Source organism: Neochlamydia sp. AcF65 (genome assembly GCF_018342435.1).
In the GTDB taxonomy this organism is placed as follows: domain Bacteria; phylum Chlamydiota; class Chlamydiia; order Chlamydiales; family Parachlamydiaceae; genus Neochlamydia.
The window spans coordinates 1-57671 of the sequence record NZ_JAEMUE010000069.1 but is presented as its reverse complement, the minus strand read 5'-3'; the positions used below and the strand labels follow the sequence as shown (position 1 = coordinate 57671).

Sequence of the window (57671 nt, the reverse complement as noted above, 5' to 3'; positions counted from 1 at the left end):
CAGCTTAAGTAATGTAGCCAATTTTTTACGAGAAAAGAACCCAGAAATAAAAGACACCACCGCTAGAAAAGCTCTGCAGCATCTTGATGAAAAAATTGTTAACCTGAATGCGCGTCGCTGGATTTGCCACATTGATCCCCTTTTTATTACAAAAACTATGAGCATCCAAAGTTGGGGATGTGAGGCTTCGGCGACTTATCATTCAGAAGATACTGAGCAGGGAGTCTTGGATTTCGTTCATGTTTTTCCTGAATGTGCAACGGCTTATATTGCGGATGGAACAGGGCATGGTAACCCAGGAGTTAGAGCTAATAAATTAGAGCCTATTTGGAATAAGTTTAATGGAGATTTTGTAAGCAAATTCAAAAGTGAAATGTTGGGCACCCATGATAAAGATCAAGTTCTACTTTTTATGAAGAGCGTCTTATTAGATATCAATACTTCTTTTGAAATAGCTGGCACAGCATCTACTTTTAGTATGGCAATTATTTTGGAAATAGATCAAAAAAAATATGTTTGTTCAGCACATGTGGGAGATAGTTCCCTATGGCATGAAACGAGAGGGGAAATTCACCGCCTTACGCCCGAAAGCTCGTTAGAATTGTCTTCGCTAAGTAAAAATTCATCCATTCATTTAGAGATAAAAGAGGTCCAGACGGGAGACAAAATTTATGGATTTACAGATGGAGTTACAGATTTTCTGCCCGCTGAAATTCTTCATTCTATTCTATGCCATCAGCAGATCGATCCCATCCATCTTTTGGAGGAAATTAAGGCGGCTATTGTTCACCCCACCTTCGAGAGAGACAATTATGTTAATATTAAAAAATTAAATCCTACAGATAAAAACTCTAGCGATGATATCGCTGCTTTTATCATGGTAGTCCCTTAAGGTCAACTTTGTATATAAGCCTTAAAGTCCTCATCTTTGGAAATCATAGAAATTGGGAAGTTAAATTTAAATTTTTTACTTCTTGGGCTTTTATAGAAGCAAAGCTGACTAAAAGTGTTAAGAAAAATAAAAAGCGGCCCTAGCCTTTTCAATGGATTCACTATCATGCCCCTTAGAGGGCTAAATCTGCCTACCTTCATCCTCTAAAAGCTGCCTCTTCTATTTAAAGGAGAGGGGCTTATAAAGGAGGGGCTGCATAAAGAGTATCTTAAGAGCCTATGATTAATATTTTTTTATGCTCTTTATCTTAGAGCATTAAAGATCTTAATGTTTCCTAACAGGTTTTATATTATTTAAATAAATTTTATACAGGTTAATAAGTTGCATGCAGTGATAAAAATGGATAGGGCCATTCTAGCTATTTTAAGAAAAGCCATTATCTTATTTATCCTTTATCTATATTTTGTTATACCCATCTGTAGTAAAGTAAATGTATGCAAAATATTTCTTTTGAAATCGACCCTTGGGGATCCATAGTAGCATTAGTTTTATTTAGCTTATGTTATGGCCTAGCAAGGAAAAAAAATCACCTGAGAAAACCGTCCCTGCTATTTTCTCATCTAGACTCTTCTTTTCTTAATTCTGGATGGAAGACCACCTTCTCTCAGCTTCCCCTTTGGCTTCATGGGGGTGGATTAATTTTGTTTTTAGTTGCTTTAGCAGACCCGCATCTTTTGGTGCGCAGGCCCTCTTTAGCTGTTGCTGAGAAAGACGATAAAAATTTTCTCCCCACCGAGGGAATTGCTATTTACTTATTACTTGATCAATCTGGTTCTATGGCAGAAGAGGTGACAGCTACCCTTGGCGGTAAAAGACAGAATATTTCCAAAGAAGCTCTCCTTAAACAAGTCACAAAAGAATTTATCGAAGGAAACCCTTCCGCAGGCTTAAAAGGAAGAGCTAACGATCTTATAGGACTCATCACCTTTGCTAGAGTGCCTCATATTCTTTCTCCTTTGACCCTAGACCATCAACAGATTTTAAAAGCTTTAGCTCATATTCAGGTGGTTAAAAAACAAGAAGACAATGGTACGGCCATGGGTTATGCTATTTACAAAACTGTTAGCATGATTGCTGCTACCCAGTATTATGCTAATCATTTAGCTCAAAAAAGTCTGCCTGCTTATAACATAAAAAATTCTATCATTATCTTAGTGACAGATGGCCTGCAAGATCCTAATATTTTAGACAAAAATAGCCTTTGGCGTAATCTAGGACTAAAAGAGGCGGCAGCTTTTGCAAAAGAAAAGGGGGTTCGTCTTTATTTTATCAATATTGATCCTAGGATGTATGCTGATCAGCTATCTTCTCAGCGGCGACAAATGGAAGAAATTACCCAATTGACGGGAGGAGGCTTATTTATATTAAATGATCCTGGTGAGATGAAAACGGTATATGCCACGATTGATCGCCTAGAAAAAAGTATTCTTCTTTCGCAAGGGCTGGTGGGAGGAAAACCGTCTATTTATCAGCAGATTTCATTTTCTCCTTATTTAATAGCAGGCGGAATGTTTATGGTATGGCTAGCCATTGTCCTGCAAACGACCTTCTTAAGGAAGGTTCCATGAACTTTAATGGGCTTTACTATACTTTTCCCCAAGCAAGCTATTTACTATTTTTTATTCTCCTATTTCTACTATTATTTTGGAGGCTTTATTGCCACCGTCTAAAAATCTTTGCTCATTATACGAGTAAAGACAAATTGCCCTATGTATTAATGGCCCAGCCTAAGCTATGCTTGGGCTTAAAGGTAGCAGCAATATGTGGAGCTTGGATGTTCCTTTGCTTAGCTTTAATGCAGCCTAAAGGCCATCCCCATTATTCTCAAGAAATGATAGAACATCTTCAACAGACGCATGATATTAAGCGTATGCAACCGCATGAGGTGGTTTTTTTGATTGATGCTTCTGCCTCTATGAGCCTATTAGATGGACGACTAGGCGAAAGCCGTTTAGAGAATGCTAAGAATATTGCCGATCAGGTAATAAGCCGCCTGCAAGGGCAGTCAGCATCGCTGTATGGGTTTACCTCAGAGGTGACCAAGCTATCTCCGCCTTCTATGGATTACCTTTTTATGCGGCTCATGTTACATCATTTGGCGATTAATGAAGGTGATGTAAGTGGAACTGATCTAAAAGATATGCTGCGCTATCTGCATGAACATTACCTGGCATCTTTAACCTCTTCTATTAAAACTATCATTATCATTTCTGATGGTGGCGATAATCGCTTGGAAGAGTTAGCGGGAAGTGCTCGTCTAAATTATATCAAAGAGCTAGAAGCTTCATTAGGTGCGCTGCAAGAAACGCGCATTTATACGATTGGTGTAGGTACATTGAAAGGCCTAGAAATTTCTCATTTAAGGGATAAAAGCCAAAGAATCATTTCTCATTTAAACGAAGATGTTTTGAAGGCTTTAAGTGAAAAAGGGGAGGGGCGCTATTACGCCGGCTATGCTTTTCCTGCTAGTGCCATTGCTGAGGATCTTGCTGCTCAAATTTCTAAAGCCGATATTTTTTCTTTAAAGGATGCAAGGCAAGCCTTAAATGTAGAAGAGGATTTAAAGTATGATTCCTATTACCAGTTTCCTTTAAGTTTGGCTATCCTTTTGTTGGCTTTTTACCTGTTATGGCCAGATAGGGCCTTTTCTTCATCTACTTCTTTGCGTTTAAATAAATTTTCAGCCTTCTTATTCATCAGCTTTTTTTTCTTAGGTAAAATTACCGCTAGTGAAAATCTGCAAGAGTCGCTGCAGCTGGGAGCCGATTATTTTTCAGCTAAAAATTATGTTGAAGCAACCAACATCTATCAAAAAATGCTAGCAGAAGATCTATCTGCATGGGAAAAAAGTGTAGTGACATATAATTTAGGGACTGCTTTGGCTGCACAAGGAAAGCAAGAGGAAGCTATCGAGATATTGCAGGCTTTATCGAGGAACAAAACTAGTGCGCCTTTATTAAGGTATCGCGTTCTTAGAAATCTTGCGCTTGCTAACTTTTATCAGGGAGAGAGGTTACGCCAAGTTCCGCAGGCTTCTTCGTCACCTCTTCCAGATTCTTATTTTAAAGCGCTTTACTTTTTTGAATGCTTTTTAGAAAACATTCCTTTAGTTCAAGAAGCTGAATGTCAACTCTTAAAACTTAGCGGGCAAGATGAGTGTCAAAAGGGCTATCCTTTAGGCCAAGCAGCTACTCTTTCTAAAATGGCTAGGGTGGATATGCGCGAAAAAGCTAGAGATAATCTTATGGTGCAGGCAGCCCCCTCGCAAAGTCTTCCATGGTTAGCAACCGGCTTGCAGCTGCTCAAGCAAGATCTTGATTTTTTGTTGGAAAGCCATCTGACAGCTTCTTTAGAAGATAAATATCGAGATCTTTTTAAGAGACATGTAATGAGTTGGCTTCCTCTATGGGATGCACTTAATCTTCAACTCCAGAGGGATAAAAATTTTTTCTTATTGGAAAGAGCGGCAAAATATTTTAATCAGGTAGCTCCCTTAATCTCAAAGAGCCATTTTACTGCCGCTGAAGCTAACCTAGGAATGGCAATGGAGGGGTTAAATCACTTTATGCATCTTCTTTTTGCGCAACATCCCTTTCAAGAGAATATAGCCAGTCTTTTAAGCGATTTTTCACTAGCCGCTTTGCAAGATCTTCTAGAATTTAATACGCTGCTTTTCTTAAAGCAAAAACTGCATAGGATTTCCTTGCCTTCAGAACATGAAAGACTTAAAGCTGGTATGGAGGCTATCGAAAATAATTTGCAGGCGAGTTCGGACCAGCTTCAACTTTTGCAGGATTTAAAAGCTCAATTGTACTTTAATGAATCTTTTCAACAGTTAAGGCGTGTTCTTTTAATTCTTCACGCCGATATTCATGCTCGTCCAGATCTAGTCCTTGAAGCTGCGATAGATGAACAGAGGCATGCATTAGCTCAGGCAAGACTTCTCGCTCGTTTGCAAGAAAGCCAAGGCGAGACTGTGCATGAGGCAGCTTTGTTTATCCTACCCTCCCAGGAATATTTGCTAACATTTTCCTCATATTTTCATCAAGCTGCCTACTCTCAGCAGCTTGCAAAATTTAATGCCAAAGCTTCGCTTGCGGGGAGGGAGGAACGTTGCCAATTTTCTCCCTGGAACGAAGTGTTTCCTTTATTTCAGCAAGGAAATAGGCTGGCTAAAAAAATTGTAGACCTTGTTCAAACTTCGTTATTAGACCTACCTAAACTTATGAAGGCTCAGGAAAAAGTATTGGATATCTGGCAAGAGGCCCTTACAAAGATGAAAGAACCTCATAAAACAGGTAAGTGCTCTATGGAACCTAATTTACAAACCTCATCTCCTCAGCCTTTTCAATCATCTTTTGAGGAGATGGCACGTTTGATTCAACAGATGAATAGGCAAGATCAACCGCTGCCTTCTCAACCTGCTTTTATCAAAGAAGGTTTAAAGCCATGGTAGCTTTTCTTTTTTATCATTGGAAACTGAAGGGGATGTTAGTCTTTTTAGGATCTATCTTGATTCAAGCTTCTGTCTTAGCAAATATTTCTGTAAGTGCTTTTCTTGATCCAGTGACTTTGCATCAAGGATGGCCCTTAAAAGGTACACTAGAAGTTACGCATAATAGCGATCAAAAAGTAGAGGAATCAAGTGCCCTTTTAAATGATCGTTTTTTAAAGATTAATTTGCTGAGGAGCGTAAAAATCTCTCCCGACAGCCTATTAACTGTCAGTATCTATCAATTTACTTTACCTCCTCAAAATCAAGGAACCTACACACTTTCTTCTTTATCTTTAAAAGTGGATGGGAAAATCTTTAAAACTTTCCCTATTACCTATGAAATTCAAGCTCCTCTTGCCTCTCCTTTAGCATCATCGGATGAGAACTTTAAGGCTGCTCTTCAGTTGGAGGCTTACAACGAAGGTCTTAAACAGTTATATCCAGGCCAAGAAACAAAATTAGTTTATCGCTATAGCTATAAAGGCAATATTGCTCTTTTAAAAGAAGTATTGCCTATGTTGGAAGCAGAGGGGTTGCAGAAAGTAGGGCGTCCTGATATCCGCACTTGGACAGAAAAAGATTTAAGCTTTTTTGAAGTTTCTCAGCAAGTTCAAGCGCTTAAACCTGGAGAATATGCTTGGGGGCCTTCCAGAATCGAAGGAGTAGTATACGTGGAAGATGCTAGAGGTAATAAGCAGTTTACAACCACTCATCTTAGCTCTCAAGCACCCCTTGTTAAACTAAGCGTAAAGCCTTTTCCCTTAGAAGATCAGCCAGCTTCTTTTAATGGAGCTTTTGGAGAATTTACGATGGATATAAACTTACTGAGTGCTGCAACCCTTAGCGTGGGAGATCCAGTTTTTGTGAGGGTAACCATTAAAGGCAATACCTCGAATTGGGATAGCGTTTCTCTTCCTGAAATTTGTTGTCAACCAGGCTTTAGCGGCCTTTTTAAAGAAAATGACCTTCCTGCGATAGGTAAAAAAGAAGATGATAGCAAATACTTTGAGATCCAGCTTTACCCTCTTTCTGCAGAGATTAAAAGTCTGCCTTCTATTCAATTTTCTTATTTTGATCCTAAGAGCGAGCTGTATAAAATTTTGCATAGCGCTCCTATTGCTCTTACTATTTCTCCTAGCGAAAATATCTTATCTACTGATCTGGCCTCTTCTCTTCCTATAACCTTTCAAAGCCAAGAAACTTTAGCAGAATGGATAAAGAGCTATCAGCATCTGCCTCCTTTAGCTTTCTATCAAATGCAATCTTTAGACCCTGCCGATTTAAGAGATAAAATTTTGGGTTCTTGGTGGGTAATAGGGTTAATTCCTTTAAGCTTAGGAGTAGTGGGACTGCAATATAAATTACAAGCTTCATTAAAAATTCGAGGAGGGAAAGCAAAAAAGAAGACGAGCTTAGGCATGTATCAAGAGATGTTAAAAGCCCCCCAAAATTCTCCTCTCTTTTATGAATTGCTTCATCGATTGTTAATCCAGCAATTATTTGAATGTGGCCTAATTAATCACCAAGAAGTTGTAGGAGCAGATCTACCTTTGGAGGGGGTCGCAGGCGAAGTACGTGCTTTGCTGCTGTCTATCGATTTTCAGCGTTATAGTGGCACAGCGCCAGATGAAAAGCTCTATTCTCAAGCTTTAGAAGAAGGGCAGCGGTTGCACCAAAAACTTCAAGAGATTAAACATGGTTAATAAAACGATCTATTTTTGTGCTTTGCTTAGCATAGCAGTAGGGTATGCTCTCTTAAATTTTTTTATCCTTCCTTTTTCTAATCCTTCCGGACCTCTTTTAGAGCAAGCACGTGCAGCTTATCAAGAGGCTGCGCAATCTAACAATTTTTTTCATCGTCGCCAATCCCTCAACAGATTATTGATAATTTATCATTCTTTAGATAAACTTTATTGCCCTCTGCAGGGCAATGGTGCCCTGTATAGTAACTTGGCTGAAACCTATTTTAATCTTGAGCAGTATCCCTGGGCGGCTTTTTATTTTTATCAGTCTAAGCGCTTAAGGCCACGCGATCTGGAAGTTGAGTTTAAATTAAAAGAAACGCTTGCTAAGTTAAATATCCCTTCTACGCAGTCACCTTCCTTGTTAAAAAAAGTTTTTTCCTTTCACTTTTATTTGTCTTTGCCCGAGCGTTTAGAAATTCTATGTGTCTTTACTTTTCTTTTTTGCAGTCTTGCCTCTTTATGGATATGGAAAAATTGGGCAAGGTTAAAAATTCTGGTGGGTAGCGTAGCCCTTGTAAATCTCTTATTTTTTTGTAGCATTATTTATAGCCAATATTTTGAGCCTATAGAAGGTGTTTTGATTCACGCGACTCACTTATATGGAGAAAAAAATCTTAACTTGGCTTTAGTGACTTTGCAACCTTTAAGGGGAGGAAGTAAAGTAGAGGTGCTGGAATCTGAAGAACAGGGAAGGGTGTTAAAGATACGAACGACCGATCATTTAATAGGTTTCATTTCTCAAGAATCTATTCGCTTTTTGAGGCCTTAAAAGTTGGATTGAAAATATTTGTAAGAGGCTAAGCTACCTTAAACTCACGAACATTTTGTATAGCTTCTATATCTGCCTGGCTCCTAATTTTCGCTTGTAATTAATATGAATTTTTTGATATTCTGGTCAGCACATTACTTTTGGAGAAAAAGAATGATAGCACAAGACAGTGATAGACCCACGCTGCATGAAAGTAATTCAGAGGCATGGAGCTTACCAAGCTCAACCTTTTGCCCTGTTTTAAGCAACTCCTATCTTACTCTAAAAAACACTTTAGACGGTACTTTGAAAAATACTTTAGAATTTGACAGAAAATGCCGAGCCTTAGAAGTGTTGTTTGTCGAACTGCAAGAGCGTGTTCATCAAATGGAAAAGCAGCTTTCCCGAGTTAGAGATTATTAAATGTTGATAGCTCCTTTATTCTTTTAAACTTTCACCTACTTTTTAATTTAACTTTAATAGCGTTTTCGTCTACAAACTTCTTTATCTTTCTTGCTTACTTACCTAGATTATTTATTATAAATATGCTATGATTTTTTATATAAAAAAGGGTGACATACTCCTATGAATATTGAGCGGCGTGCTTTGTTTAATTCTTTGCGTATAAATTGGTTGTTAGATCCTAACACCCAGGTGCAACCTTGGCAGGTTGAGGATTATCGTCGTCTTTCTCATGAAGATTTATTTGAAAGATTGCGTCAAAAAGATATGGCTTTAGATAAAGTTTCCCTGCTGGCGTTGGCGCAAGATGTGGATTCACCGGAGGAGCTGTGCGAGGGTTTAGTCGCAGATTTAAATTTAGAGGCAAGTGAGCAAGATCAAATATATTTAGTGGTTTTCGAATTATGGCGCCGTTTTGTAAATGAAAAGCCCTGTTTATCCATTTTTTGTGATGAATTAGATCATCAAATTTTTGCTTATGATCAAGGAAAATGTGCTTATCCAGCAGACATTCAAGATGCAATGTCTAATCTAGAGATGATTCTTGGTAAGCATGCTGATGAAGGAGCAGACCCTTTGGAGATATTCGAAATGGTATCTCAAGGATGCGCCCATGATTTGGAAACATTTCTATATGATTATATTGCTGAGCAGATTGACGATCATCATTATCCTTATGCAGCTGATTTGCTAGAGAGCTTTGGACCTTATTGTAAGGATGTAGCTTGGTTTGATTTTTTGCGGGCACGCCTTCTTTATCGTTCTGAGCCCGAAAACTCGGATGAAATAATTTTGCACCTCATTCAACGCATTAAAAAAGCGCAGGATTTAGATTTGAGTTTAGAAGTTCTTACTTTTTTATCCAATGGAGGCACTCCTGAACTATTTCGTCTACTTGTCCGTCAAACATTTCCTATGCTTGAAATAGAAGAGGACTTTCAAGAGCTTTTGACAATCTGTGCTGACTACTATCATTTATTAGATCAAGAGCAAGAAGAGCAAAAAATCCAAAAAATTTTAAAGCAAAGAGCTTCGCATGCTTTAGATAATCCAATCCAACTTAAAGATGTGAAGCTTGCAGAGCTTGTGAAGATGTTCAAATAAAAAAGAAAGTATTTTCTAGTAAACTTAAGCTCTTTATCCTTAAAACTATAGATAACTGAAAAAAGGTTTTTTAATCCGCTTCAGCTCTTTTAGAATCAATAACTTAAAAGCTCTTCTTTTCTTTCTTCCCAGGGAGGATTTAAAAAAAAAGTCGATATTGACTTTTAAGGCAAAAAAGGAGATACCTTGGACGTTTAAAAACACAAGCGGTAGTGGTTTTTTTGCTTTTATACCACAACATCTTGTGTTTTTAGAAAAAGAAAGAAAGAGATTTTTAAAATATTTTATCTATGTAAGGATTAAAGATCATGACAAAACCAACAGCAAGGGCTATGGCCACAGCTTTGAGAACATATCATCGCCCTATCAATGAGGGAGAAACTTTGCTAGAAAGTTGGGATCAAGTTGTTGAACGAGTAATTAGCCATCAGCATTGGCTGTGGGAAAGAGCTTTAGGGCGTAATCTGAGTGATCGCGAAGATGATGAATTGGAAGAGCTACGCGGGCTTATTCTTAATCGTCAAGTAGCACCTGCCGGCAGAACTTTATGGTTGGGTGGAACAGAGTTGAGCCGTAAACGTGAGTCTAGCATGTTTAATTGTTCTTATACCCATGTGGAAACAGTCTATGATATTGTCGATGTGCTTTGGCTCTTGTTACAAGGTTGCGGTGTAGGCTTTAGGCCTATTACTGGCACTCTAAACGGTTTTCGTAGGCCTTTACAAGAGATTCGGGTGATTCGTTCTAATCGAACAGGCAAAGGTGGCGAGCAGAATAATGTAGAAACTTATGATCCTGAAACAAAAACATGGACAATTAAAGTCGGAGATTCAGCGATTGCTTGGGCAAAAGCTGTGGGTAAACTAGTGGCAGGTAAATATCCTGCTAGAACTTTAGTACTTGATTTTTCTGAGATCCGACCTGCAGGGACACGCCTTAAAGGGTATGGCTGGATTTCATCAGGAGATGAGCAAATTGCTAAAGCCTTTAAAGCGATTGCTAAAATTTTATCCGACCGGGCTGATCAGCTTCTGACTCGCATAGATATCTTAGATATCGTCAATTGGCTGGGTACCATTCTTTCTAGCCGCCGCTCAGCCCAGATTGCGCTATTTGAATATGCTCAACCAGAATGGGAAGAGTTTGCAGTAGCAAAAAAAGAATGGTGGCTTAAAGGAAATGCTCATCGTCAACAATCCAATAATAGCCTTCTTTTTCGCCAAAAACCAACCAAAGCAGAATTAGAAAGCCTTTTTCAACTCATGATGGATTCTGGAGGATCAGAACCTGGTTTTATTAATGCCATGGAGGCTGAAAGGAGGGCACCTTGGTTTAAAGGCTGTAATCCATGTGTAGAGATTCTTTTAGGTAATAAAAGTTTTTGCAACTTAACCGAGGTAAATGTATTAGCATTTAAAGGGGATAAAATTGGCTTAGAGAGAGCCCTTTATCTAGCCGGCAGAATGAACTATCGTCAAACGATGGTTAACTTAAGAGATGAAATCCTTCAAGAAGCTTGGCATCTCAATAATGATTTTCTCCATCTATGTGGGGTAGGTTTAACAGGTATTCGTGCAAGAAGTGATCTGACTGCCTATGATTACAAGCGTATGCGTAATATCACTGTAAGTGCAGCTTATAGTATGGCTAATGAGCTTAATTCTCCTTTGCCTAAAAACGTCACTTGCGTGAAACCTAGTGGCACCTTAAGCAAAATCATGGGAACAGAAGAATGGGGTGAAGTGCCAGAAGGGGTGCATTTACCGCTAGGAAAATATATTTTCAATAATATTACTTATTCTAAGCATGATCCATTAGTGGGACGTTTTCGCGCTGCAGGCTATACGGTGGTAGAAAAACCTTACGAGCCAGAATCTGTGCTTGTTAAATTTCCTGTAAAATTTGAAGGCATTTCGTTTACGCGGATGATGGTCACCAGGAAGAATGGCAAAGTGGAAGAGGTAGAGGTAAACACCGATTCGGCTGTTCATCAGCTCGAGTGGTATAAACTTTTACAAGAAACATGGTGTGAGCAGAATGTTTCCAATACCATCTCTTATGATCCCTCCGAGGTTCCTGCTATTATTGACTGGCTGTTAGAGAATTGGGATACTTATGTAGGAGTCTCCTTCCTATTTCGTAATGATCCTACAAAAAATGCCGAAGACCTAGGATATGCCTATTTACCACAGGAAGTGGTCACTAAAGAAAACTATGATACCTATGTGGCTAAGTTGAAAGATATCGATTATTCAGGCATTGAAATGCGCGATGAAGAGCTAGAAGCTGCTTGTGCAACAGGTGCTTGTCCCGTCCGTTAAGCTAGGCGATAAGCTAAAAAGAGACTAGGTAGCAAGCATTGGACCTTAGCTTGCTACTTAGTTATCCTTAAATGGACCCTCTACTAGGAATAGCTTTTAAATTAAAAAAAATGCACTTTGCTGGTTTTAGTTTTTAATAGAGTGTAAGGGTTAGATCTCTTAAAGAGGAGAGAAATTTTTAACAGAGTTTAATTTTTAATCTTGACTCTTAATAAAGAGACTTAATCAGCTAGTTCTTTATGGCCTTTCCTATCGACCGCGTAAAAGAAGCTTTAAGAAACTTAGTCATTGCACGTAAGGCCTTTTTAAGTAGTTAGTCTGCCTAGGACGCAAGATGAAAGGAGGTGCTTTAGACCTGCATCAGAACTCTTTATCGGTAAGCGAAATCTATTCTAGCTTTTCTGGCAGAAGCCATACCTACATGCGTACTAGGTAAGCTATAGTCCTACCTGCAAGACTTCTTATATGTAAGCGATCTGGGGATAGTGCTCCTTAAATTTTTCAGGAGAAAGAATCAATAGGAATCAAAAAGGGCAGCCTTTAAAAAACTAGCAATTTGCAAGCATCTTTAAATTTATAGATGCCTGCAGAATCGCATCTTAAGCTTACTATACTCTGGCAACTTTTACAAAACTTGCCCCAGCTGTCAAATCATGATATTGCCTTCCAACAGGCCCGCCTATCATTATCCTTAATTTTTATGAATTTTGGTCCTCTACCCATCTGTCAATGATAAATGTTAATCCTAGCTTAACTTGTAACATGTATAATAGCCCGAATATTTTGGCATAGTTGAGAGATTTCTGAGAAATTATGATGCTCAATTTTATCTCTTAAAGTAGAAATTCTATCAGCTAGCTCGTTGAGTTTTTGATTCTCTAAAGACTTATTTTCCACGGGGCAGCTTTTTTCTAATAAGGGCCGATAGATTTCATCTAACTTCTGTATGTAGTCGTCCAAGTCTTTTAAGTCTAAAGGAATAAAGTCTTCAAGCTCATATTTGGCTAATTCTTCCCAGGAAAATAAAAGATCTTGTAGATGCTCACTAGCTTCTTGCAAAGACATGTTTTTAGTTTGAGTGTAAGCCAATAACCAGGGATCCTGCGCATCTACTAATAGATGGTTGCTTAGTAAAGTGAGCTGTTGTTGTTTGGTTTTTAGATACTTTTCTACATCTTTGACTATCAGCTTATATTTTTCATAATTAACAGGGTGGCTTTTTTTTATCAATTGATAATATAGTTTCTCTAAATTAAATAGAAAATGGGTTTTAAGAGCTTTTGGTGCATAATATTTTATGCGATTATAGGTATCTTTATTTAATTTTAAAGGGCTACTAAATGTTAAAGTAAATTTTTTTAAAAAATCTGCTCGAGCTGCCAAATCATGATATTCTCCTCTAACAGGTACACTCATTTTTTCCCTACTTATCTTTTATTAATGAAATTCTTTTTTCACGATTTTTAATAGTTTTTTGAATGTTTCTACCCTATCAGAAAGCACTGCTTCTTGTGAAGAGGGATTATTAGGCGAGGAAACATCTAATAATGCTGGTAATACTTCTAAGTCTTTGCAAGCTTCTAGTAAATTATAGGCTCCTTTACGAAAACCCTCTTGTAAGAAAACTCTAATTTTATCATCTTTCTTTAAACCCTCCTGATACTCCTCAGCTGTTACAGGATCATCTTTAAGTTTAAAGTTAATAGAGGTGCACAAATTATCAATAATTTTTTCAGTTAAATTTCCTTTGGCTAAATTTTCAAGAGTCTTAGCGACAGTTGTCCAATTTCTACTATCAACTTTAAAATCATGATCAATTAAAGCTATACTTCTCTTCCCCTCTGAGGGCTCAGTTTGTAAGAGTAAATTATCCAAATTATTTGATCTTTCAGGATGCATGCGATCTGTATTGTGGAATAATACGTCTAAAAAGATCATTTCTCCTATATCCAATAAAATCTTTTCTTGCGTTAAGGCTTTCATAAATTCATCTACTGGCAGCTCAGCAAAAGGTGTGCCTGAAATATACTTCATTACCATTATATGTTGAGTACTTTCTAGCTGATATTCTAATTGCCTAATTCTCTCCCCATAGATTTCTGCTTGTTGGCTATCTTCTGCCAGCTGATGCTTTTCTCTTAAATCATTTAACGCCAAATTTTCTAGCTTCTTTAAGGCTAGTTGCCCTAACTCTGATTCTCTAGGGAATGTAGTATAAAGAGGGGTTGAAAAATTTAGCTTTCTATAAAAATGATCAGCGATCACATGGGTGCTAGGATTTGGCATTAATTTTAGAGCAAGAGGAGCCTCACTATAATCGGTATGATGTAGAAAATATATTCCTGTCTGTCCTGCTATAGAGCGTAGAATTTGAACAGTTTCTGGTAGTGTTCTTTCTAACTCTCCAAGAACAGCTCGATGATTTATAGCTATCTCGATAGGTACCTTACTTCCCACAGAAGAAGAAGAGCTAAAAATGCTAAAAAACTTTTTGGAAAGAGTTTGTGGTTCTTTTGTGCTAAAAATTCTGTTTATGCTCTTTTGCGTTTCAATTACTTGATCTTCACTTAAATAGGGGGGTAGCTTACTAATAGAAATTTCTATTATCTTTTCATGAGTTAGTTTTGTAAAACCTGATGGAATTTCCTTCTTACGGCCTACGGCGATCTCATTCTCGCGAGGGTTTAGGTAAATATACTTTCTTCCCTCTTTTTTGACAGCTTCCTGTTGGCTATCTAACATTTGGCCAACAAGGATGTTCCAGCCCTCTAAAGATAAGGTATCAAGGTTGGCTCTGACAAATGGACTCTGTGAACTATTATCCATAGATAACCATATTAAATTACTATGCTTATAAAGCTATTATAAAATTAATTTTAAATTAAAAACATTAAATTAATTAATTAAATGAAAATTTTTATTATTATTATAAATAAATACTTAATCATTAATACATTGTTATATCAGTAGACAAAAGAGTGAAAAAACTAGAGGATATTAGAAAAATTACAGGAAGATTTAAGCTGGCAAAGCAACGGATATGATTATCATTCTTTTCCTTGAAGAAGGAGAGGAAAATGAATACTCATAAGCCAAATAGCGTTTTTGTTGTATTTAAAGCTCTGGAAGATTCAAGGAAGCAAAGCAGCCAAGTTTATAGCTATTTGACATCCCTATCATTGGCATTTTAGCGGTTTCATGGAGTGCAAATGATTGGGCAACAATCTATTGATGGGTATCTTGCAACCTAATTTGGCTGCAATAGCATGGAATTTGCCTAGCAGGCGTACATAATCCTTTAGGAAGGATTTTCGCTATGTTTTTGCCTCAAATTTTGAAAGATGTTTTATATGCTGGACATCAGCTAAGGCAGGGGCTATCAAAGGAGAAATTGCTATAGATGGCAAATAAGAGGCATCTCAAGATGCAGCTTGCGAAGGAAAAGCTATTCATAGGATTAATCTGTTTGCAGCCAAAAGTAAGAGACTTGGCCGGCTTGCTTACGGATACAAGATCAAAAGAAATAACTGCCATTCTATTCTTATTAAACATGCTGGGTATTTAAAAGAGCTGTAGTTACTATTGATGCGCTTGGATGTCAAAAGGTTATAGCTAAATATGTTAGCAATCAAGGAGGTTGTTACTTACTCGCCGCGAAAGGTAATCGAGGGAATCTACATGCAAAAACCGAAAACATTTTTGATCAAGCTATAAAGGTAACACCTAAAAAAACGAGTGATGATTATGATTCGATTTGAAGAAAAGAGCATCCAGCGTTTTTATGCCATCTTTAAGGAAGTTTGTATGGAGGGTTCTTAAACCTTTTTCAAGCTTAGCCAATAAGTTAGTAGCTCAAGTTTAAAAGCTTTTTTTGCTTATTCAGTCTGTAAAGTTCACAAAGTTTTTTGTGCAATAACGCGCGTTGAAAAAGCTTTAAATACGTGAGAAGTACCTAGTAGTCTCAGAATTTTGAAAGTATTAAGAAATTTTACCTTAGAGCCTTATAAAGAAGAAAGAGGATGGTAAAAATTTAGCTGTAGATTAGCTTAGGAATAAAATCAAGGTAATCCCCTGAAGTTAAAATGTAACGAATCTGATTTTTTTCACCGAATAAGGGTAGATGTTTTTTTACATTATGTAAATGTCCGAAGAGGCAGGTATTAACATGATATTTCTCTAGCAGCTGGGAGACGGCTGAGTCTTTGAGGTCGGCACTAATAGGAGGGTAATGAGTCATGGCGATACGAATGGAAGCTTGAGAATTAAGGCATTTTAGGCTGCTTTCTAAGCGCTGTAATTCGCGTTGAAAAATCTTTTCAGCTTCTATTGGCTGATCATTTTTTTCTAGCAAAGTTTTTACACGAGGATTTTCTTTAAATTCGATATAAGCATTAAAATCATACGCGCTACTGTCCCATAGTCTACTACCGCCAATAGAATATTCCTTCCAATGAAAGGCATTATTTTGGATAAGATGAATAGAGGAAGGAAGAATCTTTTCTATTTTGCTAAGAGAACCCCACCAATAATCATGATTCCCTTTAATCATCACTTTAGTGCCAGGAAGTTCATGAATCCATTTTAAATCTTCAAAAGCATCTTTTAGGTGAATAGCCCACGAAATATCGCCTGGAAGGAGAACTAAATCAGAAGGCTGAATGCAATTAAGCCAATTCTTTTTAATTTTCTCTGTATAATTTATCCAAGGCTCTCCAAAGACATCCATTTTTTTTTCAGGGGTGCCAAATGCAAGGTGTAAATCAGCTAGAGCCCAAATTGCCATTAAAGTTACTTAAAGTTATAAGGTAAAACCATCGGGAATGCAGGCCCCACGAGGGACAATAATAATGCCATCGCGTATAAAAATTTCGTTACTGTTATAATGAGTGAGCTTATCTGCATTATTTAAACAGACATTATTGCCGATGCAGGCATGTTTGTCAATGATCGCTCGTTCAATCAAACAATTTTGCCCAATTTGATAATTTTTTGCTGTTTGATTGTCTTGCATGGGGGAATGGTAATGATCATTACCAAGAATGTAACAATCTTTGATGACAGTGCCTGTGCCTACTTGAGTACGAGGTCCTAAGATACTATGAAATACTTCTTTGGCTTCGATTACGGAGCCTTCACAAATAATGGATTGCTGTACTTTGGTATTGTAAATTTTAGCCGCAGGAAGATTTAAACTATTAGTGACTAATAGATGCTTTTCGTCATACCAATTAAACTCCGGCTTATCTTCTGTAAGGGCTAGATTGGCATGATAGTAGGATTCAATTGTTCCAATATCTTCCCAATAGCCATCATAAAGATAGGCGGCAGCATTGCCGTTTTTAATGATGTTGGGAATTAAATGTTTTCCAAAATCTTCACGCATATCGGTAAGAAGGAGTTTTAAAAGAGCTTTTCTCTTAAATAGATAGATACCCATCGATCCTAAGCAAGCGCCCTCTTTATTATTCTTAAGTTGAAATTTTTTAAGGGTATTTTCGCTAACTTTAAATGCTTTTACTTGTTCCATATCTGTAGGTTTTTCCACAAATTCGGTAATACGTTCATTAGGATCAATTTTTAAGATCCCAAAACGGTTAGCTTGACTCTCTTCAATAGGTAGGGTAGCAATGACCACATCTGCATTGGTCCGTTGCGCAACTTGCATCATTTTTTTGTAATCCATCTGATACAGTTGGTCTCCGGATAGTATTAAAAAGTAATCGATAGGAACATCGGTTAAATATTCAAGGTTTTGGCGAATAGCATCGGCTGTTCCTTGAAACCAGGCTTTAGTATGAGGTTTTTCTTCCACTGACAAAACTTCTACAAAGCCAGCTGTGAATGTGCCTGGTCGATAAGTTTTAAAAATATGGTCATGCAAGGTTTTAGAAAGAAACTGGGTAACAATAAATATTTTATGGCAACCAGAATGAATAGAATTAGACATGGGCACATCAATAAGGCGATATTTACCACCAAAAGTAACGGCAGGCTTACAATCAGAACGTGTAAGAGGATAAAGGCGAGAGCCTTGCCCTCCACCTAAGATAATGGTGGCTACACGGCTCATATCACATGAGAGTTCAGCAGTCGTATGGTGGATGGTCGGATGTTGTCCTAAATGATTTGCTTGTAAAGTGGCCATATTATTTCTCCTAAAAGTGACTTAACCGCACTTTAAATAAAGAGTATAATTACATCAAGAAATCAATTTAATTTTGGAGGATTAAGCCTTTTTAAGCAGCTCTGAAGGTGATAATCGAGGGTATATAAGTTATTTAAACTATATGATTTTTTTAATTAAAGGAGCCTTGCAGCAAATGTTCATTCTAGCTTTGCTCTCTTTCTTTTTAAGATAGGGGTTTCCGCATGAAAGTAGCTTGACAAAGGTTTAAAAGTGGTGATCTATTCCTAAAAAAGTAAAGAATTACAACGATAAAATAGTACGCTTAAAAAACTTGTAGTTCTAGCATTTGAGGATATGCACTAGCCTTTTTCTAAATTTTAATAAGGATGATGATTGAGGGGGAGAAAGAATATTAAGAAAGGAGAAAACCCTGCCGGTAGCTCTTTATCATATAACTGAGGGATTAAGCGCCATGGTAAAAAAGAAAGCCAGTGCTATCCTATATACATTAAAAGCAGTGGCTAAGGCGATGGAAAGGGAGTTTGCCTGCCAGACAGGAAAAGTATTTAAGTTATTGCACATGCGCTATTTAGAAATGTTTATAATGCTACAACTGTCATAATTTAGAAGGATCGGAGAAGATAGAAGGTTTGTAATAATTAGAAGAAAAAGGACCTTGAATGCCTGAGTAAGAAAAAGATTTTTTAGCATGGGTGAAAAAACGGCCTAAAACCTTACAAGCCGTTCATTATGTTTCTCTTAAGCGATCCTTAATTCATCCTAAAAAAGGATTAGGCAATAAAGCACCTTTACTAGGGTATGGGCAAACAAAGAAACACGACTTCAAGAACTTAAGATAGATTATAATAAAGTTACAAAGAACCAGAAAATATGACGATTGTTTCTTAAAAAAGATCGGGCTGGAAGAGAAATGAAAGAAAAGTTTATGCGCAGCTTCCTACACCTACTTACGTAAAGTGTTAGTTAAAAGTCTGCTCTATATTTAAAAACTAGGAATTAATTCTCATTTTTATCTTGTACGTTTTGTGTTTTCTTTTATATTCTTTTATTAAGCAGTGACTTAAGAATTTAGATAAATCTTAACCAAGGCTATAAAATGAATACTAACGCTTCTATTGCTTTTGCGCACTTGCCTGATGAAGTGCTAACCTCTATTTTAGAATATTGCGCCACACCTTCCCTATCTAGCGTATGTGGAAAATGGCGACACCTTTTAGATAGTGAGGTAATGTCCTCTATTTATAAGCAAATAGTTAAAGTTCACTTTCCTCAAGGAAATGTTAAAGAGCATGCTCTTATCTTAGATAAAATTTATAAGTTAGAAGATGGACTTTTTCCCATACAAAAAGTAAAGGCAATCTTTAAGCAAGTCTTTACTCTAGCTAGCACTCTTTCTCCTTTAGAGTTTAAAGATAACCTTGAGAAAACCAGATATTTCACCTCAGCTAATTACGCATCTTATCTGTTAAATATTAGTCGTCTCCTATTATGGAAAGAATTACCTGGTGGAAAAAAATACTTAGAGCAAGAAGAAATCAAGAGTTTGTCCCTAGAAAAAAAAGGAGAGTCCTTTAAGGGGTGGATTGAAAGGTATGGAGGAGCTATTACATGCTTGCCATTAAGCATAATCGACTTAGCCTTTTTACCTCCAGAGATAGGTCAGCTTTCTCAGCTGCAAGACCTTCATTTAGAAGACAGCCAGATCACCACTCTTCCTCCAGAGATAGGGCAGCTTTCTCAGCTGCAAAACCTTCATTTAGAAGGCAGCCAGATCACCACTCTTCCTCCAGAGATAGGGCAGCTTTCTCAGCTTGAAAGTCTTTATTTAGCCTGTAACCAGATCACCACTCTTCCTCCAGAGATAGGGCAGCTATCACAGTTGCAAAGACTTTACTTAAATAATAACCAGCTTACCGTTCTTCCTGCAGAGATAGGGCAGCTTTCTCAGCTTAAAAGTCTTTATTTAGAACGCAACCAGATCACCACTCTTCCTCCAGAGATAGGGCAGCTATCACAGTTGCAAAGACTTCACTTAAATGATAACCAGCTCACCACTCTTCCTGCAGAGATAGGGCAGCTCACTGAGCTTCAAAATCTTCGATTAAGCGACAACCAGATCACGACTCTTCCTATAGAGATAGGACAGCTATCGAAGTTGGAAAGACTTCACCTAGATAATAACCAGCTCACCACTCTTCCTGCAAAGATAGAATGTTTATTACAGCTAGAAGAGCTTTACTTAAGAAATAACCAGCTTACCACTCTGCCTGCAGAGATAAGGCAGCTATCTCAGCTGCAAAGGCTTTACCTAGAAAACAACCAGATCACCACTCTGCCTGCAGAGATAAGTCAGCTATCTCAGCTGCAATGGCTTTACCTAGAAAACAACCAGATCACCACTCTTCCTTTAGAGATAGGAGGGCTCTCTCAGCTTGAAATAATTAGCTTAAGCAGCAACCAGCTTACCTTCCCTCCTGCAGAGATATGGCAGCTGTCTCGGCTGCAAAGGCTTTACCTAGAAAACAACCAGATCACCACTCTGCCTGCAGAGATAAGGCAGCTATCTCAGCTGCAAAGGCTTGAATTAAATCAAAACAAGCTTACCAGCCTACCTGCAGAAATCGGGCAATTGTCTCAGCTGCAAGGGCTTAATTTAAGCCAAAACCAGCTTACCACTCTTCCTGCAGAAATCGGACAGCTATCTCAGCTGCAATCGCTTGAATTAAATCAAAACGAGGTCACCAGCCTGCCTGCAGAAATCGGGCAATTGTCTCAGCTGCAAGGGCTTAATTTAAGCCAAAACCAGCTCATCGCTCTGCCTGCAGAAATCGGGCAGCTGCCTCAGCTGCAAAGGCTTTACTTAAATCAAAATCAGCTTACCACTCTTCCTGCAGAAATCGGGCAGCTATCTCAGCTGCAAAGGCTTGAATTAAATCAAAATAAGCTCACCAGCCTGCCTGCAGAAATCGGGCAATTGTCTCAGCTGCAAGAGCTTGAATTAAATCAAAACGAGCTCACCAGCCTGCCTGCAGAGATAGGGCAGCTTTCTAAGCTTGAAAGTCTTGACTTAAGCAGCAACCAGCTTACCTCCCCTCCTGCAAAGATATGGCAGCTGCCTAGGCTGAGACGTCTTTGCCTAGAAAACAACCAGCTTACCACTCTTTCTCCAGAGATAGGGCAGCTGTCTCAACTGCAATGTCTTTGCCTAGAAAACAACCAGCTTATCACTCTTCCTCCAGCGATAGGGCAGCTGCCTGGACTGGAATTTCTTTGCGTAGAAAATAACCAGATTACCACTCTTCCTGCAGAGATAGGGCAGCTGTCGTGGTTAAGTTGGCTTAACTTAGAGAATAACAAGCTTACCACTCTTCCTGTAAAGATAGGGCAGCTCTCGCAGTTACGTTGGCTTAACTTAGAGAACAATAAGCTTACCACTCTTCCTCCAGAGATAGGGCAGCTCTCGCAGTTACGTTGGCTTAACTTAGAGAACAACAAGCTTACCACTCTTCCTGCAAAGATAGGGCAGCTCTCGCAGTTACGTTGGCTTAACTTAGAGAACAATAAGCTTACCACTCCTCCTGCAAAGATAGGGCAGCTTACTGATCTTCAAAATCTTCGATTAAGCAGCAGCCAGCTAGTCCTCCCTCCTGAAAAGAAAGGGCAGCTCTGTCAGCTGCGTGTACTTTATACAGCGTGCAAGCAGTTTGACCTTTTTTTTTCAGAATAAGATTGCTCTCTTAGCTGCAAAAGCTTGGTTTGCAGCAAAATCAATTTGATTCTCTCTGTAATATCAGAAGATACCTACCTTTTAGAGAGGATAATAAGGAAAGGTGCGAATATATCATGACTAGAGGCTAGCTAATTAATTTTATAGATTTATTTATTGAGCAAAATCTGCTAAGATCTGCGGTTAGCACTTAAAGAAAATAATTTTCTTAAATAGCACTGGGGTTCGGACTATAATTAACAAGTACTGACATATCTAAGTGGAATCGACTAGTTTTTTAGCTTATAAAAATTTAATACGTATTTTTGTTATTCTTTTATTAGGAATCTTGCTGCTCATCGGGATTCGCTCTGGTTGCTTTTCTTCAAAGTATTTATCAAACTCTCAAAGCATAGTTATCGCACGTCATATCAATTGGAATGGTTTTGATTTTACTGGCAAAGAACTGAACGTCCAAGCCTTTGCTGAAGAGCTAGTGCTTGCTGCTGGTAAAGAAGCCAATCTGCGTATTCAATTTGTTCCTGCTAACCCCAATACCCTTTTAGAAGATCTTAGGGCGGGGAACTATGATGCCGTTTTCACTTTCATGGTACCTAATAGTCTTAATCGCCAAACCTATATTTTTTCCCATCCTTTATATAAATTAGGTTCCGTGCTTGTCGTGGACGAAAAATTTGATGCTCATCGCTTAGAGGATATGGATGGTAAAATTGTTGGTATTATTGCGGGAACTTCTTCCATTTATGATGTATCCCGTTATCCTTCTATTATCTTGGTAACTTATGAGAGCATGAATGCAGCTTTAGAAAATCTTAAAAACGACAAAATAGATGGTGTCATTATGGATATATGGCATGCACAAATGATGATCCATAGGTTTTATGATAATAAGCTAAAAATAGCCACAGCGCCTTTATCCCATCAAGGCCTTCGTTTAGTATCCTTAGATCATCCTAAATCGGAAGAATTTATTAATTTTTTTAACGAGGGGCTAGCGCGCGTCAAAGAAAAAGGTTTGTATAAGCAGCTTATACAAAAATGGGGCCTTTATGATAGCCCCTAATTTTAAAAAGCAAAATAATAAAAGCATTTATGAATGGGAAATGATTAACGGCCATACTGCCTATATTCGTGTTCTACCCTTCTCAGTATTTCAGGATCAGTAGGGCAAGGGCTTAAACCCCAAATCTTTTCGCAGTAATTTTTAATGGAAACATCTGTAGAAAATTTGCCCATTCCTGCTATATTGTGAATCGCATATTCTGCCCAAAGTAAAGGATTATCGTAAAGAAGCTCGACTTTCTTTTGTGTTTCAAAATAGCTTTCTAAATCCTTTAAAATAAAATAATGATCGGCTCCTGACCCGTAAAAACCTTCTAATAGTATTTGAAATATTCCATTAAAAGCTTGATGTTCCTGCTCATTATTGGCAAACGTATGATCTCGTAAGGTATTTAAGGCTGCTTGGATAGAGGGGTTTTTGTTATAGATTTCTTTAGGATTGTAAGAATGCTCGAATTGCATTTTTTCTATCTCAGCCCTCGAAGCACCAAAGGCAAAAGGCCACCATTTCTCAGTAATAGATTCTTTCATTTCTATGTTTGCCCCATCATCTGTGCCTATGGTTAAAGCTCCATTGATCGCCAATTTCATGTTACCTGTACCAGAAGCTTCCGTGCCGGCTGTAGAGATTTGTTCGGATAGATCGGTAGCAGGAATAATGATAGCAGCCCGCGAAACGTTATAATTTTCAATAAACACGACTTTCAAAAAACCTGCTACGGCAGGATCATGGTTGATCTTGCGGGCAACAGCATTAATGAGAAGAATAATATTTTTAGCCAGATCATAGGAGGCGGCAGCCTTTCCAGCAAATATGCATACTCTTTTTATCCTTTGATGTTGAGGATTTTTTAAAATTTCTTGGTAGGTCATGATGATATTTAAGATGTTCATCAATTGACGTTTGTATTCATGAATACGCTTAATTTGCACATCAAAAATAGCATCGGCTTCAATCAGGGGAGAGGGCACAACTAGGTCGCCTTTTTCATTGCGCTGCCTATTATTTTCATTAAGAAATTCTATTAACTGCTGTTTGTTTCTTTTTTTGATAGCCAAAAATTCTTCTTGGCTAGCCAGCTCGCTAGCAAAGTTAGCTAACTCTCCTATACTGGCAAAGTCCGTGATCCAGCCATCTCCAATGCGTTTAGTAATAAATTTAGAAAGCTCAGGATTGCATTCTAATAGCCAACGACGCTGAGTGACTCCATTGGTAACGTTAAAAAACTTTTCAGGAAACATCTCATAAAAATCTTTAAAAACTCGAGTTCTTAAAATTTCTGAGTGAATTTCTGAGACGCCATTGACTGAATGTGAGCCGATAACAGAAAGATTTGCCATGCGAATGCTTTGATTTTCTATGATAGACATGCGTCTTACCTTATCTTCATCACGAGGATATTTACTACGTACGGTATTACAAAATTCTTGGTTTAGCCTTTCAATAATCCGTAATTGTCTAGGCAACAGGTAGTTAAATAGATCTTTATCCCATACTTCCAGAGCTTCGCTAAGCACAGTATGGTTGGTGTATCCGGTACAGGCTTGTGTCATCTCTACAGCTGTTCTCCAAGGTAAGTCATGTTCTTGGATAAGCATGCGAATGAGCTCAGGGATTACCATGGCGGGGTGAGTATCATTAATTTGTATACGTACTTTATCAGCAAACGAGCGAAAGTTTTGATGATGAGCCAGATAATGGCGAACAATATCTTGTAATGAAGCAGAAACAAGCAAAAACTCTTGCTTTAAGCGCACCCTTTTACCTGTTTCGTGATGATCGCTAGGATATAATACGTCTGTTAAAGCGGAATTTTCAGCTGCTTGGTCCAAGCGACCGGCATTATAGCGTTGTAGCTGGAAATTACGAGGAGATTCTTTAGTCGTCCATAAACGTAAAGTTACGACAGAGTATTTATTATCTTTGGCATATCCTACGATAGGATAATCATAGGGAAGGGCTTGCACTTCTTCAAAGTCTTTTAGCTGGTAAATATCGTCACCGTGAATATTGTGGAGAGCAGTAGTATTTCCACAATATTTAACATGCACACGGCGGGTATCGCGGCGAAATTCCCAAGGGTTACCACTGATCAGCCAGCAATCAGGGGCTTCCACCTGCGCACCATTCCAAAGTTGTTGTTCAAAAATTCCATATTGATACCTTAGCCCATAAGCTTGAGCCGGATAATTTAAAGTAGCCAATGAATCTAAGAAACAGGAAGCAAGGCGTCCTAAGCCCCCATTGCCTAAGCCAGGATCGGCTTCATGGTAGATAATTTCGTTGTAGGAACGATTCAGCTTTTGCAGCACAGCTTGTACAATCTCTAGGGCTCTGAAATTGGTGACCCCATTATTTAGAATCCTTCCGGGCAGATACTCCATCGAAAGATAGTAAAGCATGCGGGTATCTTGCTTATTTTGTGTTCGGACCCCTGCTAACCAACGGATCATTACCTCTTCTCGAAGAGCATAGGAAAGGGCGTTATAAATTTCATCTGCATGCGCATCTTCAGCAATTCTACCGACAGTCGTAATCAGGTAGTGCTTGGTTTTATTTACAAGATTATCGACGATAGTATCTGTATCAATAGAGGCTGTCATAATGGATCTCCTTGGCTAATTTTAGCGTATATATTATCAACTTATTTTTTGATAAGTCTTTTGCCAAAATATTTACGCCCGCCCTGTAAAATAAGGCTTAAAGCTTTCCAAAATAAATTTTTTTAAGTCTTTAGTGTGAACGGATAATCATCTCTTTTCCCCTTAAAAAACCACCTCTTTTCCCCTTAAAATTAGTCTTTAAAATAAAAATATTTTTAATATTTATTAGTCCTTACAGGCTTGAATCTAGAGCTAAAATCTGATGAGTTTGCCTTTTATTAAAAAAGAATAGAGAAAATAAATGGAATAAGCCTGGTGTCTTCAAGTTGCTTTCTCTTTTTTAATCTATAAGCTGCTTGATATTATAAAAATTTAAAGGGAAAAGGCGCTTTTTCTTTCTTACTTCTTTATAGATCATAAAAATATAGCTTTTGTTTAAATTATTTTACCGACACTCCTACTAGGTCTTTGCATAAGTTAGAATCTTCCATTGGCTGCTTTTGTCTCTTAAAGGTAATTAAAATTACCTAACAAGGTGGCTAAATAAATATTTAGACCCTCCTTAAGCTTTTTTTTCGCTTTTCTTAAAAAAAAATTCTTTTCCTCCTTTAAAGCATGGAAGCTTAAGGGGCATTTATCATTTCTAGATCTCTTTTAACTTTCTCCATTCAAAAAGCTTTTTATTCCTCTCCTCAAGCAATTGGCGCATTATCAAAGGCAATTTGCTAAAGATCTAATTTCTAAGAGGAAAAAGGAGAGTCTTATGAATCATCCTATAGGCCCCCATTCTTCTCCGTCTTCTGAGCCCTTGCAAATAAAGAAGCCTAAAAAGGCCTAGAGAAGTTGACGAGAAAGGAAAAGAGAAGCAATTAGACGAAAGAGTAACTACAGTTTTTGTAAATCGAGTGAAGCAAGAAACTGAGGCACATCTGCAGTTTAAAGCTAATCTTTATACCTACCTGCAAATGAAAGAAGGGGATAGCGAGTCTTTGGCAATATTTCAATTCGCTAAAGAAATTTTTTCTTTGAAGCTCAGGCTTCCAGGCCCTTATTCAACTACAATAGGTTTCATCAGGAAAAAACTGGGCACCTATAGCGGCTACAGTGCATGTAGGTAAAGAAATTGAAGAAGTACTGAAGCACAGTTTACAGCAGACCGATGAAAAACTAGACATGCTCAGAGATTTAGAACAAAGCGTGCGAGCATTTGATAAGCTTCTTTTTACAAATAATCGCTACTCAATAGCTGAACTGCATGCTTCTCTGGTTGAAAAGTTCCTCCATTGTAGTGAAATAGATAATATAATTTCGCATATTCAAGAGTTGTTAGAAAGAATATCTAGCTTAGATGATTCTCATTCCCTTCCCCTTATCCTTCCTAATTTAGATGACACACGAGTAAGGCTTGCAGAATTTCCTCAAGATTTCCAAATGTTAGAAGATGAATATACAATTTATCAGCAGCAAGAAAAAGAAATTTATGGCCCAATAGATGAAAAAATTTAGTGTTTTGAGCAAGCAGTAAAGCAGAAAAAAGAGGTAATTGAAAAAATTGCAAACAAGCGTGAGAAATGTAAACTTGCAATAAATGAGGATTGGATTCTTTTAATAGACAAAGCTTCATCAGATTTTCCTCGAATAGAAAGAAAGCATAAAAGCTATCAACAAATGTCTAAAGAGCTAGAGGAAGCTCAGAGAAAATTCAATGCAGATAAGAAAGGACTTTCAGCTTGGCAGGAGAAAAGAGCTCGCTTAGTCTATCCTGGAGACGAGCAAATGCTGAAGCTTTCTCAACGGTATCTATTAGCTATAAAGAACTATTTTGGCTCTTCAATTTCTTTATCCGTTGATCCCTCTTCTTTCATCAAGCTTGAAGAATCTAGACATTTTATAGATGCTCAACTTCAAGTAACCTAACAACTCACTGAGACGCTTAGCCAAGAAATGAAGCAAGAAAAATATTCCTCTTATCGTTCTTATGAGCAGTTGCAATCTATTTTAATTAGCCAAACGCTTCAGATAGGCAAATAGTTTTCTTAAGCATAGGGAGGAGCCACTAAAATAGGCTCCTTTCCTTGCAAATGAGCAAAGTCCCATAGATGCAGCCATCCATGCTCATCACAAAAGAGTAGTTTGCGGCCATCGTAGCTAGCATGAATAGTATTAGAATTTACCCATGGATATGTGTTAGGCAGGAAGGGCAATATTATTCCACCATATTTTTTAGCTGGAGTATGTTGATAAAGTTCAAAACTCTTGAATTCAGGATGAAAAGTAGAGGCGAGGAAATGGTTTTCATCTAAAGCAAGAAAGCGCACAGAATCTATGTCGCCTATGTTTGATGACGTTAAAAAATTTCCATCATCAACATCATAAATTAAAACAAAAACTATACTTAATCCTACTCCTAAGCGCTTGCCATCATAACTAGAGGTTGTTAAAATTGACTTCTTATCCCCACATTTTTCCACAGGTCGTGGTGCCAAGGTAAACTCTATTTTCTTTTTTCCATTAGAAGCATCCCATATATGGCATCTTCTTTGTAAATCATCTTCACATAAAATAATGACTCGAGCTTCATCAAACTGGCAGAGTTCTTGATTAAGAGGGGACTTAAGGTTGCCTTCCAACGCCATAAGGCTGCTGGAGAAAGAGCTCTCTAGATTATTAATAAAATAAAGGCTGCCATCTAGACAGTGGATTAAGGCTTGATTATTTCGGCAGAGAATAAAATTGATCGGTGCCAAGGTAGTCTTGTAGCAGCTTAATCCTGTGCGTACATCCACAATTTTAAATTGCGTGAGATGAGAATTAACTAAAAATAAATGATTTTGAGCAAAGTAAGCCTCTTCAAAATTTTCAAGGTAACATAGAGAAGTTGTAGGAAAAGCCTCATTAACTTTCCAACGATAGAGCTGCCCTTCTTGCGTCACTTGAATAATATGGCCTTCTTGATAATGAATCAGACGAGAACTTTCCTCTTTCACATTATCATACACTAGCTGGCAACTTTTTTCGTCCAAGTGATAGATTTGCGCTGTACCTGCTGTAGCTTTTATAAAAGCAAACTGTTTCTCTCTTTTAAGTGCAAGGATTTTTCCTGAGAAATTAGGTAATTTGTAGATAGTCTCTCTACATTTATTTTTCGAATACTCGCCTTTCGTTAGCCTCATCGTTTGCGACATCTGCACTCTTTTCTTACAGATTTTTCGCCAGTTTTTTCCTGGAGAAGAAAAGTGGCTAAGGTTTTTCCAGCGTCGTTGGCAAATAGGCCGCCATAGAGAAGGATCTTGGGCCATTCGCTGCCAATGTTTGTTAACAAGGGCTGCAATCGGTAATTCTTTTTCATTTAGAAGGCTAAGAATCTTTAATTGCACCTCTTCGGGTATTTTTATGTGGGGGACAAAAGAAAGTGAATGCATATCTTTTTCCTATAAATTCCTTACAGATTATTTTTTGCAATCTCTTTTTCTCTATCTTTTCTATCCAACAAAGCGAGCAAAGTAGCTTCATAAGTTAAAGGGGCGCGAATTGGACCGAGTATCTGGCATAGATATTATAAAAGTTTTTATCCTTTAGCGTGATTTAACCTCTCTAGGCACTTCACGATGATGCCCCTCATAATAATAAGCAGAGAAAAATATAGGGAGATAGCCAATCACTTTTTCCTCTTTTTCTCCATCAATTTTAATTACTGCTTGATAGTGACGCATATTCCAATTTTGTTTAATAAAATCCTGTAGGGACGGCCATTGATGTTCTTTTATAAACTTAACAACAGTTACTTGCCCAGGATAGAGGGTAGGTAGGGGAATACTTTCTGTATGGAAAGTGCGACTTTGTAGTAAGTCTTCTAGTGGTTCGATCAAGACAAAGCGAATATAAACTTTTCCTGGAGCACTCGGCAAATTTCCGACATTCTTTATCTCAGCTTGTAGGGTAACTGCGGAGCCAGGATGGATTTTCATTGTTTTAATATCGCTAGGATTAGTTGAAGCTGCATGTAGGTGAGCTTGAAGAATAGCCTTAGGGCGAGGAGCCTCTGCATACATGCCAGATTGGATAACGAGTGAGTATAAGATAAACAGAAGAATTTTATTCATTTTAAAATTATCCTAAAAGAACGGTTAAAAATTCAATAAAGCTTTAAAGTCCTGCCATAGGTAGGTAAGGCGTAGCAGTTTAAATGACGGTAATAAGATACATTATAGCATTAAAAAAGCCTACAGCTATTAAAGCACCTGTAGGTACAGTCACTAGCCAGGAAATCATGATATCGCGTGTCATACTTAAGTCTAGAGCTTCTAAACCTCGTGCTAATCCTACGCCTACCACAGATCCCACCAACGTATGCGTAGTAGAAACAGGTAACCCTAATCTTGAAGCAAGTACCACTGTAGTGGCTGCGCCAAATTCTGCTGCGAAACCGCGAGTAGGAGTCAGTTCAGTAATTTTTTTACCAATTGTTTCAATGACACGCCAGCCCCAGGTAGCCAATCCTACTACGATTCCTACTCCCCCTAAAGCTAAGGCCCACACAGGCGTAGTGCTAGTGGTAATAACGGTATTATTAATGAGAACTTGGATGCCTTGGGAAAGAGGTCCAATCGCGTTGGCTACATCATTTGCACCATGCGCAAATGCCATTAAGCATGCGCTCATGATTTGAAGATAGCCAAAAATTTTCTCAACGGTAGCGTATTCAGATTTGTGTACTTCGCCATCGCTGGATTTCTTGATTGTGGTCGATACATTATCAACTTCATTTAGCAAGATAGATAAATGATAATGCATTTCATTTCCTGAGACTGTTTCTCTGGCCCTTAACAAATGCTTCCTAGCTTTATCTAAGGACAAGCTAGTCTCAGCATTACACACAGGCTGCTGGCACCGTGTAGGTGCGGAGATATTGCGTAAAAGTAGATAACTTATAAAAGAGCCGATCGTTCCTAAAAAAGCTGAGAAAATAAGGGCTTCTAAGAAGGTAAATTCTAAGTTTAAATTTTGCAAGCCTTTAAAAACCAGGATAAGGCCCATTACTATGACTGTTAAGAAAACGATCATAGGAGTAATCTTTTGGGCAGACCTGATAGGGTTAGGCGTATAGAAAATCTTCTTTCTTAGAATATTAAAAATAAAGTAAGAAATGATTCCACCCAGAATAGGGGAAATCACCCAGCTAGTGATAATAAATAATATATTTTCCCATTGTATTGCCTCTAATCCTCCTACAACAATGCCAAACCCTACAATTGCTCCTACAATGCAATGAGTAGTAGAAACAGGCCATCCAAAGTAGGAGGCAATCTGCAACCACATGCCTGCGGCTAGCAAGGAAGCTAGCATCCCATAAACTAAGATGCGTGGTTCATAAGCAAATAGAGTAGAGTCGATAATGCCTGTTTGAATAGTATCAGAGACATGGGACCCAAAGAAAAAAGCCCCTGAAAATTCTAGAAGAGCTGCGATGACTACAGCTGTTTTCAACGAAAGTGCGCCAGAACCTACAGAGGTTCCCATTGCATTTGCTACATCATTAGCTCCAATGCTCCATGCCATATAAAAGCCTGCTAGCAAAAGAAAGATGAGTAAAAGCATGTTTTCAGGTATCAATAGAATGTCGGGTATCATTCAATCTCCGTTATTGCAGTTCTAAGGTGAGTCTTACACGGTTAGCCAGCTTCTCAGATATATCGGAAAGAGCACCAGTTGTTCCAAAAATCTTTTGCCATAAATAAAAGGTACTATGCGTCATCTCGTTTTCAGAATGATAGAGGTTTTTCAAAAGTTTACGTTGAAGAATATCTACCTCATGTTCTTTAAAAGCTACCTTTTCTACCATACTTCGAACTTTTTCCGCTTCCACCCCTCCAAAGGAGGTTTCGATGAGTTCGTGTAATTCGTTAATAATTAGCCTTGCTTCTTCAAAAGATTCCATATTTTTAACCAGGAATAGATTAAATTCATTTTCGAAAATGGGCAATATTTCTAAAGGTTTCAACGTTGAAAGAACCCCTAGGTCTTGGGCTTTGTCAGCAATATCGTCCTGTAAAGATAAGATATCTAACAAATGCTGCCTTTCAATAGGTAGGTAAATATTTTTAGGTAGATGATTGCGAATATGGTTTTTAGCTAGATCGGCATGATGCTCTTGCTCAGATATTTTTTCTGCGATCTTTTCAACGGCAGCATAATCTTTATTTTTCATCGCTTCGAATAAACTAGGTAGCATTTGTACGCAGCTATTAACGATCTCCATATGAGACTGCAAAGGAGCAAAAGGAGAGCGACCAAAAATGCCTAAAATTGTTTTTAGCATAATTTTAACCTAAAATAATGAATTATAGGTAAACGATACAATAAAAGCGAATTTTGAATAAAGAAAGGAATATTTTAATAAGGGACTTACCTCCTATTTTAAATCTATTTTTCCTCGTAGCCCCACTTTGTCAAACCCTTTTGCTTGATCCTATAGCATGCTTAGTGTTAAAGGGGGGATTAAACATTTTTCTATAGTTTTTTCTTAACGCTAACCTTTTTATTATTAAATACCTAAGCATCCAAAGCCTCTTTTTAAGTGAAGAGATGTTCTATTAAAGCTGAGAGATAATTGGTTAAAAAATGTTGCAAAAGGTGAAAGATCCATGGTTATCAAACTACCATGGAAAAGAAGAGGAGAGAAAAGCCTTTTTTGGAGGTGAGGCTGTTTAAATGCTAATAGACAATCTTCTATCGTTTATAATTTTTAAAAAATTTTACATTTATCAAGAATTTTTTTAGATCATTTTTTTAAACTAATTGATTAAGTAGAAATATTATAATAGTTTAATAAACTAAATAAGTTAATATATAATATATTACTTTATTTAAAATTAATTGCAATAATTATAAATATATAGGTATACTAATTTTAAGAGAGTGATTTACTAAGGATCTTTTATGCAGCAGGAAAAAATAAAAGCTTTTGATGCCAAGATAAAGCCTGTAATTGAAGAATATGTGAACAACCAAGATTTTCATTTGCTAGCCACTCCATTAAAAACAGAGCATCAATACAGGTTAGCCTTTAAAGAGCAAATAGCCAAAGAGCTAAATTTAACTTTGCTGTTCCAAAAATATGTGAAAGGAATTAATTTGCTCAAAATCGAGCTATTAGAAAAAAGTGATACCCCCTCCATGCTAGAGGTTCTGAATGAAATAGAACAAGCTTTTAAAAAAATTCAAGAAATTCAAAAAAAGTATTCTATTTCAAAGGATCATGAGGTCTTGGATCCAAATAGTCTTATCGATGCCGATCAGCCTTTATGGACGACATTATATGGCCTTTCAAGTGAGACTTTACTCTTAATTTATGAGCTTGCCATCAAAAATTTTAACAATCATGCATTCGAAGAAGCTAAAACTCTTTTACATCTCTTATTAACATTTTCTCCCACCGTTTCCTCCTATTGGAATGCCATGGGATATTGCTATCAAAATGAGGGAGAGTACGCTAAAGCTCTTAATTATTATCTAATGGCTGAAGAAATAGATCCTAACTTTTTAGAGACCCAGTTTTATTTAGCTCGTTGTTATCAATCTATGCAGCAACATGGCTTAGCTTTGGAGTCACTAGAAAAGCTATGGGGCTTTATTGAGGCCTCACCCGAAGTAAAAGAAGAGTGGGAAAGCCATGTTAGGAAACTAGCTAAAGAAATAGAAGCTTAACATCATGAGGGTTATATGAGTGCTATACTTCCCAGAGATTTATCTTCGGCCCCTAGCATGGATTCTGTACAGAAAACACAAGAAGCTCACAAGGGCTTTATAGAAATAAGTACAGAAAATCCAGGAAAAGGTCTGCCTAAGCTAACGACTGTGGCTAAACAAATGAAAGAGAGCAAAGCTTTGCATGCGCTTGCAACGATTGGTCGCGTAACAGCAGGTACTGTAGGGATTGTGGCCTTAATTCCCCTTGTACCCGTGGCAATGAGCTTGCATTTTTTTATAGCGGCTGTATTGGCCCCTGCAGGAGATGTGGTAAACAATGCCATTAAGAAATATACAGGCCATGAAATTAAGCAGGGAAGCATAGGCCTAGCGGATGCTTTTTTAGGCTTGTATTTTACCTCCTTCGAATTAATAGGAAATTGGATGATAGGCGAAAAGAAAAGCCATCCAGGCGTTCAGGTAGCAGAAAATTCTTCTGTCCCTCTGGAGCAGGCCATTACTCCAGGAAGTGTTGTAATCACACCTAGAACTTCCTCCACTTTTAAATCCTCTATCCACGTAAAAGAAGAAGAGGCGCACCTAGAGGAAGAAGAGGAAGAACTTGAACATCACCCCCTACCTGCGGCTGCCTTTTTTAAAGCAGACAATGAGGAAAAAGAAGAAGCCGTTCACCATCAGTTAGCTGAAAAGGAAGAAAATAGTTCGAAGGCAAAAAAACATCCTTAAATAGGTGATTTCCATAATGATAATAAAATATATAGATAAAGAAAAAAGTTATACTCAATATGATAATCAATCGTTTGGCTCTTTGGAATATACAGTTACAGGGCCTGAGGGCAAAAAATATTCCCTTGAGTCTGGCCAGCAGACAAAATATACTCCTCTCCATAGAATTTTACTGGGTCTTAAATCTTTAGCATTGACCTTTTTTTCTTTAGGTTTAGCAATGATTCATGGTCAAATTAGAGAAGGATGGAAAGCATTTTTTACCGGTAAACGTTCAATAGCAGTTTATAAAAGCGATGACATACAACCTCAAGGCCAGGTGCGTAGGACTTCAGAAAAAGCGGATACTTTTTTCTATAAGTTCTCCCAAGAGGAAAAATCAACGCTGGATAAAGAGATAGGTAGACCAAATGCTAATTATCCAGAAGAGACTTTTTTAAGCGAGATTAAGGCAAATCCTAATGAAAAAGTGAGTGAGCCCAAAGCTCAGCATAAAGCTTCTCTTGCCGCTAACGATAGATTAGAGGAGAGTCTATTTCACTCAGACGATGGAGATTTCTATTACGACAGCGACCTAGAAAGTGACGAAGATGAGATAGATTACGAGGAAATAGACCAAAAAGAAGAAGATAGAGATTTAAAGAGCTTATGTATATCAAGCAATGCTCCGTCTGCAAAACCGAAAAGAAGCGTAAAAGACCGATGCCTTGAACGTTTGAAAGGTGATTTAGCTGCCATAGATAAAGACTATGGAACAGCCATAGATAATGGTGATTGTTTTTTTGATGCTTTTGCTCAAGCGCTCAATAAAAAATTAAATAAAAGCCTTACTCTTACGGATTTGCGAAGAAAAGTAAGCGAATATGTTAATGCTCTTCCCTCTCAGAATAACTGGATAAAAGATAGCTTAAAGGAAGAATATGGAAATATAGATAGCTATGAAAGTTATATAAAAGGGATTAAGCATAATAGTAGTGAGGCAGAGAAAAATGGAGGATATCCTATTTGGGGCAAACCTGAAATAGATGGGATAATTCTTTGCCAGCTTTACCATGTCAATTTAAAAGTATATGAAGTAGGTGATGGGGGCGATGGAATGGATGGGCTCTGGGTAGCAGAATTAGAGTATCCCTTAAACACCCCTTATGATACTACAGTGGAATTAGCTTTGTATCCAGGCCACTTTCTACCAGTATATGATAAAAAATCACTTTAATACAAGCGCTGGCTGCTGAAAAAATTAATATCACTTAGAAGCATCTCTTTAAGCCAGTGATACATAGTAGAAGGAGATAAAACTTCTTTCTTTTCAACCTCTATCAGGAAGTCGTGCAGTTGCTTTAATGCAAGCTCTTCTAGCAAGTTTGTATGTTTTCCAATGCTGATTTCATAAAAATTGCCAATTTGATAGATGTATTCTAAGTCTGTTGGAGTATACGGGGCGGCTTTTAAAGAATCTTTTCCCTTTTCGAGGTATTGATCGATAATGGTTTGATGCAGGGAGCTAAGGTAATGATAAGGATTATTGTGCGGCAAAAGATGCTTATAAAAAGAATTTAAAATCGTTTCTGCATCTATCCCTATGATTTTCAACATGCATCCATTTAGCTGGAGATGAAGGGATAAAAACTCAGTTGCATGTTGATTAAAGCACTCTTGTTTGGCCTTTAGAAAAGCTTTAGCTTGTAGATTAAAACGACCCGTTGGTTTCAGTTCGTTAGCAATTTCTTGCATTTTGCTTTTTAATGCATGATCTTTTGGTAGGAAGAAGGGGGGTAAGCACCATCCATGATGCTGAGAGGGGTGAGGGTACCCTGTTTGCTGGGATTGAGTGGTGATATGAAAGCTTTCAGGTATAGGAATGCTGGGACCTTTGCTTGTTAAAGAACGTTTGAAAGTGCCTTTAAGCTCAATAGTTTCTCCCGGAAAGGAAGATATCGTTTGCTCAAGAGCTACCACAGATTCAGCAATCGCTTTAGACAAAGGGGTCTGTTCCTTAATTACAATAGGCATTTCACGAATTATATTTAATTGTTCTGTCAAAGAAGTAAAACGCACTTCATGATGTTTAAGCAAAGTAATAGCTTTCATACGAAAAGCGTCAATTTCTTGAGTAGTAGGCAAAAGTTCGCCTTGAGAAAATGGTGGGAGTGGTAACTTAACCTTTTCATTTTCTTGGCTATAATGCTTGCAGGAAATTTCTTTGCCTAAATTTATTTTTCCTTTCTTTTTTTCTCTTTTAGGAATTTTGACAAGAAGTGTGTCCATCCATCGGCGCCAGGGGAGCGGACGTCTGTTTAGATGGTTGCTTACCGCATTAAAACGATCGACAGCTGTGTAAGCAGAAGATGCTATTTGTTTTTGCCGAAAAGTGCCCTGGGCTAAAGATTGAATTAAAGAAAAACTGTTTTTAATTACTGCAAGAGCTTGTTGAACCTTTTTTTTCTCTTCTACCTTAACAGAGCCAGTAGAAAAAAGCTTTTTAGCAAATACTATAGTTTTTTTTAGAAGAGAGGTAGAAGAAGATGTTTCTTTACGATAAGAAAAGCTTTCTAAAATTTTTATAGCAGCTTGTAGCTCTCTAGTAGAAACGTATTTTTCTTTATCCATTCAAATGATTACCTATTCATTGATAATTTCAGGGATAGGTTTGCCACAGGCCGCTGCCACTTTTACTTGTGTATTTTCGATAATATCCATAGCATTTTGATTTTCATGAGCTTTTTCAATAGAAATTAGCTCACCACGCCTTAAATACTCAAATGCTTTAGATTCGGAAGGAAGCACCTGCACGCGGGAGCCTAAATGTTTTTTGCCATCTATCCCACATAAATAAAAACGTGTGCCATGAAAAGATTCAACCGGGGGGCTAATCACTCGGTAATATTTTCTCTCCTCTAAAATAGGCCATTCAGCTTGAGGGCTACGAAAAATTATATAAGACATTTTTAAAGAGCCCAGATTGATTTGGGCAGCACGTTGAATTTCTCTGATAATATAAGGCTTATAAAATTCTCGCTGGGCATAGCAGGGATTGTTTTTAGTTTGAAGGGCGGGACATTCTCCTTTCCACACACAAGGGGCTTGTATAGGTACCTTTTTTCTTACCATGCAATCGCGTATCTGTAAAATCCTCTGGTTTGCTTCGGGATGAGAAGAATCGACAACTACTAAATTGCCCGCAGCGTTGAGTCGATTAAGTAGCATGGACAAAAATTCATTTTGCTTAGTCTGCCAGTTAGCACTATTGATAGGAAAAAGTTCTTTTAAACAATGAGCTACAATGATTAAGTCAAATTTTCCTTCCAAAGGAAGGGATGTTTTAAGGCAATTCCAGGAGCGAATGCTTAAAGCATAGCCTGATCTTCCACATACTTCAGCGCCGAGTTGTAGAGCAGCTTGATTATAGTCTAAAGCTGTTACTTCTGAGGCCCCATGCTTAATGGCTGCTAGAGAAAAAGCTCCTGGTCCACTACATATGTCTAAAACACGTTTAGGCTTAAGAGGGATTTCGGCTAGAATAGATAATCCTTGTTGATAATTAACTACCCAATGATAAAGCAGATAGGAGCCCAATAAATCTTTATCTGTAAAGTAATCTCTACCTATAAGTTGATTACCTGTTTCAAGGCCTACTTGTAAATTCTTTACACCTTCCACCACGCGACGAAATTCACGTGTTTGCAATTTATCAGCAGGGCCAGCCTCCTTATGCATACGCCGCCAGGCGCCTAAAAGGATAGGCATGATTTCTTCTAGCTGATGGGCAGGTATCCTATTTGCTTTCATTAATGAGTCTCAAATATTAATTTTTTTTCTCGATCGGTTAAAGAGCGCCAGCTGCCTACAGGCAATTGTCCTAAGATCAAACCACCCAGGCGAATGCGTGTTAAGGAGTAAACTTTTAAGCCTACTGCTTCTAATAAATGACGCACTTCGCGTTTTTTACCTTCCATAATGATCACCTTTAAAGTCCCTTTACGAACTTTTGTAACACGGACAGGCTTGACAAAAGAACCTTCGATCAGGGTACCGCTAGCAATAGCTTTTAGGTGCTCATCGGTAATATCTTGGTCAGTTTTTACTAAATATTCTTTTTGAATATTTTGGGAAGGATGAATGACTTGATTAGCAAAATGCCCATCATTGGTCACTAACAGCAATCCTGCTGTTTCTTTATCTAGACGACCGACCGTAAATAGCCTTTGCTCTACATTTTCAAAGAGATCTATAACAATTTTGGTATCACGATGCCTGGCATTTGTGCATTCGTATCCAGTGGGCTTATTTAAAAGATAGTAAACTTTTGCTTCCGCTTGCTTTATTTTTTCATCATCAACAGCAATATTATCTTTAGCGCCGACCATGGTTTGCGGGATAAGGCAGATATCACCATTCACTTTTACCCGACCAGCAAAAATAATCTCTTCGCAGCCTCTACGAGAGGCTACTCCAGCAGCAGCCAAAAATTTGCTCAGTCTGTTTTTTGTTTTTTCCATTAAAAAGCCTAATTAATTGATTTTAAGAGATAACTTTAAACAATTTTTATTAAAATTACAACCCTTATATCTCTGTAGAAAAGCTCACCCACGGTAGCTTAGTTTGCAAGTCTAAATGATCAACCTTGACTAGTCTCTTAAGGAGTTATAATTTTCTTGATACTTGCTTGATGAGTAGCTATGATGAAAAATTATAATGAATGTAGGTTACTTAAAAGTGAGTAAGCTAATTTTAATGCGCCATGGGCAATCCTGTTGGAATGAATTGGATTTATTTACAGGTTGGGTAAATGTTCCTTTATCGTCAAGAGGAATGCAAGAAGCAATAGAAGGTGGAAAGCTTATTAGCGAGCTTCCTATCGACGCTATTTTTGTCTCTTCTTTGATGCGAGCGCAGCAAACCGCGATGCTTGCCATGCTCCACCACTCCTCCGGCAGGGTACCTGCCATCCAGCCTAGCTCTCAGGAGCATTTAGAGGAATGGTTTAAAATTCATAGTGAGGAAACAAGGAAAGAAATGGTACCTGTCTATTGTGCCTGGCAGCTCAATGAAAGAATGTATGGAGAGTTGCAAGGCTTAAATAAGACAGAGACCATAAGAAAATATGGAAAAGAGCAAGTTCAAATTTGGCGCCGCAGCTTTGAGGTGGCTCCGCCCGGGGGAGAGAGCCTGGAAATGACAAGTGCTCGTACTGTTCCCTATTTCAAAAATTACATATTACCTGCCTTGAAAAATGGAATGAATATTTTCATTGCTGCCCACGGCAACTCCCTTAGAGCAATCATTATGTTTCTAAGTAATTTGTCCAAAGAAGAAGTTGTCCTGCTTGAATTAACTACTGGCAAACCTATCATCTACGATTATCAAGACCCCTACTTTATTCAACAATAATATGCCTTCCATCTACTTTGATAATAGCACGACTACCCGTCCTTCAGAGAAAACGGTTAGTAAAATGCTCCCTTTCTTTTATGGACGGTGGGGAGCTCCATTAGCTCCTCATCATCTGGGACAAGAACTTCTTCCAGCAATTAAAGAAAGCCTTAATCATATTTATAAGCTGCTAAATATAAAAAAAACAGACGCTTTTGTATTCACTTCTTCCGGTGCTGAAGCAGTAAACCATGTCTTTTACTCCGTTTATCATGATGTTACTCGTCTAACAGGGAAAAATCAATTTATCACTTCAAATATTGAAGAGGCCCCTGCTACCATGCTGATCAATCGCTTAGAAGATTGGACCTGCGTAGGAAGAATATTGAAAGCAAATCCCTCAGGCTATATTTCCCCAGAAGCAGTAGCTGACGCCATTACACCTCGTACGGCTCTTGTTTCTCTTGCATGGGCTAATGGGCTTACCGGTGTGATCAATCCAATAGCAGAAATTTCTGCAATATGCCAAGAAAAAGATGTTTTATTACATATTGACGCCACTCATGTCTTGGGTAAGCTTTTTTTTCAATTGGAAGATATTAACCCAGCTTTTTTAACTTTCAACGGAGATCATTTACATGCTCCTAAAGGCACAGGAGGCTTATATATTAAAGAGGGGATCAAGTGTAGCAGTTTTATTGTAGGGGGAATGGATCAAGGCGGCAAGCGAGCGGGGACTTTAAATGTACCGGCTCTAGTAGGGCTAGGTGAAGCTTCTTGCGAAGCTTTAGAAGCTCAAGATTTGATGTGTACGGAAGTGGCCCGCTTAAGAGACCTTTTTGAAACCCAGATTACTTCCTCCATTCCTCATACCCAGATATTTTTTCAAGATCAACACAGGCTTCCTCATATTAGCGCGATTGCTTTTGCAGGTATCAATAATGAAGCTCTTCTATTTGCCTTAAATAGAAAAGGTGTTTATGCTAGTATGGGAGGAGGAAATTTTCAGCAGTTAAAATTAATCCTTATGGCTTCTGCTAGGGATGAAGCATTAGCTTCTTCAACGCTAAGCTTTAGTTTTTGTAAAGATAATTCTGAAGATGAGGTCATGCATGCAGTTGAAATTATTAAAGATTGTGTGTTGAAGCTGCGCAAACTTTCTTCACACCTTTACTTTCATCATTGAAGAGATAAATATGGGAATTTTGCAATTTGTCCATCCGTTTACTTGGACACGTTACAGCAAAAAATTAATCAGTAAAATAGATCACCCTTACTGCGGAGGAATTTTCCTAAAGGAAGATGCTGTCGAAAGGGGAATGTTTTTTATAGAAGGCTCTGCCGGTAGCTTAGAAGAGGGAAATATAGTCTCTTTTTATTGGTTGGTAGATAAAGACGATGGAGTGATTGTAGATGCAAAATTCCAAGTGTTTGGCCATACAGCCTTGATTGGCGCCTCGGAAATAGCTTGTGAGTTGCTAGTAGGAAAAAATTATCTTCAAGCTCAGCGCATAAATGCAGATCTTATTGATAGGCAAGTACGCGATCGTGCCGATGAGGCTGCTTTTCCTCATGAAACCTATTCTCACTTAAATCTAGTGTTGGAAGCCATTGAAAATTGTGCCGAGCAATGCATAGATATACCCCTGGCCGATTCTTATTTGGCTACACCTGTGCCTGTAGGTATGGACAATGTAATTCCAGGAGGTTATCCTGGTTGGAAAGAATTACCTTTAAAGAAAAAGTTAGCGGTTATTGAAGAAGTGCTTGATCAAGATATTCGTCCTTATATTGCTTTAGATGCGGGTGGGGTTAGTGTTCTAAATTTGCTGGAAGATAAAGAGCTGCTTATTGCTTACCATGGTTCCTGTACTTCGTGCTACTCTTCTGTAGGGACCACTTTATCTTATATTCAACAAATTATTCGTGCTAAAGTGCATCCAGAGATCAATGTTATTCCGGAAATGAAAGAGATAACGGGCTAAAGGCTATTTAGGCTGACCTAGACTAAGTCTCGATCATTTCCTTATTATTTTCACTTAAAAAAAGAAAAATTAAATATTTGTAGTAATGTTTAAGCGTACAATAAGGTTTTCTATAGCTTTACAACGTTTCGAGAATGCTAAATCTGTTTTAATTATACATCAAGCGCAAAAACGATGCAGACTTTCTCGGCTACCGTCTAAAGCGCTTTTTTAGTTCTCTAGGAATACTTTCCAGCGGATTTCCATCTAGCCTCAGATCTAGCAGTTGTTCAGTTAGCTGCCCTATCTCTTCAGGAAGAATAGTGAGCCGGTTATCGGATAAATCAAGCTTTTGCAGTTGAGAAAGATACCCTATCTCGGCAGGAAGCATAGCTAGCTGGTTGTAGTCTAAATTAAGCATTTCAAGCATAGTCAGCTGCCCTATCTCGGCAGGAAGAGAAGTAAGCTCGTTGCAGTCTAAATTAAGCATTTTAAGCTTAGCTAGCTGTCCTATCTCGGCAGGAAGAGAAGTAAGCTGGTTATCAGATAAATCAAGCTTTTGTAGTTGAGATAAATGCCCTATCTCAGCAAGAAGAGAGGTAAGCTGGTTGCCGCTTAAGAAAAGCTCTAGCAGATTAGAGAGTTGCCCTAGTTCTGTAGGAAGAGAGTTAAAATTGTTGTGGCTTAAGTTAAGACTTTGCAGCTGCGACAGCAGCTTTATCTTTGTCGGAAGGGTAGTAAGCTGATTGTAATTTAAGTAAAGCTCTTGCAGCTGAGTGAGTTGCCTTATCCTTGTAGGAAGGGTGGTGAGGTGGTTACCGATCAAGCTAAGAACGCGCAGCTGCAAAAGCTGCTCTATCCCTGCTGGAAAAGTGGTGAAGTGGTTGTTGTTTAAGTAAAGTCTTCTTAGCTGGGAAAGCTTCCCTACCTCTGCAGGAAGGGAGGTGAGCTGGTTATTGCCTAAGTAAAGCTCTTGCAGCTGCGAAAGCTGTCCTATTTCTGCGGGAAGGGTGATCAAGTGGTTGTAGTTTAAGTAAAGCTCTTGCAGCTGCGAAAGCTGTCCTATCTCCATAGGTAAAAAGGTCAAGCCAAGTCCTCGTAAATCTAAGCTTTTAATATCTCTGCCATGCCCTTCAATCCACTGCTCAAAAAGCTCTCCTTTTTCCGTTAAAGACAAATACTTGATTTTCTCTTGCTCTAAGTATTCCTCTCCACCAGGAAATTTTTTCCATATCAATAGACGATTAATATTTATAAGATAAGAAGAATAATTAGCCAGAGTAAAAAAACTTGTTTCTTCACTTTTCCATTTAAATTCTAGCTTTATAGGAGCAAGAGAGCTAGCTAAATTAAAGGTTTGCTTGAAAATTGCGTTGGCTTTTTCTACTTCAGAAAGCCCATCTTCTAGCTTATAAATTTTGTCTAAAATAAGAGCCTGTTCGCTAATATTTCCTTGAGGAAAATGCATTTTACCTATTTGCTTATAAAGCGAGGGCATGACTTCAGTAGTTAACAGGTGTCTCCATCTTGTACAAACGCTAAATAAGGCAGGCGAGGTGCTGTGCTCTAAAATGGGGGTTAGTATCTCATTAGGTAAATGGTCGATAGTAAAAGAAGAGCTGGGATTCATGGTATGCTTTCTCTAAAGTATATACATATTTTTGATTGCTTTTTAGGGGAATGCTTATATAGGGAAGAAGCAAAATAGGCAAGATAATACAGAACTAGATACTTAATCTTTAATTTTGCCTAGGGAAAGATATAAAAATTTGCTGAGAAGCTTCTACTGCCTTAATAAAGAGAAGATGATTGCAGCTGGTAAGGTTATTGGATAAAAGAAATTTTTATGTCTTTAAAAGCTTTGGAAACGCTAGTTTTCTTCTTTTAACAACTTAGGTGATAAAGACAGCCGGCTTTATCCTAAAAAAAGCCGGCTTACTTTTATCTCGCGCATCGAAAAGGTATGGCAGTTTGCCAAAGTGCAGCCCTTAAGAAATTATTTAAATTAATTTCTATCAAGGAAGTAAAAGTTCCCCCGCGTAGAATCTTTGGATGCGACCGTTTGGCAATCGTAGCACAAGAGCTCCCTGCTCATCAATCTCTTCAAATGTGCCCTCGTGTTTGTTGATACGGATAATGTCGCCTGGCTGATGGAGGATACCTTGTTTAAAATCCTCTAGCAAGGGCTGAAACCCTTTTTCAAGAAAAAGATCAAGCAATGGCATGAAATTATTTTTTAGCAGATCTAGAACGTGAGAGGTTTTAAAAGTTTGCTCTGTTTCTATGAATAACGAAGTGGCTGGTTGATCAATTTGGCTAGTGATTTCTAAAGGCATATTAACATTCATGCCAATCCCCAGCACGATAGCGCTTTGGTAGTTATCCATGATAGTTTCACAAAGTATGCCAGCGATCTTTTTTTTGTTTATTAAAATATCGTTAGGCCACTTCAAGCAAGGTTGGAGGCGCAACTCTTTTAGTGTTTTCAGAGCAGCTAAAGCTAAAACTTGGGGAATATTAGCTATAAACGTTTGTCTGCTATCTACAAAAAATGTGAAGGTAGCATAAATATTTTGAGCCGCAGGCGAGAGCCAGCGACGCTGGTATTGCCCTCGGCCCATCGTTTGGTGATCAGCAAAGACAAGGGTTAGGCAGGCAGGATCAAAATTTTTGTAATTTTCTTTAGACCAACTGTTTGTAGAATCTAAAGTATTAAAATAAAGACAATTGATTTTCATATAAAGGACGTGCTCGTATAGAATAGCTGATATTCTATCTTAAGATAAAATTTATGTGGAACTACCAATACCTTTCTCGTATAGATTTTCGCATTATTCCTATAATATTAGGATTAATGGTAATGAGCCTTCTTGTCATCTCAGCCTACTCTCTTGAAGGATCTGCAGAGATCACAGAGGAAAGGTTTATTACACCTATGGTTAGGCAGCAAATTCAATGGTTTATAATAGGAGGGTTTGTTTTTATTTTTTTTGCAGGTTTTGATTACAATAAATTGCGCGAGCTGGCCTGGATTTTATATGCCCTAGTGCTCTTATCTTTAGTTGGCTTATTTTTTACAGATTCAATTGCGCGGGTCAATCGCTGGTATCGCCTTCCATTTCTTAATATTAGTTTTCAACCGTCGGAATATGCTAAGCTGATCGTAGTCATCACTTTAAGCTGGTTTTTAGAAAGAACCAAAACAGATTCCCATTCTTTTCGTACAGCTTTCTTTAGCATGATTATTGTAGGCATTCCCTTTATTCTAATCCTTAAGCAACCTGATCTAGGGACGGCTCTAGTTCTTTTTCCTATCACTCTTGTCATGTTTTACTTCGGAGATATCCATCCTCAGATAATTAAAGCGATGACTTTTGTAGCTTCTATAGTCTTAATTGTGGTAGCCCTAATTTTTTTGGGTGTGCTTCCTCATGAAAAATTAAGGCCCTATGCAAGCCTTATCTTAAAAGATTATCAGTTTGATCGTCTGAATCCTTATACTCATCATCAAAAAAGTGCCTCTATTGCTATTGGCATAGGAGGACTAACGGGAGTAGGGTTTAGAAAGAGCGAATATACAAGCGGTGGTTGGCTTCCTGCTGCTTATACGGATTCAGTTTTTCCTGCTTTTGGTGAAGAATTTGGCTTTATCGGCTTGCTTCTTATGCTTATGCTTTTTTATGCTTTAATCTATTTTAGCTTTCAAGTATCAGTAGTGGCTAAAGATCATTTTGGTAGATTATTATCAGCAGGGATAACAGTTTACCTGGCTATGCACATTTTAGTTAACATTGGTATGATGAGTGGCTTTTTACCCATTACGGGTGTTCCTTTAGTATTAGTTACATATGGAGGATCTTCTACTTTATCTACTATGATGGCCCTAGGAATTTTACAAAGTATCTATAGTCGGAGGTTCATGTTTTAATGACTAATTACCAAACCCATCATTTTATTTTTCATCCAGGAGTTTGGATAGGGGAGGGAAAAATAACTTTTAGCACCTCTCCTGAAAGCTTACATTTTTATACAAAATGGGTAGTAGACAAGCAGAAGGAAAAGATAGGTTACATCTGTCAGCAGTCTGTAGAAATATTGGGGATAGATGAACAGGTGTCTAATCAATTGACCTTTTTCGAAATGGCTCCCGCTTCTTTTAGCGTCAGGTTGGAAAATGAGCTTATTGGAAGCGTAAGTGGTAAAGGAGTAATAGATGCTAAAATTATAGCCTGGGAATATCCTCTAAGCAATGACTTTGAAGGTTTCGAAGTCTATGAGCTGCAGGAAAATGGGGATTATTTGTTGCGTGCCGAATATAACTCTTCCGATCAGTATCGAACCATCATAGAGGGAAAAATATGGAAAAAATTTACCTAAATTTGTTGTTGCTTTTTTTAACTGGATGCATAGCTCCTATAATGACTACTGCAGGTTTTGATGAAATAGCACCTGGCACTTCTATAACAGCTATTGAGGCTCACTTTGGCGCTCCCTATGCGGTAAATAATCTGCCTAATGGTCTTCAAGAGTATATTTATATCCAGCGCACTTCTCTTTCCTCTTCTGCCGTAGATCAGCTATCTTATGTCTTATATGTATCTCAAGGAAAAGTTATTTCTAAGCGCTTAAAAAGTGATTCTCAGGCTTTATTTCTTAATTACTACTAGTTAAAGCTTTGCTTTAAGCCCCAACAGCAAAAAGAAAAGCTAATAAGATCTTTGCTGATAGAATAAAAAAGACATTTTTTATGTGCCTTATACGCTTTTAAGCAGCTTCCTTAAAGATAATCCTCTATCTACGATTAAATAAATCAATCTAAAAACTTTATTTATTGGACCAAGAATGTAGAGAAGAGACGCGTCTTTATAGTGCTCGCCTAATCTAAGCTTATGAGCTTAGGGGATGGAGACTGTCTAGGCAGTTTTTTTGCATAAGGAAATAAGAGACTATACATGAGAAAAAAAAGCTGTAGAACTTAGGCCAAGCTTAAGCTCTACAGCATAAAAACAATTACGCTTTAATTTTGATGTCCACGCCCGCTGGTAAGGTCAACGTTTTAAGAGCGTCGATAGTTTTACCGGTGGGGTTAAGGATGTCAATAAGACGTTTGTGCGTGCGCATCTCAAATTGTTCACGCGATTTGCGGTCAATGTTAGGTGAGCGCAAAACAGTAAATTTTACAATACGTGTGGGCAGAGGAATAGGACCAGCTATTGCTGCACCTGTACGCTTTGCTGTTTCTACGATATCTTCAGTAGAACGGTCGAGGATCCGTTGGTCGTATCCTTTAAGCCTAATACGAATCTTTTGACGCGCCGGCTTGTGCACCTTTTCTTGCTTTATTTGTTTCTCTTGTTGTTTTGCCATAGGATGATAAACCTTATTTCTTGATAATTTCTTCTTGTATTTTTGCCGGCACTTTTTCAAAGTGGCTAGGTTCCATTACATAGGTTGCACGTCCTGAGGATAACGAGCGCAACAAGGTGGAGTAACCAAACATTTCGCTAAGCGGAACCTCAGCATGGATGAGGACCGCGCCTTTATGGTTTTCTTGACCTAAAATCTGCCCACGGCGGCGGTTAAGATCGCCAATTACATCGCCCATATATTGTTCAGGAGTAGTCACATCCACTTTCATGATAGGCTCTAATAGAATCGGCTTACCTTTTTTAGCAGCCTCCTTAATAGCCATAGAACCACATATTTTAAAGGCCATCTCGTTAGAGTCGACATCATGGTAAGAACCAAATACAATAGAGACTTTAACATCTACTAGATTGTATCCAGCAAGCACACCCGTAGCAAGGCCTTCTTCAATCCCTTTAATTGTCGGAGGTATATATTCTCTGGGAATCGATCCTCCTACAATTTTGCTAACAATTTCATTGCCCTTGCCTTTCTCGTTTGGTTCAATTTCTAGCTCGACGTGAGCATATTGACCACGGCCGCCGGATTGTTTAACAAACTTAGTTTGGCTAGCAGCTGGCGAAGTAATGGTTTCCTTATAAGAAACTTGTGGTTTACCGACGCTAGCTTCTACGTTGAATTCACGCTTCATACGATCGTGCAAAATTTCAAGGTGAAGTTCGCCCATACCCGCAATGATAGTTTGTCCCGTTTCTTCGTTAGTGTAAACTCGGAAAGTAGGATCTTCTTCGGATAAGGAAGAAAGAGCCTGAGCTAGCTTTTCACGGTCACCTTTAGATTTCGGTTCAATCGCCATAGAAATTACAGATTCTGGAAACTCCATTTTTTCGAGCAAGATAGGATGCTCAGGAGAACAGATGGTGTCGCCTGTGCTAGCTTTCTTTAGCCCAATACAAGCTGCAATGTCGCCTGTATAAAATTCATCTTTCTCTTTACGCTGGTTGGCATGCATTTCTAAAAGACGGGAGATTCTTTCTTTACTATCTTTGGTACTGTTGATTAAGTTCATCCCTTTCACTAATGTACCGCTATAAATACGAATGTACGTTAAACGGCCCACGTAAGGGTCTGTCATAATCTTAAAAGCTAAGGCAGCAAAAGGTGCATTATCTTCAGGCTTCAAGAAGATATCTTCATTGGTTTTAAGATCATGGGCTTTAATTTGGCCACGGTCAAGGGGAGATGGCATCCAGTTAACCACTGCGTCAAGCAGGTGCTGCACACCTTTGTTTTTGAAAGCAGAACCGCATAGCACCGGAGTAAATTTGTTTGTACATACACCTTTACGGATAACCTTATTGATTTCATCCACTGTTAAAGAGTCGGGATTTTCCAAAACTTTTGTCATGAATTCTTCATTATTTTCATCTATAGTGGCTAGTTCATCCAATAACTCTGAACGTAATTGCTTGCATTTTTCCAGCAGATCTGCAGGAATGTCTGCCTCTTCCCAGTCAGCCCCTAGGGTTTCATCGTGGAAGAAAAAAGCTCTCATACAGACTAGATCGACCATACCCTTGAACTCCGACTCTGCGCCAATAGGACAGTGAACGGGGATAGCATTAGCATGAAGCTTTTCACGCATGGTTTTAATCGCATCAAAGAAGTCCGCACCAATACGGTCCATCTTGTTAACAAACGCAATGCGTGGAACACCGTATTTATCTGCTTGGCGCCATACTGTTTCAGACTGAGGTTCTACTCCAGAAACTGAGCAAAATACAGCTACTGAACCATCTAAAACTCGCAAGGAACGTTCAACCTCAATGGTAAAATCCACGTGTCCAGGAGTATCGATAATATTAATTTTGCACTCTTTCCAGAAAACTGTGGTTGCTGCGGAAGTAATCGTAATTCCACGCTCTTGCTCTTGCTCCATCCAGTCCATGGTAGCCGCGCCTTCGTGCACTTCACCCATGCGGTGTGTACGGCCGGTATAATACAGAATTCTTTCTGTGGTTGTAGTTTTACCGGCATCAATGTGAGCCATGATACCAATATTACGTACATTTTTAATGTGTTCTTTCTCAGGTCTAGCCATAATTAATTCTTTCCTTCGTTACCATTTATAATGAGCAAAAGCTTTGTTAGCTTCAGCCATTCTATGGGTGTCGTCTTTCTTTTTAATGGTGGTACCTTGGTTATGGAAGCAATCAGCTAACTCGGTAGATAGACCTTCTTCCATGGAGCGCCCGGTTTTAGCGCGCGAGTGATTGATAATCCATCCCATTGCCATTGCGATGCGGCGGTTAGCAGGAATTTCAATAGGTACTTGATAGGTAGCACCACCAATGCGCCGGGATTTAACCTCTAAGGCGGGCTTAGCGTTTTCTAAAGCTTGTTCGAAAGCTTCTAAAGGGTTGTCTGCTTTGATGCGCTTGGCAAATTTTTCTAAAGCATTATATACTATTCTGCGAGCCACAGATTTGTTTCCACCGATCATCACCCTATTGATAAACTTAGCAAGCAAAGTGCTGCCATAAAGTGGTTCAGGGTCAATGTGTCTTTTTTCTGCTCTACGTCTTCTTGACATTTTTTCCTCTTCGTTGATGTATTTTTTTATACTTGGCAGTTTTAAAGCTTCTGCCTTTATCGAAGATCGAATGCTTCACCTGGATTTTAGGAAAGTTATCCTAATAAGCCTGCGCGTGATTGGCGTTCTTTTTAATATTGATAGAGCGCGAACCACGGGCCAAAATATCCATTGAGAATATTCTAGCGTTACTTGGGCCGTTTTGCCCCATATTTCGATCTTGATTTTTTGCGATTCTGTACAGCTGCACAGTCTAATGTTCCACGTACGATATGATAACGTACACCTGGAAGGTCTTTTACACGGCCACCACGGACAAGTACAATGCTATGTTCTTGCAGATTATGACCTTCACCACCAATATAGGCGATTACTTCTTGGCCAGTTGATAAACGTACCCATGCTACTTTACGAAGAGCTGAATTGGGCTTTTTAGGTGTTTTAGTTTTTACCTGTAAGCAAACGCCACGTCTTTGTGGACATTTCAGCAAAGCAGGAGACTTGCTACGTCTTTTTTTAGGTGTACGAGGTTGCCGTACAAGTTGGTTAATTGTGGGCATGTGATTCCCTTTCTCCTTATTAATTAATGATAAGTGCCCCTTCTCATGAGATAGATTTTGAGAAGCTATGGGGGGTAGTATAGGAAAAAATTACTTTTATGAAAAGAAGTTTTGTTCACTCGTTTACTAGATAGGTGTCTACTGTTTGCTTGCCTGTCATTGACTTTATTCATTTTTCAGCTATACTTTCCCCTTCATATACAAAGGATAGCATGAAAAATCTCTCAATTTTGGGCAGTACAGGCTCAATTGGTCTAAATACATTGAAAGTAGCCAGACATTTGAAAGATAAATTTCGAATAGTAGCTCTTGCCGCTAAATCTAATATTGATTTGCTAGAGCAGCAAGCTTTGGAGTTTCATCCCGAGCTCGTCTGTGTCTACGATGAAAAAATGGCGATGGAGCTAAAAAGAAAACTTCCTCATGTAGAAGTGGTGACAGGCCTTGAAGGTCTGCAAGCGGTAGCTACGCATGGAAAGGCGGAAATGGTCATTTCGGCGATGACAGGGACGAGAGGGTTAGCTCCTACAGTAGCTGCTATCCAAGCAGGTAAAAACGTAGGATTAGCTAATAAAGAATCTTTAGTTTCGGGTGGAGAGCTTATCATGTCATTAATTAAAAAGAATGGCGTGCATCTACTTCCTATTGATAGTGAGCATAGTGCTCTTTTCCAATGCTTAAATGGAGAAGATCCTAAAAAAATTTATCGCATGATTCTGACTGCTTCAGGAGGCCCTTTTCGTGCTTGGTCTAGCGAGCAGCTAGCTCAAATAAGTGTTGAGCAAGCATTGGCTCATCCTACTTGGAATATGGGCCCTAAAGTGACGATTGATTGCTCGACATTAATGAATAAGGGATTAGAAGCAATAGAAGCACATTGGTTGTTTAGTATACCTATGGAGCAAATCGAAGTTGTCATTCACCCTCAAAGTTTGATCCATAGCATGATCGAATTTACAGATGGATCTATAATGGCACAAATGGGAGAGCCTAACATGATTGTTCCCATTCAATATGCAATGACTTATCCGGAACGCCATGTAGGGATGTTGGCTAAATTTGATTTTACAAGAATTCATGAATTTCAATTCTATCCTCCCGATTTTAAAAAATTTCGTTGCTTGAGCCTTGCATTTGAGGCTATACGCCAGGGAGGTAGTTTACCTTGTTATATGAATGCTGCTAATGAGACTTTAGTTAGCCGCTTTCTAAACAAGGAAATTGGCTGGCAAGATATCAGTAATAAATTGGAAAAAATGATGAGCGCCCATCCCCTATCCAAGGTAAATACTTTAGAAGATGTTCTTGCTATCGATGAGATAGCGCGAGAGGAAGCTAAAAAGGCTTAAAGCAAAACTTATAGGTTTTTTATATGAAAGGAGGCCAACCAGGATTGCGAAGCCCTCTCTAGGAAAAGAAAAGGTAAAATAAATTTTATTATGTGCCTTAGCTTCTTGTTGCTTTACGAAAGGCCTAACGTTAAATTCTTCACTTAGCGCTTTTTATGGTCGATTACTAAGAGCTTAATTTTTAATTTCTAATTAGGCTACTTTAAGTAACGATAAAAGCTTAAAAATTTAAAAGAGACTGATGTATAAAGAAATCAACTTTTAATTCGTCTGATTTTACCAGGCTGGCCGTGCAGTTTTAGTGTTGCTAAAGCTTTTGTTTTATGGCATACTTCTGTCTTCTTAATCATTCATTTTTGTTAAATTAAAGGGTTATATCGATCATGATCTTTAGCTTTTTGTACATTATACTTGCTGTTCTTGCACTGAGTTTTTTGATTTTTATTCACGAGCTAGGTCATTATTATATGGCCCGCAGAGTAGGCATGCGGGTAGAAACATTTGCTATCGGTTTTGGTAAGCCTATATTTTCTTGGATACGCGACGGAGTTAAATGGCAGATTGGCTGGATCCTTTTTGGAGGCTATGTCAAGATTGCAGGCCAAGACCTTGGTAAAGATCAATCTTCTTACGAAGCACCCGACAGCTTTTTTAGCAAACGTCCTATAGAGCGAGTCAAAGTAGCTTTTATGGGACCTTTTGTGAATCTTTTATTCGCATTTTTTGTTTTTTGCCTACTTTGGGTGAGTGGAGGAAGGTACAAAAATTTTAGCGAGTACACGTCTAAAATTGGCTGGATAGATCCTAAATCAGAACTTTATAAACATAATGTGCGTCCTGGCGATGAGCTTATTTCTTACGATAATAAGCAGTTTCAAAGCTCTAAAGATCATCTGTATGCGGCTATGATGGGTGCCCACCTCATCCAGGTACAAGGAAAAAAGGTTGCCTACGACACAGGCGTGAAAACTCCTTTTGAGTTCACGGTAAAAACTTATCCTCATCCTGCAGCTATGGAAAAAGGAATTTTGACCACTGGCATTCTCCAACCGGCTAATTATATCCTTTACGATAGGCTACCTAATGGAGCTGAAAATCCTTTACCCGATGGTTCGCCTTTACAAGGAAGTGAAATTCAATATGGCGATCGTATTGTCTGGGCAGATGGAGAATTGATTTTCTCCTCTATGCAGCTTAGTAGCATGCTGAATGATGATCGGGTCTTACTGGTGGTACAAAGAGGGGATAAGCGCTTTTTAGCTAGAGCGCCTCGAATTCCTGTGCAAGAGTTACGTTTTGATGCCCATATGAAGGATGAGTTAACGGATTGGCAGTATGCGGTGGATTTAAGCCACCTAAAATTACAAGATCTTTACGTCCTACCTTACAATTTAACTAATCAAGCCGTAGTAGAAAATTCTCTTAAATTTATCGATAAGGAAAAAGAAGAAGAAGCATTCCCTCCCGTTCCTTTCTCATCCCTTGAAGCCGCTTTACAGCCTGGCGATAAAATTCTTGCTATTCATAATACTCCTATTAAGAGTTCTGCTGAATTATTGCAACAATTGCAATCAAAAAGAGTAACACTCATCGTACAAAGAGAGCTTAAAGCTCCTACTCCTCTTCCTTGGCAAGAGGCCGATAAGGCTTTTGATCAAAAGCTGCATTGGCAGGATTTACAAAAGATTATTGATAGTATGGCTGCTTTAAATCCTTTGCAACAAGCGGGTGAATTTATTCTTTTAAATCCTCTTGAACCTAAAACTCGCAGTCAAATTTTCTTATCACCTGAAAAGCAAGCATGGCTAGCAGCAGAAACCCTTCAGGAAAAAAAGCAAATAGAAGCTGTTGAAGATCCTGAGCTAAGGGCTCGTGCTATGCAACATTTTACTGTTAAAGAAAAAGAGCTGATGCTTGGGCTCCCTGCCGCTCAAGATTCTAAAGTTAATTATAATCCTGCCCCCACTCAAATGTTTATGAGTGTTTTCGATGAAATTTGGCGTACCCTAAAAGCTTTATTTACCGGAGCGCTTAATCCTAAGTGGATGAGTGGCCCGATTGGTATCGTGCAAGTGGTGCATGATAGCTGGATGATTAGCATGCAAGACGCTTTATTTTGGATAGGAGCGATTAGCCTTAATCTAGGAATCTTAAATCTCTTGCCCGTTCCTGTCTTAGATGGAGGAACAATCGTCATGTCCTTTATGGAAATGCTGACAGGTAGAAAAATTAGTTCTAAGATGTTAGAAAAGTTAGTTTTACCTTTTGCTATCCTCCTGATCGGCATGTTTCTATATTTGACCATTAATGATCTAAGTCGTATTTTTGGCGGCTTTTTTCATTGGTAAAAATTTCCATAGTTCTTAAAAAAAAATGCCTGTTGCTGGCAGGCAATTTTTTTATTAAGTACATATAAGCGTAGGCTGCAGGCTCCTAAAAAAGTTTGCATGCTTTATTTTTGTAGAATGTAATAAATCTTTAAAGAGCTGTTTTGATCCTAAAGAGGCGGTTGCAGTACTAGCCTATAAGCTAAATTACCTCATAGGGGTCCAGCCTATCCTTTATAAGCTTTAAAGTCTTCCTTAATTGTCTAATCGATTAACTACAGCTTTGATTAGGTCTTGCAGAGTAACCTTATTGGATTAAAAAGCTGTGTAATAAGCTACCTTACGAGTGCCGTTTAGGTTATACTTTAATAAAAGCCAGTGTATTCTTATCTTTATGGCTATCTAAAGTAGTTTTTAGACGATCATAACTCTAGTAGCCTTCACCTTTTGTCTCTTTTTCTATCAATAAAATCTGCCCATCTTTTGGCTTAATTTCTACAAGAAATCGCCTGATCGGGCTTTGGCTCCAGCCTAAGCTCACATGGTAGTTAGTTGGCACGGCTAATGGAGAGGAAAGATTTTCTTCTTCTTAGGTAATTCTTTTCGGAGTAATTTCCAGCCATCTAGTTTCTCTTTATCTAGAAAAGGCCAGATTTTATGACTAAAAGCTCTCTATAACTTTACTTTTGCTGATTGCATTTTTGCCTTGGATTAACTTCTTTAAAGACATTATTTTTTTATGTTCTCCATCTGCCAACTAATCGTTATAGATTATTAGGATTTATTACCCCTGAGCATAATAAGGGAGTTACATAGAAAGCGAAAAAATAGCATATTAAAAAGGAAATAATCGACATTGTTGTTTACAAATTAAGATTTTCTGTTTATTCCTTAAAGGAGAAATAAAAACTAGATCTTACATGGGAGAGAATTAATTTATAAAATTAGAGATTCTTTATAATTTTTTATGAAAAATGAAAGGAGGGAATATGAGTTCTATTCAACAAGCGATTAACCAAACCTGCGCTATCATGAGGCCTTTCTTTACTACTATTGATATTAGCCTAGATATTGCGCAAATGATTACCGATGAAAATGTCTCCAAACTTAGGACTGCGGCGATAGTTTCTCGAACAGCTGTATTAGTACTTAATATATTTTCTTTAGTAGGGGAGAAAAAAGACTTTTCCAATCATACGTTAAAAACTCTCAAAGGAATTGAACTAGGTGCTCGCATGGTGGATGGGCCTATCCAATTTTCAAAACATATAAAAGATTTAAAAGAGGAGAAATATACATTATCAGCAATCATTCGCTTGATTACAAAAGGCGCCATTAATCCTTGTACAGGGATATTAAGAAATATTTGCGAATTAAGTATCTTTAATGAAAAAATCTATTTAGAAAAATTGGCTAAAACTTCTGAAGCCATGCGTCCCCAATGGGAATATGATAATGCTGAGCATCCTAACCTTATCGGATATAAAAAGATTGATCGTCAAGAATGCGAAAGAAATATTCAATTATTCGAAAAACTCAGTGCTGGCTTTAATATCGCCGAAGCAAGCGTATATAGCATAGAGGCAAGCTACTATCTGATCATACAAAAATTTTTGGAAGAGGCTTTAAGACAGGCTGCCATCCGAGAAAGCCATGGAGGGCAACAGGTAGTTCAGCATATAAATCCATTGCCGGCAACTGATGCCGCTCAATTGCCTGAAAACATCGTAGATGCAGATCATCTTTTTAACTTCAAAAAATTACCATTAATTCCTGTCGAATTTCACCAAGATCCTACTTTGAGTAAATATAGCTGTCCTTTAACCCTATCTCCTATACGTAATATTGTACAAGATCCTACTGCCCGAGGCGAAGAGCCCATATTCTATGAACGAGATGCTATTGCTTTATGGCTGGCTAGCAATCAAACTTCTCCTATGACCAGACGTCCCTTAACGCTAGAGCAATTATTTCCTCGCTTTGATTTGCAAGAGCTTATTGATGCAAGATTAGAATTTTTTGAAAATGCTGTTAAAGATTTTTTAAGAGAAAAAATTAACGAAAGCTTAGCACATTAGCAATAAGTTTAAAAAGTGAGGATAATCAATGAGCGCACTAGAAATTGCAAGCCTAGTGGTAAAAGGCTTAGAAATCATTCCCGCGGCCACAGAAATTATACGTGTATGTCACAAGTCAGATCGCTTAAATACTGAGGAGAAATTATCTATAACGGCCGAAGCTCTTTTTGTTTTTTTTAGAGCCTTGGAAGTCGGCTTCCAAGGTACGCGCCTAGCCACATCTGAAAAAGTGGATCAATTTTGTAAGGAAATAGGAGTTTCGGCAGACGAGATTAAAATTGGTTTAACCCTTTCTTCTAATTTTGCAGACGTTGGACGCATAACTTGCCATAAAATAGGTTCTAATGAGCGTTTACCTATAGCTATGATAGATATTTTGGCAGTAGCCATCTTTAAAGTAAGCGAAACTGTCGATCAGATTTCTAAATTAGAGACTTTATCCGCTCAAACAAAAGAAGCTTTAAGTTGGGTGGACACAGGTGGAAACCTTGCCGCTACTAGTCTTAGTATGGGAGTTACAAGCTATCGAGTTTATACTAATAGAGAGAAAATCTTTTTGGCGACAAAGCTTATCTTTAAATATTTAGCTCACATCCATCAAGAGCCTGTGGTTGTAGAAATAAAAGGTAAATATGAAGAGGATGCGAATAAAAATGCGGAAATTTTAAATGCTAAGAATAGGCAGTTATTATTACGCATGATTAAGTGGTATAATTTAGAAGAAATTCCCAGTACCTTTCATAAAGATCCTATTTTCTCTCAATACATATGTGCTATCAGCGGTAAACCTATTCGAAGGCCTGTTAGAGCCTTGCATGGCTTGGGAAAAACACTTTATGAACGTACAGAATTGTATCAATGGAAGGCCCAGCACCCCCATGAGCTTCCTAATCATTGGCCAGAAGATATTCCTTTTGTGCCTCAAAATATGATGAGCGACAAGAAGATTCAAAAGACTATTGATGCACGCCTAGAAGAGTGTGCAAGCTTTTTTAAAATTGGACTTAACACAAGGAGAACTTAAAGACAAAACTAATATTTCATTTTTATATCTTAACATAAGTCAGCCAGGAGTAATCATGATAGTACCTTCAAGTGTTATTAGAGATAAGAACAGCGAAGACGCAGAAGTTATAGAATATATATATAATCGTTTACCTAAGAACGGGACTTTTTCTAAAACAGATATTAAAGTTTCTAGAGTCATCTATGATTGGTTTAAAGGAGCTGAACATCCTACAAATAAGCCCCTTAATAAATTCTGTGAAATAACTAGAAAAATTACTATAAAAAGGCAAACGGCTTCAAAAATAGGTGAAGGATTTCAAGCCTTTTTTTTGACATTTTTAAATATGGCCCAAAATAAATATAATTTAGATGAGGCAGATGTAGCATATGCAAAAGACGCCATTGAAGAAATTCTTTCAGATGAGCACTTAGAAGATAACCAAAATAGTCGAGAGCTTAAAAGTTTGTATGTCAACTGTAAAACCATAGTTTTTTATCAATCATTAGAAAAAGAAGAACATAAGTACGGCCCCTTATTCACAGATGGGCAAGGAATAGCCTATACGTGTACAGCTGCTGTGGTCGCACACCGAATTACTCCTTTAGCTCTCAGCGTCATTGCAACTATTTTGCAAGCGTCTAAATCGTCATGTACACTTTTTTAATTAAAGGGAGATTTTATATATGCACAATATAGAAAATTCATTATGCCAAGCGTCTCAATATACATTAACAAATACAAATTTACACGAACAAGGTATCCCAGAAGCTTCTTTAGAAGAGTTTGAAAATAAGAATACGTCTTTTGGTGATCTTTTAGGGGGCGCTCAAATGCAGCTTCAAGATAACCAGTCTAGAGATGTGTACAATCGCAAAGAACCACAAGAACTACAGGGATTGCTTAAACAATCTATCGAGAATATCGCAAGCATTTATGAGGCTTCTAAAGAATTAAGCAAGCCTTCTAAAAGCAAGCAATATTCTCTGTTGGTCTCAGAGGTAGAAGAAGAGGTAGCTAAAATAAAAATTTTAGGTGGAGTCTTAACCGATAAAGATCAGGTGGTAGAGAGTAAGCAGATAGAAGACCAAGAGAAGGTTCTTAAGCAAATGTATAAAGATATGCCCTTGGGAGAAAGCATTCTACTTCGGTGGGATATAGAGATGATGAAAGGTATGTCACGTCGTCCCGCAGAAAAGATTTACACTACTTCTTATGGAACATTTGAAAATCCTAATGTCTCACACTTA

At 38.1% G+C, this 57671-nt stretch carries 46 protein-coding genes (1 of these 46 running past the window's edge); 28 read left to right on the top strand and 18 right to left on the bottom strand.

Translation table 11 applies throughout. The features are described 5' to 3' along the window. From NEOC65_RS08655 to nrdJ, 8 genes are all read left to right on the top strand, one after another. Positions 1 to 892 carry the 3' portion of a PP2C family serine/threonine-protein phosphatase gene (locus NEOC65_RS08655; protein ID WP_213156270.1) on the top strand. 218 nt of this gene lie to the left of the window's left edge, so the window shows 892 of its 1110 coding nt (coding positions 219–1110); its start codon lies beyond the left edge, outside the window; it ends in the stop codon at positions 890 to 892. A 494-nt stretch (positions 893 to 1386) separates the two neighbouring features. Beyond that, positions 1387 to 2520: a vWA domain-containing protein gene (locus NEOC65_RS08650; RefSeq protein WP_166157291.1), complete on the top strand. Its 1134-nt coding sequence runs from the start codon at positions 1387 to 1389 to the stop codon at positions 2518 to 2520. Beyond that, positions 2517 to 5408 carry a vWA domain-containing protein gene (locus tag NEOC65_RS08645; protein ID WP_166157288.1) on the top strand — a complete coding sequence of 964 codons (2892 nt, stop codon included), beginning with the start codon at positions 2517 to 2519 and terminating at the stop codon, positions 5406 to 5408. The genes NEOC65_RS08650 and NEOC65_RS08645 overlap by 4 nt, the downstream gene beginning before the upstream one ends. Further along, positions 5402 to 7150, top strand: coding sequence for a BatD family protein (locus NEOC65_RS08640; RefSeq protein WP_213156269.1), 1749 nt, complete (start codon positions 5402 to 5404; stop codon positions 7148 to 7150). The genes NEOC65_RS08645 and NEOC65_RS08640 overlap by 7 nt, the downstream gene beginning before the upstream one ends. Then, positions 7143 to 7961, top strand: coding sequence for a hypothetical protein (locus NEOC65_RS08635; RefSeq protein ID WP_213156268.1), 819 nt, complete (start codon positions 7143 to 7145; stop codon positions 7959 to 7961). Before NEOC65_RS08640 ends, NEOC65_RS08635 begins: the two co-directional genes overlap by 8 nt. Positions 7962 to 8114: 153 nt before the next feature. Further along, positions 8115 to 8363 (top strand): hypothetical protein, encoded by a 249-nt coding sequence (locus NEOC65_RS08630; protein WP_166157279.1) that lies wholly within the window; start codon positions 8115 to 8117, stop codon positions 8361 to 8363. Between the two features lie 162 nt (positions 8364 to 8525). Continuing rightward, the gene (locus NEOC65_RS08625; protein WP_166157276.1) at positions 8526 to 9506 is read left to right on the top strand and encodes a hypothetical protein; all 981 of its coding nucleotides are present in this window, start codon (positions 8526 to 8528) and stop codon (positions 9504 to 9506) included. Between the two features lie 308 nt (positions 9507 to 9814). Further along, positions 9815 to 11827 carry a ribonucleoside-triphosphate reductase, adenosylcobalamin-dependent gene (gene nrdJ / locus NEOC65_RS08620; RefSeq protein ID WP_166157273.1) on the top strand — a complete coding sequence of 671 codons (2013 nt, stop codon included), beginning with the start codon at positions 9815 to 9817 and terminating at the stop codon, positions 11825 to 11827. A 750-nt stretch (positions 11828 to 12577) separates the two neighbouring features. Here the strand turns inward: nrdJ and NEOC65_RS08615 are convergent. From NEOC65_RS08615 to glgC, 4 genes are all read right to left on the bottom strand, one after another. Then, positions 12578 to 13243 carry a hypothetical protein gene (locus NEOC65_RS08615; protein WP_166157270.1) on the bottom strand — a complete coding sequence of 222 codons (666 nt, stop codon included), beginning with the start codon at positions 13241 to 13243 and terminating at the stop codon, positions 12578 to 12580. Positions 13244 to 13264: 21 nt separating this feature from the next. Continuing rightward, positions 13265 to 14653: a protein kinase family protein gene (locus tag NEOC65_RS08610; protein WP_213156267.1), complete on the bottom strand. Its 1389-nt coding sequence runs from the start codon at positions 14651 to 14653 to the stop codon at positions 13265 to 13267. Positions 14654 to 15857: 1204 nt separating this feature from the next. Further along, entirely contained in the window at positions 15858 to 16610 is a 753-nt protein-coding gene (locus NEOC65_RS08605) for a metallophosphoesterase (protein ID WP_166157264.1), read from the bottom strand. 15 nt (positions 16611 to 16625) lie between these two features. Beyond that, positions 16626 to 17972 carry a glucose-1-phosphate adenylyltransferase gene (glgC, locus tag NEOC65_RS08600; RefSeq protein ID WP_213156266.1) on the bottom strand — a complete coding sequence of 449 codons (1347 nt, stop codon included), beginning with the start codon at positions 17970 to 17972 and terminating at the stop codon, positions 16626 to 16628. 454 nt (positions 17973 to 18426) lie between these two features. Here glgC and NEOC65_RS08595 point away from each other — a divergent pair, with 454 nt between their 5' ends. The 3 genes from NEOC65_RS08595 (at position 18427) to NEOC65_RS08585 (ending at position 22765) form a co-directional block, all read left to right on the top strand. Beyond that, entirely contained in the window at positions 18427 to 18576 is a 150-nt protein-coding gene (locus tag NEOC65_RS08595) for a hypothetical protein (protein WP_213156265.1), read from the top strand. A gap of 495 nt (positions 18577 to 19071) precedes the next feature. Then, positions 19072 to 21702 carry a leucine-rich repeat domain-containing protein gene (locus tag NEOC65_RS08590; RefSeq protein WP_166157256.1) on the top strand — a complete coding sequence of 877 codons (2631 nt, stop codon included), beginning with the start codon at positions 19072 to 19074 and terminating at the stop codon, positions 21700 to 21702. Positions 21703 to 21961: 259 nt separating this feature from the next. Next, positions 21962 to 22765 carry a transporter substrate-binding domain-containing protein gene (locus NEOC65_RS08585; protein WP_213151685.1) on the top strand — a complete coding sequence of 268 codons (804 nt, stop codon included), beginning with the start codon at positions 21962 to 21964 and terminating at the stop codon, positions 22763 to 22765. 44 nt (positions 22766 to 22809) lie between these two features. On the opposite strand, the gene glgP is transcribed toward NEOC65_RS08585, so the two are convergent. Next, the gene (glgP, locus tag NEOC65_RS08580; protein WP_166157250.1) at positions 22810 to 25368 is read right to left on the bottom strand and encodes a glycogen/starch/alpha-glucan family phosphorylase; all 2559 of its coding nucleotides are present in this window, start codon (positions 25366 to 25368) and stop codon (positions 22810 to 22812) included. 1104 nt (positions 25369 to 26472) lie between these two features. On the opposite strand from glgP, the gene NEOC65_RS08575 reads away from it, so the two are divergent. Beyond that, complete coding sequence (locus tag NEOC65_RS08575) at positions 26473 to 26874, top strand: hypothetical protein (RefSeq protein ID WP_166157247.1); 402 nt, start codon at positions 26473 to 26475, stop codon at positions 26872 to 26874. A gap of 162 nt (positions 26875 to 27036) precedes the next feature. Beyond that, positions 27037 to 27285 (top strand): hypothetical protein, encoded by a 249-nt coding sequence (locus tag NEOC65_RS08570; protein WP_166157244.1) that lies wholly within the window; start codon positions 27037 to 27039, stop codon positions 27283 to 27285. A 119-nt stretch (positions 27286 to 27404) separates the two neighbouring features. On the opposite strand, the gene NEOC65_RS08565 is transcribed toward NEOC65_RS08570, so the two are convergent. The 4 genes from NEOC65_RS08565 to NEOC65_RS08550 form a co-directional block, all read right to left on the bottom strand. Next, positions 27405 to 28790, bottom strand: a complete 1386-nt coding sequence (locus NEOC65_RS08565) for an F-box protein (protein WP_166157241.1) — start codon at positions 28788 to 28790, stop codon at positions 27405 to 27407. A gap of 153 nt (positions 28791 to 28943) precedes the next feature. After that, complete coding sequence (locus NEOC65_RS08560; RefSeq protein ID WP_166157238.1) at positions 28944 to 29471, bottom strand: hypothetical protein; 528 nt, start codon at positions 29469 to 29471, stop codon at positions 28944 to 28946. Between the two features lie 79 nt (positions 29472 to 29550). Then, positions 29551 to 30999, bottom strand: coding sequence for an inorganic phosphate transporter (locus NEOC65_RS08555; RefSeq protein ID WP_207391825.1), 1449 nt, complete (start codon positions 30997 to 30999; stop codon positions 29551 to 29553). A 10-nt stretch (positions 31000 to 31009) separates the two neighbouring features. Next, complete coding sequence (locus NEOC65_RS08550; RefSeq protein WP_166157235.1) at positions 31010 to 31687, bottom strand: TIGR00153 family protein; 678 nt, start codon at positions 31685 to 31687, stop codon at positions 31010 to 31012. A 620-nt stretch (positions 31688 to 32307) separates the two neighbouring features. Between NEOC65_RS08550 and NEOC65_RS08545 the strand changes: the two genes are divergently transcribed. Genes NEOC65_RS08545 through NEOC65_RS08535 form a run of 3 tightly spaced genes read left to right on the top strand, consistent with a single transcriptional unit; the run spans position 32308 to position 35020 of the window. Next, complete coding sequence (locus NEOC65_RS08545) at positions 32308 to 33075, top strand: tetratricopeptide repeat protein (RefSeq protein ID WP_166157231.1); 768 nt, start codon at positions 32308 to 32310, stop codon at positions 33073 to 33075. 15 nt (positions 33076 to 33090) lie between these two features. Beyond that, a complete protein-coding gene (locus tag NEOC65_RS08540) occupies positions 33091 to 33804 on the top strand; it encodes a hypothetical protein (RefSeq protein WP_213156264.1) in 714 nt (237 codons plus the stop codon). 16 nt (positions 33805 to 33820) lie between these two features. After that, positions 33821 to 35020 carry an OTU domain-containing protein gene (locus tag NEOC65_RS08535; protein WP_213156263.1) on the top strand — a complete coding sequence of 400 codons (1200 nt, stop codon included), beginning with the start codon at positions 33821 to 33823 and terminating at the stop codon, positions 35018 to 35020. Here NEOC65_RS08535 and NEOC65_RS08530 read toward each other — a convergent pair. The 3 genes from NEOC65_RS08530 to NEOC65_RS08520 are packed head-to-tail and all read right to left on the bottom strand — an operon-like array spanning position 35017 to position 38303. After that, positions 35017 to 36414, bottom strand: a complete 1398-nt coding sequence (locus NEOC65_RS08530) for a hypothetical protein (protein ID WP_213156262.1) — start codon at positions 36412 to 36414, stop codon at positions 35017 to 35019. The two genes, NEOC65_RS08535 and NEOC65_RS08530, sit on opposite strands and share 4 nt — an antisense overlap. Before the next feature lie 12 nt (positions 36415 to 36426). Then, positions 36427 to 37593, bottom strand: a complete 1167-nt coding sequence (locus NEOC65_RS08525; protein ID WP_213156261.1) for a small ribosomal subunit Rsm22 family protein — start codon at positions 37591 to 37593, stop codon at positions 36427 to 36429. Next, positions 37593 to 38303 (bottom strand): pseudouridine synthase, encoded by a 711-nt coding sequence (locus tag NEOC65_RS08520; protein ID WP_166157216.1) that lies wholly within the window; start codon positions 38301 to 38303, stop codon positions 37593 to 37595. The genes NEOC65_RS08525 and NEOC65_RS08520 overlap by 1 nt, the downstream gene beginning before the upstream one ends. Positions 38304 to 38520: 217 nt before the next feature. Between NEOC65_RS08520 and NEOC65_RS08515 the strand changes: the two genes are divergently transcribed. The 3 genes from NEOC65_RS08515 to NEOC65_RS08505 are packed head-to-tail and all read left to right on the top strand — an operon-like array spanning position 38521 to position 41162. After that, a complete protein-coding gene (locus tag NEOC65_RS08515) occupies positions 38521 to 39195 on the top strand; it encodes a 2,3-bisphosphoglycerate-dependent phosphoglycerate mutase (RefSeq protein WP_213156260.1) in 675 nt (224 codons plus the stop codon). A gap of 1 nt (position 39196) precedes the next feature. Continuing rightward, complete coding sequence (locus tag NEOC65_RS08510; RefSeq protein WP_213156259.1) at positions 39197 to 40363, top strand: cysteine desulfurase family protein; 1167 nt, start codon at positions 39197 to 39199, stop codon at positions 40361 to 40363. Between the two features lie 10 nt (positions 40364 to 40373). After that, complete coding sequence (locus NEOC65_RS08505) at positions 40374 to 41162, top strand: NifU family protein (RefSeq protein ID WP_213151675.1); 789 nt, start codon at positions 40374 to 40376, stop codon at positions 41160 to 41162. A gap of 190 nt (positions 41163 to 41352) precedes the next feature. Here the strand turns inward: NEOC65_RS08505 and NEOC65_RS08500 are convergent, their stop codons facing one another. Both NEOC65_RS08500 and NEOC65_RS08495 read right to left on the bottom strand, forming a co-directional pair. Then, on the bottom strand, positions 41353 to 42771 hold the full coding sequence (locus tag NEOC65_RS08500) for a leucine-rich repeat domain-containing protein (protein ID WP_213156258.1): 1419 nt from the start codon (positions 42769 to 42771) through the stop codon (positions 41353 to 41355). A gap of 385 nt (positions 42772 to 43156) precedes the next feature. Continuing rightward, entirely contained in the window at positions 43157 to 43879 is a 723-nt protein-coding gene (locus NEOC65_RS08495) for a biotin--[acetyl-CoA-carboxylase] ligase (RefSeq protein ID WP_166157200.1), read from the bottom strand. 53 nt (positions 43880 to 43932) lie between these two features. Here NEOC65_RS08495 and NEOC65_RS08490 point away from each other — a divergent pair, with 53 nt between their 5' ends. Genes NEOC65_RS08490 through NEOC65_RS08480 form a run of 3 tightly spaced genes read left to right on the top strand, consistent with a single transcriptional unit; the run spans position 43933 to position 45808 of the window. Then, positions 43933 to 45069, top strand: coding sequence for an FtsW/RodA/SpoVE family cell cycle protein (locus tag NEOC65_RS08490; RefSeq protein ID WP_213151673.1), 1137 nt, complete (start codon positions 43933 to 43935; stop codon positions 45067 to 45069). Continuing rightward, a complete protein-coding gene (locus tag NEOC65_RS08485; protein WP_213156257.1) occupies positions 45069 to 45518 on the top strand; it encodes a hypothetical protein in 450 nt (149 codons plus the stop codon). Before NEOC65_RS08490 ends, NEOC65_RS08485 begins: the two co-directional genes overlap by 1 nt. Beyond that, positions 45500 to 45808 carry a hypothetical protein gene (locus NEOC65_RS08480; protein WP_213151671.1) on the top strand — a complete coding sequence of 103 codons (309 nt, stop codon included), beginning with the start codon at positions 45500 to 45502 and terminating at the stop codon, positions 45806 to 45808. Before NEOC65_RS08485 ends, NEOC65_RS08480 begins: the two co-directional genes overlap by 19 nt. 343 nt (positions 45809 to 46151) lie before the next feature. Here NEOC65_RS08480 and rpsJ read toward each other — a convergent pair whose 3' ends face one another. From rpsJ to rpsL, 4 genes are all read right to left on the bottom strand, one after another. After that, complete coding sequence (gene rpsJ / locus NEOC65_RS08475) at positions 46152 to 46508, bottom strand: 30S ribosomal protein S10 (protein ID WP_042236533.1); 357 nt, start codon at positions 46506 to 46508, stop codon at positions 46152 to 46154. Between the two features lie 13 nt (positions 46509 to 46521). Beyond that, complete coding sequence (gene fusA, locus NEOC65_RS08470; RefSeq protein WP_166157188.1) at positions 46522 to 48609, bottom strand: elongation factor G; 2088 nt, start codon at positions 48607 to 48609, stop codon at positions 46522 to 46524. An 18-nt stretch (positions 48610 to 48627) separates the two neighbouring features. Further along, positions 48628 to 49101, bottom strand: coding sequence for a 30S ribosomal protein S7 (rpsG, locus tag NEOC65_RS08465; RefSeq protein WP_213151670.1), 474 nt, complete (start codon positions 49099 to 49101; stop codon positions 48628 to 48630). A gap of 188 nt (positions 49102 to 49289) precedes the next feature. Continuing rightward, positions 49290 to 49661: a 30S ribosomal protein S12 gene (rpsL, locus tag NEOC65_RS08460; RefSeq protein ID WP_039383654.1), complete on the bottom strand. Its 372-nt coding sequence runs from the start codon at positions 49659 to 49661 to the stop codon at positions 49290 to 49292. A 212-nt stretch (positions 49662 to 49873) separates the two neighbouring features. On the opposite strand from rpsL, the gene NEOC65_RS08455 reads away from it, so the two are divergent. The 6 genes from NEOC65_RS08455 to NEOC65_RS08430 form a co-directional block, all read left to right on the top strand. Next, entirely contained in the window at positions 49874 to 51010 is a 1137-nt protein-coding gene (locus NEOC65_RS08455; protein WP_166157182.1) for a 1-deoxy-D-xylulose-5-phosphate reductoisomerase, read from the top strand. A 383-nt stretch (positions 51011 to 51393) separates the two neighbouring features. After that, complete coding sequence (locus NEOC65_RS08450; RefSeq protein WP_213151668.1) at positions 51394 to 53358, top strand: site-2 protease family protein; 1965 nt, start codon at positions 51394 to 51396, stop codon at positions 53356 to 53358. Between the two features lie 968 nt (positions 53359 to 54326). Beyond that, positions 54327 to 55415, top strand: coding sequence for a U-box domain-containing protein (locus NEOC65_RS08445; RefSeq protein ID WP_166157176.1), 1089 nt, complete (start codon positions 54327 to 54329; stop codon positions 55413 to 55415). 28 nt (positions 55416 to 55443) lie between these two features. Next, positions 55444 to 56439 carry a hypothetical protein gene (locus NEOC65_RS08440; RefSeq protein WP_166157172.1) on the top strand — a complete coding sequence of 332 codons (996 nt, stop codon included), beginning with the start codon at positions 55444 to 55446 and terminating at the stop codon, positions 56437 to 56439. Between the two features lie 55 nt (positions 56440 to 56494). Beyond that, positions 56495 to 57088, top strand: a complete 594-nt coding sequence (locus NEOC65_RS08435; RefSeq protein WP_166157169.1) for a hypothetical protein — start codon at positions 56495 to 56497, stop codon at positions 57086 to 57088. Positions 57089 to 57107: 19 nt separating this feature from the next. Continuing rightward, on the top strand, positions 57108 to 57671 hold a 564-nt coding region (locus NEOC65_RS08430), incomplete at its 3' end, for a hypothetical protein (protein ID WP_213156256.1).

Excerpts from the sequence above, each read along its gene's own strand:
- NEOC65_RS08650 (WP_166157291.1), top strand. The coding sequence starts at position 1,387 with ATGCAAAATATTTCTTTTGAAATCGACCCTTGGGGATCCATAGTAGCA.
- NEOC65_RS08645 (WP_166157288.1), top strand. The coding sequence starts at position 2,517 with ATGAACTTTAATGGGCTTTACTATACTTTTCCCCAAGCAAGCTATTTA.
- NEOC65_RS08640 (WP_213156269.1), top strand. The coding sequence starts at position 5,402 with ATGGTAGCTTTTCTTTTTTATCATTGGAAACTGAAGGGGATGTTAGTC.
- NEOC65_RS08635 (WP_213156268.1), top strand. The coding sequence starts at position 7,143 with ATGGTTAATAAAACGATCTATTTTTGTGCTTTGCTTAGCATAGCAGTA.
- NEOC65_RS08630 (WP_166157279.1), top strand. The coding sequence starts at position 8,115 with ATGATAGCACAAGACAGTGATAGACCCACGCTGCATGAAAGTAATTCA.
- NEOC65_RS08625 (WP_166157276.1), top strand. The coding sequence starts at position 8,526 with ATGAATATTGAGCGGCGTGCTTTGTTTAATTCTTTGCGTATAAATTGG.
- nrdJ (WP_166157273.1), top strand. The coding sequence starts at position 9,815 with ATGACAAAACCAACAGCAAGGGCTATGGCCACAGCTTTGAGAACATAT.
- NEOC65_RS08615 (WP_166157270.1), bottom strand. The coding sequence starts at position 13,243 with ATGAGTGTACCTGTTAGAGGAGAATATCATGATTTGGCAGCTCGAGCA.
- NEOC65_RS08610 (WP_213156267.1), bottom strand. The coding sequence starts at position 14,653 with ATGGATAATAGTTCACAGAGTCCATTTGTCAGAGCCAACCTTGATACC.
- NEOC65_RS08605 (WP_166157264.1), bottom strand. The coding sequence starts at position 16,610 with ATGGCAATTTGGGCTCTAGCTGATTTACACCTTGCATTTGGCACCCCT.
- glgC (WP_213156266.1), bottom strand. The coding sequence starts at position 17,972 with ATGGCCACTTTACAAGCAAATCATTTAGGACAACATCCGACCATCCAC.
- NEOC65_RS08595 (WP_213156265.1), top strand. The coding sequence starts at position 18,427 with ATGGTAAAAAAGAAAGCCAGTGCTATCCTATATACATTAAAAGCAGTG.
- NEOC65_RS08590 (WP_166157256.1), top strand. The coding sequence starts at position 19,072 with ATGAATACTAACGCTTCTATTGCTTTTGCGCACTTGCCTGATGAAGTG.
- glgP (WP_166157250.1), bottom strand. The coding sequence starts at position 25,368 with ATGACAGCCTCTATTGATACAGATACTATCGTCGATAATCTTGTAAAT.
- NEOC65_RS08570 (WP_166157244.1), top strand. The coding sequence starts at position 27,037 with ATGTCTAAAGAGCTAGAGGAAGCTCAGAGAAAATTCAATGCAGATAAG.
- NEOC65_RS08565 (WP_166157241.1), bottom strand. The coding sequence starts at position 28,790 with ATGCATTCACTTTCTTTTGTCCCCCACATAAAAATACCCGAAGAGGTG.
- NEOC65_RS08560 (WP_166157238.1), bottom strand. The coding sequence starts at position 29,471 with ATGAATAAAATTCTTCTGTTTATCTTATACTCACTCGTTATCCAATCT.
- NEOC65_RS08555 (WP_207391825.1), bottom strand. The coding sequence starts at position 30,999 with ATGATACCCGACATTCTATTGATACCTGAAAACATGCTTTTACTCATC.
- NEOC65_RS08550 (WP_166157235.1), bottom strand. The coding sequence starts at position 31,687 with ATGCTAAAAACAATTTTAGGCATTTTTGGTCGCTCTCCTTTTGCTCCT.
- NEOC65_RS08545 (WP_166157231.1), top strand. The coding sequence starts at position 32,308 with ATGCAGCAGGAAAAAATAAAAGCTTTTGATGCCAAGATAAAGCCTGTA.
- NEOC65_RS08540 (WP_213156264.1), top strand. The coding sequence starts at position 33,091 with ATGAGTGCTATACTTCCCAGAGATTTATCTTCGGCCCCTAGCATGGAT.
- NEOC65_RS08535 (WP_213156263.1), top strand. The coding sequence starts at position 33,821 with ATGATAATAAAATATATAGATAAAGAAAAAAGTTATACTCAATATGAT.
- NEOC65_RS08530 (WP_213156262.1), bottom strand. The coding sequence starts at position 36,414 with ATGGATAAAGAAAAATACGTTTCTACTAGAGAGCTACAAGCTGCTATA.
- NEOC65_RS08525 (WP_213156261.1), bottom strand. The coding sequence starts at position 37,593 with ATGAAAGCAAATAGGATACCTGCCCATCAGCTAGAAGAAATCATGCCT.
- NEOC65_RS08520 (WP_166157216.1), bottom strand. The coding sequence starts at position 38,303 with ATGGAAAAAACAAAAAACAGACTGAGCAAATTTTTGGCTGCTGCTGGA.
- NEOC65_RS08510 (WP_213156259.1), top strand. The coding sequence starts at position 39,197 with ATGCCTTCCATCTACTTTGATAATAGCACGACTACCCGTCCTTCAGAG.
- NEOC65_RS08505 (WP_213151675.1), top strand. The coding sequence starts at position 40,374 with ATGGGAATTTTGCAATTTGTCCATCCGTTTACTTGGACACGTTACAGC.
- NEOC65_RS08500 (WP_213156258.1), bottom strand. The coding sequence starts at position 42,771 with ATGAATCCCAGCTCTTCTTTTACTATCGACCATTTACCTAATGAGATA.
- NEOC65_RS08495 (WP_166157200.1), bottom strand. The coding sequence starts at position 43,879 with ATGAAAATCAATTGTCTTTATTTTAATACTTTAGATTCTACAAACAGT.
- NEOC65_RS08490 (WP_213151673.1), top strand. The coding sequence starts at position 43,933 with ATGTGGAACTACCAATACCTTTCTCGTATAGATTTTCGCATTATTCCT.
- NEOC65_RS08485 (WP_213156257.1), top strand. The coding sequence starts at position 45,069 with ATGACTAATTACCAAACCCATCATTTTATTTTTCATCCAGGAGTTTGG.
- NEOC65_RS08480 (WP_213151671.1), top strand. The coding sequence starts at position 45,500 with ATGGAAAAAATTTACCTAAATTTGTTGTTGCTTTTTTTAACTGGATGC.
- rpsJ (WP_042236533.1), bottom strand. The coding sequence starts at position 46,508 with ATGGCAAAACAACAAGAGAAACAAATAAAGCAAGAAAAGGTGCACAAG.
- fusA (WP_166157188.1), bottom strand. The coding sequence starts at position 48,609 with ATGGCTAGACCTGAGAAAGAACACATTAAAAATGTACGTAATATTGGT.
- rpsG (WP_213151670.1), bottom strand. The coding sequence starts at position 49,101 with ATGTCAAGAAGACGTAGAGCAGAAAAAAGACACATTGACCCTGAACCA.
- rpsL (WP_039383654.1), bottom strand. The coding sequence starts at position 49,661 with ATGCCCACAATTAACCAACTTGTACGGCAACCTCGTACACCTAAAAAA.
- NEOC65_RS08455 (WP_166157182.1), top strand. The coding sequence starts at position 49,874 with ATGAAAAATCTCTCAATTTTGGGCAGTACAGGCTCAATTGGTCTAAAT.
- NEOC65_RS08450 (WP_213151668.1), top strand. The coding sequence starts at position 51,394 with ATGATCTTTAGCTTTTTGTACATTATACTTGCTGTTCTTGCACTGAGT.
- NEOC65_RS08445 (WP_166157176.1), top strand. The coding sequence starts at position 54,327 with ATGAGTTCTATTCAACAAGCGATTAACCAAACCTGCGCTATCATGAGG.
- NEOC65_RS08440 (WP_166157172.1), top strand. The coding sequence starts at position 55,444 with ATGAGCGCACTAGAAATTGCAAGCCTAGTGGTAAAAGGCTTAGAAATC.
- NEOC65_RS08435 (WP_166157169.1), top strand. The coding sequence starts at position 56,495 with ATGATAGTACCTTCAAGTGTTATTAGAGATAAGAACAGCGAAGACGCA.